The sequence below is a fragment of the Streptomyces sp. NPDC053673 genome (genome assembly GCF_055585225.1).
This window is the reverse complement of the sequence record NZ_JBVJKN010000005.1, coordinates 44894-102564: the sequence shown is the minus strand read 5'-3', so window position 1 is coordinate 102564 and position 57671 is coordinate 44894. Positions and strand designations below refer to the sequence as shown.

Genomic DNA, 57671 nt, shown 5'->3' with positions numbered 1-57671 from the left:
AGGCGTGCTGCGCAAGTCGGGCAAGGACGTGTCCGGGGACGCGGCCGAGGAGACGCTGGCGACGACGCTGGAAGACGGGCTCGTGGCCCGGCCCCTGTACACCGCGCGGGACTCCGTGCCCGAAGCCGGATACCCGGGCTTCGCGCCGTATGTGCGCGGTGGCAGGCCGGTCGGCGGCTGGGACGTACGCCAGCGGCATGCGCTGCCGGAGCCCGCACGCGCCAACGAGGCCGTGCTCACCGACCTGGAGAACGGCGTCACCTCGCTGTGGCTGACCGTGGGCGGCACCGGCGTGCCGGTCTCCGGTCTCGCCCGGGCCCTGGACGGGGTCTACCTCGACCTGGCGCCGGTGGTGCTCGACGCGGGGGACGAAACCGCCGCGGCCGCGGGTGAGTTGCTGCGGCTCTACGAGGAGCGGGGCGTCTCCCGTGACGCGGCACGCGGAAACCTCGGCGCGGACCCGCTCGGGCACGCCGCCCGTACCGGCGGCCCCGTACGCCACGTGGACGAGGCCGTGGAGCTGGCGCGGCGCTGCCACGAGGAGTACCCGGGGCTGCGGGCGCTGACCGTGGACGCGCTGCCGTACCACGAGGCCGGGGCCTCCGCCGCCCAGGAGCTGGGTGCTTCGCTCGCGACCGGTGTGGCGTATCTGCGTCACCTCACCGGAGCAGGTCTTACGGTCGACGCGGCCTGCCGGCAGCTGGAGTTCCGGTACGCGGCCACCGCCGACCAGTTCCTGACCGTCGCCAAACTGCGCGCGGCCCGCCGGCTGTGGGCCCGGGTCGCCGAGGTGTCCGGGGCCACCGGAGCCGACGCCGGGGACGCGGCGGCGCAGCGCCAGCACGCGGTGACCTCGCCGGTGATGATGACCCGCCGCGACCCGTACGTGAACATGCTGCGTACGACGATCGCCACCCTGGGCGCGGGCGTGGGCGGGGCCGATGCGGTGACCGTACTGCCCTTCGACCACGAGCTCGGCCTGCCGGACGCGTTCGCCCGCCGGATCGCCCGGAACACCTCCTCGATCCTGCTGGAGGAGTCGCATCTGGGCCGGGTCGCCGACCCGGCCGGTGGCTCCTGGTACGTGGAGCGTCTCACCGACGAACTCGCCGAAGCAGCCTGGGCGTTCTTCCAGGAGCTGGAGCGGGCGGGCGGCCAGGAGGCGGCCCTGCGCTCGGGTCTGGTCGGCGACCGGCTCGCGGCCACCTGGGCGGAGCGCAAGAAGCGTCTCGCCAAGCGCCGCGAACCCATCACCGGCGTCAGTGAGTTCCCGCATCTGGCGGAGAAGCCCGTCGAGCGCGAGCCCGCGCCCGAGGCGCCTGAGCATCCGCAGGGCCTGCCCCGGGTGCGCCGCGACGAGGCGTACGAGGAGCTGCGTGCCCGCTCCGACGCCCATCTGGCCGCGACCGGCACCCGGCCGCGTGTCTTCCTCGCCGCGCTCGGCCCGGCCTCGGCGCACACCGCCCGGGTCTCCTTCGCCTCGAACCTCTTCCAGGCCGGCGGCGTCGAGCCGGTCCACGACCCGGTGACGGTCGATGCCGCCACGGCCGCAGAGGCGTTCGCCCGCAGCGGGGCGACCGTCGCCTGCCTCTGCTCCAGCGACGCGCTGTACGAGGAGCAGGCCGCGGAGGTCGCCAAGGCGCTCAAGTCGGCGGGCGCCGAGCGGGTGTTCCTCGCGGGCAGGCCCGGCGAGCACACCGACGTCGACGACTACGTCTTCGCGGGCTGCGACGCCGTGAGCGTCCTGTCCTCCGTCCTGGACCGCATGGGAGTGGCGGCGTGATGCAGATTCCTGACTTCTCGGAGGTCCCCCTGGGCCCCGGAGCCCCTGCCGAGGCCACGGAGGAGCAGTGGCGAGCGGCCGTGAAGGAGTCGACCGGCAGCAGCGCCGACGACCTGCTCTGGGAGACCCCGGAGGGCATCGCCGTCAAGCCGCTCTACACCGGCCGTGACGTGGAGGGCCTGGACTTCCTCGGCACGTACCCGGGTGTGGCGCCGTATCTGCGCGGGCCCTATCCGACGATGTACGTCAACCAGCCGTGGACGATCCGCCAGTACGCCGGCTTCTCCACCGCCGAGGAGTCCAACGCCTTCTACCGGCGCAACCTCGCCGCCGGACAGAAGGGCCTGTCGGTCGCCTTCGACCTGCCCACGCACCGCGGCTACGACAGCGACCACCCGCGCGTCACCGGTGACGTCGGCATGGCGGGCGTCGCCATCGACTCCATCTACGACATGCGGCAGCTCTTCGACGGCATCCCGCTGGACAGGATGACCGTGTCGATGACCATGAACGGCGCCGTGCTGCCGGTGCTCGCGCTCTACATCGTGGCGGCGGAGGAGCAGGGCGTACCGCCCGAGAAGCTGGCCGGGACCATCCAGAACGACATCCTCAAGGAGTTCATGGTCCGCAACACCTACATCTATCCGCCCCGCCCCTCGATGCGGATCATCTCCGACATCTTCGCGTACACCTCGCAGAAGATGCCGCGCTACAACTCCATCTCCATCTCCGGCTACCACATCCAGGAGGCGGGCGCGACGGCCGACCTGGAGCTGGCGTACACCCTCGCCGACGGTGTGGAGTACCTGCGGGCCGGGCGGGACGCGGGGCTCGACGTCGACGCGTTCGCGCCCCGGCTCTCCTTCTTCTGGGCGATCGGCATGAACTTCTTCATGGAGATCGCCAAGATGCGGGCGGCCCGGCTGCTGTGGGCCAAGCTGGTCAAGCAGTTCGACCCGAAGAACGCCAAGTCGCTGTCTCTGCGCACCCATTCGCAGACCTCCGGCTGGTCGCTCACCGCCCAGGACGTCTTCAACAACGTCACGCGTACGTGCGTGGAGGCGATGGCCGCGACCCAGGGCCACACCCAGTCGCTGCACACCAACGCCCTCGACGAGGCGCTGGCGCTGCCGACCGACTTCTCCGCACGCATCGCCCGCAACACCCAGCTGCTGCTCCAGCAGGAGTCGGGCACCTGCCGGGTGATCGACCCGTGGGGCGGCAGCGCGTACGTCGAGAAGCTGACGTACGACCTGGCGCGGCGGGCCTGGCAGCACATCCAGGAGGTCGAGGCGGCCGGCGGCATGGCGCAGGCCATCGATGCGGGCATCCCGAAGCTGCGGGTGGAGGAGGCGGCCGCCCGTACGCAGGCCCGTATCGACTCCGGCCGCCAGCCGGTCATCGGCGTCAACAAGTACCGCGTCGAGAACGACGAGCAGATCGACGTCCTCAAGGTCGACAACTCGTCCGTGCGCGCCCAGCAGATCGCCAAGCTGCGGCGACTGCGCGAGGAGCGTGACGAGGCGGCCTGCCAGGACGCGCTGCGGGCGCTGACCGAGGCCGCCGGGCGGGGCCCGGGGCCCGGCCTGGAGGGCAATCTGCTGGCGCTCGCGGTGGACGCGGCCCGCGCCAAGGCGACGGTCGGCGAGATCTCGGACGCCCTGGAGAAGGTGTACGGACGGCATGCGGGCCAGATCCGTACGATCTCCGGCGTGTACCGCAACGAGGCAGGGGAGTCGCCCTCAGTGGACCGCACCAGGGGCCTGGTCGACCGGTTCGAGGAGGCCGAGGGGCGCCGTCCGCGCATCCTCGTCGCCAAGATGGGCCAGGACGGGCACGACCGCGGCCAGAAGGTGATCGCCACCGCCTTCGCCGACCTCGGCTTCGACGTGGACGTCGGCCCGCTGTTCCAGACCCCGGCCGAGGTGGCCCGGCAGGCGGTCGAGGCGGACGTGCACATCGTGGGCGTCTCGTCGCTGGCGGCGGGCCATCTGACCCTCGTCCCGGCGCTGCGCGAGCAGCTCGCGGAGGAGGGCCGCGACGACATCATGATCGTCGTCGGTGGCGTGATCCCCCCGCAGGACGTGCCCACGCTGCTGGAGATGGGTGCCGCGGCGGTCTTCCCGCCCGGCACGGTGATCCCCGACGCGGCCTACGACCTGGTGCAGCGGCTCGGCGCGGCCCTGGGCCACGACGAGCTGTAGCCGCGGATGGCCATCGACCTCGACAGCTATGTCAAGGGTGTGCTCGACGGGAAGCGGGCGTTCGTCGCCCGCGCGATCACACTCGTCGAGTCCACCCGCGCCGACCACCGCGCCCTGGCCCAGCGGCTGCTGACCGAGCTGCTGCCGCACACCGGCAGGGCACGGCGGATCGGCATCAGCGGGGTGCCGGGGGTGGGCAAGTCGACCTTCATCGACGCCTTCGGCACGCTGCTCACCGGTCTCGGGCACCGGGTCGCGGTGCTGGCGGTCGACCCCTCATCGACCCGGACCGGCGGCTCCATCCTGGGCGACAAGACGCGTATGGAGCGCCTCGCCGTGGACCCGGCGGCCTTCGTCCGGCCTTCGCCGAGCGCGGGCACGCTCGGCGGGGTGGCGAAGGCGACCCGCGAGTCCATGGTGGTGATGGAGGCGGCGGGCTACGACGTGGTGCTGGTGGAGACCGTCGGCGTCGGCCAGTCCGAGACGACGGTGGCCGACATGGTCGACTCCTTCCTGCTGCTCACCCTCGCCCGTACCGGCGACCAGCTCCAGGGCATCAAGAAGGGGGTCCTGGAACTGGCCGACGTCATCGCCGTCAACAAGGCCGACGGGCCGCACGAGCGGGACGCCCGTGCCGCCGCCCGTGAACTCGCGGGCGCGCTGCGCCTGATGCACCCGGCCGATGCCGCCTGGACCCCACCGGTGCTGAGCTGCAGCGCCCGCGAGTCCACCGGCCTCGACACCGTCTGGGACCGGCTGGAAGCGCACCGTACGCTCCTGGACGCCGGCGGCCGGCTCGCCGCGAAGCGCCGTGACCAGCAGGTCGACTGGGCCTGGGCCATGGTCCACGACGAACTCCTCGGCCGGCTGCGCTCCCATCCGGCCGTACGCGAACTCGCTCCCGGCCTCGAACAGCAGGTCCGCGAGGGCGAGTTGACGGCCACGCTGGCCGCCGAGCGGATCCTGGCGGCGTTCGGCGACCGGACGTGACTGTCAGGCCGGTCACGGACACCGCGGACGCCGTGGACGCTCCGTAGCGGGAGGGCCTTGGGGCGTGGGGAGTGGTCCCGGGAACGCCCGCGGGCCGGCCGGCCACGAGAACATCGTGGCCGGCCGGCTCGGTGAGGTGTCCCCCGCTGAAGGCTGCCGGACGGGCCTATCGGGCCGTTCCGAAGTCCTGAGTCCAGTAATGGTTGGGCTGCGCCAGGCCGACGCCGATCTCCTTGAACTCACAGTTCAGGATGTTCGCCTTGTGGCCGGGGCTGGACATCCAGCCCGCCATGACGCTCTCGGGGGTCTCGTAGCCGTAGGCGACGTTCTCGCCGTAGGTGCTCCAGTTGTAACCGGCACGCGTGATGCGGGTACCAGGATTCGAGCCGTCAGAGCCGGTGTGCGACATGTTCTTGTGGGCGGCCATGTCCGCGCTGTGGGCCTGGGCGGCCTTGGTCAGCTTGGCGTTCACGGTCACGGGGGAGCATCCGGCCTTGCTGCGCTCGCTGTTGACGAGTGCCACGACGCGGGCCACAGCCCCGGTCGCCGGCGCGGCGGTCTGCGGAGCGCTCGGAGCCGCGGTGGGGGCCTTCGGCGCCGGTGCGGCTGCTGTGGGGGCCTGCGGTGCGGGCGCGCCTGCGGTGGGGGCTTGCGGTGCGGGCGCAGTCGGCTCCGCACCCCACTGGGGCTTCCCGGTCTGCTTCCACCAGTTGTCGGAAGCCGCATTTCGCCAATCGCCACGCTTCCCGTGCCCGTGGGACCAGCTTCCCCTGTCTTCCGGCTGGTCCATGCAGGCCCAAGCGGCGGAGGGCACACCCACGGCGGCTGTCGCGACGACGGCGATCGTTATCTTCCGGTAGTGCGTCTTCCTGCGGTGCTTCCTCATGCGTGACCTCACTCGGTATTCGCGGAGCGCCTCCGGGTCGGGCCGGCTCGGACACAGAACCTGTGCCTGAGCTGCGGAGACGCCTTCCGGGCCGTCATTCTTAGGACCGCCGCGCACGCAGGGCAACGAGCCTCGGTACTACGACTGGTCGTAGCGTCGGACGGCTCTTGAAATGGGCGTAAAGCCGTGCTGGTCCTGCTTCGGGCATTCCGGAAGTTTCTGATGCTCCGTCAGAAGTCCTTGTTCGCACCAGGAACGGGCGAAATCGCCGAGCGGACAGAAGGTCATCAAAGCCTGCGCGAGGAATGTCTATGCCAAGACGGACAAATGTCAATATGTCGCCAAGGTGTCGTCTACTATTCCGCGGGCCTAGTGCCGGAATGTGGCGTGACGGATGTCACGGAACCATGGGCCCGATGCCGTGAAAGGCGCCTCAGTCACGTGATCGGCCACGTGTCCGTGCGTCCGTGTCCGTGCCGCGGGGTGGCGTCCGTGGTGTCTGTGGCGTGGCGTGGCGTCCGTGGTGTCTGTGCCGTGGCGTCGAGTCCGTGGCTTTCCGGGGTTCCGTTGCCGCTGCGGTGCGCCTGGGCGCAAGCTTGTGGCATGGCTGCTCAGGACGGCCCTACGCTCATCACTTCCGTACAGCGAGCCTTCCGTCTGCTGGAGGCCGTGGGGGCGCACGAATGCGGCGCCCCCGCGAAACAGCTGGCGCGCGAGGCGCAGCTGCCCCTGGCCACCACGTATCACCTGCTGCGCACGCTCGTTCACGACGGGTACCTGCGGAAGCTGGACGACGGCGGGTTCGTCCTCGGGGACAGGCTGCACGTGCTGCACGCCGCAGGCCGTGGGCAGGAGCTGCTCAGCCGTATCCGTCCTGCGCTCGCCGCTCTGCGGGACGAAGTGTCCGCCGCCGCCTATCTGACCTTCTACGAGGAGGGCGAGATCCGGGTCGCCGAGATCGTCGACGGTCCCCGGGCGCCACGGGCCGACGTGTGGGTGGGATTCGAGGACGCGGGGCACGCCACGGCGCTCGGCAAATGCGTGCTGCGCGAGCTGGATGGCGATTCCCGGAACGACTATCTCTCCCGGCACGCCCTCGCCGACCTCACGCCGCGCACGTTCACCCGCCGTTCCGCTCTGCTCCGGCATCTCGACGCGATGCCCACCGCGCCGGCCGTCACGGACCTGGAGGAGTACGCCCTCGGAACCGTCTGCGTCGCGGTGCCCGTGTACAGCGGGCACAAGCTCGGGTCGCTCGGCGTCTCCCTCCCGGTGGACCGGATCTCCCGCATGGAGGCGATCGCAGAGCGGCTCGGTCCGGCAGCGAGTCGCGTGACCAGGTGCCTTTCGCTCACTATCTGAAAAACCTGACCTTGCGGCTCTCGCGCATCTCCCTGTTTTCTGAATGAAACGGACATTTACGTTCCGGTGCGGGTCGCCGCGAGCGGGAGAGAGTTGCGAAAGAGGACATGAGCCACGCCCGACACCACCAGCGTGACGATCAGTGCGAGCATCAGCCGTCGTGGCAGCTCAGCAAGTGGCTCAGCGACTCACTCGGCATGCGGCTCATGTCTGCGAAGCGCCTCACGTCTCCGGGGCGGTTCACGTCTGCGGGGCGGTTCACGTCTGGGCGGCCGGTGCTGCCCGTGCGGCTGACCGCCACGCACCTCGCGATCTGCGTGCCCGGTGTGCCCGTCCTGCTCGTCTGCGCCGTCGCGCTGGCCGCGTTCGTCAGCGGAGCCGGCACGAGCTGGTTGCCGCTGCTCGCCGTCGGGCCCGCGCTGGCCGCCGCCACCAGCAGGCCGTGGGGAGTCCTCGGTGTCGGCTTCCTGGCGGTCGGGCTGGGTGCCGCGCTCGCCTCGCAGGGCGGTGAGCCGGGCCGCGAGGCGCTGATCGTGCTGTGCGCCCTGGCCGCCGTGACTCTGACGAGTGGTCTGGCCAGCACCTTGCGTGTGCGCCGCGAACGGGTACTGGCCGCCGTCCGCTCGGTCGCCGAAGCGGCCCAGCATGCCCTTCTCAAGCCCGTGCCCGCGACGGTCGGCCCGTTCCAGGTGGCCGTTCGCTACAGCGCCGCCGCGGCGGAGGCCCGGATCGGCGGGGACCTCTACGCGCTGGTGCCCACTCCGTACGGGGTCAGGCTGATCGTCGGCGACGTGCGAGGCAAGGGGCTGCCCGCGGTGAGCACCGCCGCTCTGGTGCTCGGTGTCTTCCGCGAGGCCGCCTGGGACGAGCCCGACCTCCTCGACGTCGTCGACAGGATCGAGCGGAGTCTGGCGCGCAATCTGGACGCCGACGACTTCGTCACCGCCGTGGTCGCGGGGTACCCCGAGACCGGGCGCATGGAGGTGGTCAACTGCGGACACGCTCCGCCGCTCGTGGTCCGCGATTCCGGCGTCATGACCGTCGAACCGGTCCGTCCGGCTCCGCCGCTCGGACTGCGCGACCTGACCGGTGAGACCCCGAGTCTCCAGGTGCTGCCCTTCGCCGACGGTGACCAGTTGCTTCTCTACACCGACGGTGTCATCGAGGCCCGCAACCACGACCGTGAGTTCTACCCGCTCGTCGATCGAGCGGCGCGGCACGTGTCGGACGAGCCGTCCCGCACCCTCGCCGCGCTCCACGAAGACCTGCTGACTCATGTCGGTGGCCGGCTCCACGACGACGCGGCGCTGCTCCTGCTGAGGAAGTCGGCCGCTGTCGGCTCGACGGCCCCTGCTGCCGGCCCGACGCCCGCGCTGACGCAGCCGTCCGCACCCTCCGCACCGGCCGCACCGTCCGCAGCAGGGCGCTGATGTACAGAAAGGTTGACGTCATGTCGGCGCCTCATTGTCGACACGGCCGGTAACCGTTCGCTGTCACACCTCCGGCGTGCCCCTCACCCCGCGAGGAACTCTGGTCATCGTCGGGGGCGAAGGCGGCGGGCGGTGGCTCGGAGGCACGGATCGCGTGCTCCGGGCGCTGCTTCTGTCGCCCTTCGTGCGGCAGAAGGTGCGCGGGCTGTTCTCCCAAAACGACTGCCCGTCCTCCGATCCGAGCACGACCGACCCCTGGGTGTACACGGCATCAATGCGCGGATCCTCCTCAGGATCGACGCTCTCGTCGTCCTCCTACGGCGGCGGCTCCCGAAGTGAACGGGGCCCCGCCGGGGCCCCGTCAACATCCTGAGCGCCAGTGGACCGGGATCGGAACAGTCGGTGCCCCACTGGCACTTCCATGTCGCTCCCCGGTGGGTGGACGACGGGATCTCGACCTGGCCGACCGGACAGTCCAACCACCGCCCCATCAGCGACCCGGGCACGCGACTGGCCGGCGCTCTCAGCTCTGGCCGGCATCACAACCACCGAACTGCCCGTCCTATTTGCCGCCCTCCGGGCCGTACCACTGGAGGTCCTGACCTGTCACTGCGGCGATGCACTCGAAGTCGTGGTCGCGGTGCAGGAGGGTGAGCCCTTGCAGCTCGGCCGTCGCGGCGACGACGAGATCCACCGCGCCCGCGCTGCGATGCTTGCCCTGTTTGGTGAGGGCCTCCTGAACCTGCCAGGCGCGGTTGTAGGCGCGGTCGTCGACGGTAACCCAGCCGAAGATCAACCGCATGTCTTCGATGCCGCGTGTCCGGTCGGCAGTCGACCGGGCGCTGTAGAAGAACTCCAGCTCAGTGATCGGGCAGGTGGCGATGAGACCGGCGGCTGCCGCCTGGTCCCAGCCGTACCGCTCCGCATCCCCACGCATGAAGCGCGCGAGCGCGCTGGTGTCGATCAGGAACTGCGCCGCGTTCACCGACGGTAGTTCCTCTTGTTCTCGAACAGCTCCAGGTCGAAAGCGCCCTCGTCCGCCGCGGCGCGAAGCCGGGTGAGCGCCAGGGCGCGGCGTCGGTTCTCCAGCACCTCGCGCAGTGCGGTGTTGACGGTCTCCTTCTTGGTGCTCGTTCCCAGGGCTTTCGCCACGTCGGCGACCAGCTCGTCGTCCAGATCGATGACGGTCCGACTCATCCTGCACCCCCTAGATATCAAGTATGGAGACAAGTATATCTCGCTTGGTCCAGGGGCGCGCTGCACGTGCCGTGCACGCGGTCTACGCGGGCATGACGCTGTGGATGCGGGAGAGAGTGAAGACACGCTCGGCGTCTCGCAGGTGGCACCAGGCTTCGAGATAGGGCGGGTCGAGGGCGAGGCGGCTGAGGGTGCGTACGGTGCGGCTTCCCGAGGTGGCGATGTACTCGACCGTGATGGCGGCCCCGGCGTCGAGGGCATGGGCGAGCTGGCGGACATCGCTGTACGACAGCCGCTTCGTGTACCCGGAGACGATTTCCTCGGTGTCGGTGCCGTAGGGGACTCCGCTGCCGAATGGGTCGGGGTCTGGGGTGTCCGGCGGGGTCGTCAGCAGTCGGACGGCCAAGGCGTTCAGGTCGACGGTGGCCGGAGCCTTCGCTGCGCGGGTGGCCGCGCTCCGGAGAGTCGCGTCGCCGCCGGTCCTGCGCGGGGCCGGGACGGGGGCGGTGGCGCGCTGAGGCCGGGCCTTGTCAACGCGTACGGCTCCCTCGGCCGTTTCGGCGACGGGGGCGTAGCCCTCGGCGCGGAGCGCGGTGAGGGCCTCCTTCAGCGGACTGCGGCCGACCAGCACCGTCGGGGCGAGCCGCCGCAGGCCGAGTCGGGAGAGTTTGCGGTTGGCTGCGATTTCGGCCAAGAGGGCGGGCTCCTCGCCGTGGATGACGCAGGTGGCGGGGGCGATGCGTACGTGGCCGTGGCTGCGCGCGGTGTCGGCGATGAGGTAGGACAGGGGCTGCGGCAGAGGCCCGGTGGCGGCCGCGGCCAGGTCGGCCGCGATGCCGTCAGGGGTGTGGCCGGCGTCCAGGGCCCGGCGGACGCTGCCGGCGCTGAACCGCCACACCGAGGCCGTGCCGCTGGTCTCCCGGTCGGCGACGGAATCCAGTAGCGCGGTGAGCCGCGCGGTCGGGGTGCCGGTGACGACGGCGGTGAGATCGGCGCCGATCCGGGCCGTCGCGGTGGCCTCGGGCAGCAGCCGCCGACATGTGACGGCCAGGCCCTCCGCGTCGTCGGCCAGCAGAGCGGCGCCGAGGTCGGACAGGGCGCCGCGGGCGAGTACGCCGAGCAGCTCGGCCTCGCGGATCGCGGCGCCGAACGGTGTTCCGCCCTGCGGCGACGGATCGGCGAGTGGGCGGTGCCAGGCCACGAGCGGCCCCAGATCCGTAGTGGCCCTCGCCCCCTGCCCCGCAGGGAGCTCTGCCGCCGCGGCGAGCAGCCCATGCCGGGCCTGCAGGCAGCCGCCGCAGGGCGGCGCCCCGGCGAGGACGGGGAGTGCCTTGTTGTCCTCGTCGCGCGCCTGGGAAGGGGTGAGCGCCAGGTCCCGCCACGCCCGAAGCAGACCGGCGAACTGCTCCGAGGGTTCCTCCGCCGCCCAGGCGTCGTACGCCTCGGTGGGTGCGACGTGGTCGCCGTCGCGTCCCAGCAGTCCGGCCGCGTACGCGGTTTCCAGGGTGATCCGTACCACGGCGTCATCGGCCTGCGTGACCTTGCCGATCCGGGTGAGCTCACGTGCGCCGATCCCGCCGGACTTCAGCCGGGCCGGCGGAGACGCCGAGCAGGCCGAAAGGACCGTGGCGGCATGGGCCGCGAACGACGTGGCCGCGACCGCCGCCTCTCGATCCACTTCCGCCTCGGTCACCGACGCCAGTCGCACGGAGGGCGGGGCTGCCTCGAATGGGGCGTTCCAGCCGGGCCCGCGCAGCGCGAGTGCCACCTCGACGGGCATGCGGGCCGGACCGTAACGGCGTCGGTCCTGAATGAGGAGTCCGCGGTCCAGTGCCCACCGCTCGCCCGGTTCGTGTTCGGGCCCCGGAGCCCCGAACACGATGAACCGTGGCTCGCGCGGAGCAGAGCGGGCGTGGCGCTCAAGGAGTTCGCGGGTCGCGGCAGGCGCCTTTGCGACCACCGAGGCGACCAGTTCCGGATCGCTGTGGTGTTCCGCCAGGGCGGTCAGCCGCTGCGGCTTGCTGCCCGGCGGCTTGATGCCCAGTGCCGCCAGCATGCTGCGCAGCTCGTCGGAGGTCGCGCCCGCGAGCAGCTGTTCCAGCGGAGCGTCCAGCGCCAGGGGCGCGTCCCATGCCTGGCGCAGCGGTCCGGCCATGCGGAGCTCGCCCGCGCCGTCCGGCCAGACCAGAGCATGATCGGCGAGCACTTCCAGCGCGGCGTCCGGTGCGCGAGTGGGTTTCCTCGTCCGACGCCCCCAGTAACTCCCTCAGGGCGTCGCGCGACGCCGGCGTGCCCAGCGCCGCCATCGCCTCGGCCACCTGGAGGTGCGGCAGCGCGAGCCGCGGCAGGGTCAGTGCCACCGGTCCCGGGCGCTGAAGACGGTCCGCCAGTTCCCCCACCGAGCGCGGCTCCGGAGAGGACATGACGTCCACTCGCGCTCCGAGCATGCGTCCGCGGTGAAACCGCCGCGACGTCCACCGCCAGGTTTCGTAGGGGCTCGCCATGTAGCCGGTGCTGGCCACCCACCATGAGATGCGGAAGCGTGCGTCTGGCTGCCCACCGAGATGTCCTCGATGTCGGCTGTGAACGCAACCAGAATGCAACCGGTTCACGCCGAAGAGCCGAGCCACAGTCGTGGCTCGGCTCTTCGTCTGCCTGTTCAGGCGGCTGCGGAGGATACGAGATTCGAACTCGTGAGGGGTTGCCCCCAACACGCTTTCCAACTGTCCGCGTGACTGTACGGGGGCGTTCGTGAGAGTTCACGGGCAGGTCAGACGGGGTGCGCGTACGGCAGTGAACGGGGGCGTCCGTCAGCGCACTGGACAAAGACCAGGACAACGAGCGGCTCAAAGCCCCTAGGGTCCGGAGAGTCCAATATCCCCCGGATGGTGCAGGGATTCGTGGATGATGGCCCCTGGCTCAACCGGGAATGCGGACGCTGTCGCCGGCCTTCTGATGCGTCTGGCTCGCTGTCTGCTCGCCTGCCGCGGGAGCCTCGGTTATGACCTTAACGGTATGGGTGTCAGTGCCGATGATGCGAATGAAACCAACCCAGTTGGCGTCGGCGGGGTCTGTCATACGGGCGTCGAGGGCGGGGCGGCCATCAACCGTGGTCTTCTGAATGTCGGTGGCCTTGAGGTCATCGCTGGGGTCCGCGTTGCCAAGGCTAAGGGTGAACTGAAGCTGCCCGTCGAGATCCTCCGACGGGCCAGGCCCGTCATTAACGGTGACTCTCGTGGACTCGTCAGCGGTAGTCACCGAATAGGTGCGACCGGCGTAGGTATTGGCGTCTTCGGCGAACTTCTCAACGGTGGCCTGTCCGGGAAGTTTGAAGGTGATGCCACTGGGGGAATCGGTGGTCGTCACCCATTCCGTGGCATCGGCCTGACGGTGATCGCCCTGCTCGGCCACCATCATTGTCCCGATGCTGGCGGACGGCGGCGCCGGGGCGGCGAAGGCGCTGGTGGGAAGCAGCACACCTCCTGCAGCCAGGGAAGTCGAACCGGCAAGTATCAGAAAGCGCTGCGTCAGCGAGTGGTGAGCCATAAGAATCACTCCTTGTGAAAAGTAGGGAACAGTGCGTGTCGGACGGCCCTGTCAATTCACGGACCTTTTGCGGTGGGCACATGTCCCGTCATGTCGCACCGCCAGGCTCATTTCCGGACGATGCGGGCGTCCACCTGCTCTGCGTGAACCCAGGTGCCAGTCAAGCCTCAGTGCTGGATCGCGTCATGTCCCGACATCGCGTGGTAGGAGAACTCGGGACTTGCCAGAAGGTGGTGTTCCTGATAAGGGAGCAAGCGGTAAAGGTCAACGTCATTTCGCCACCCTGGACGCCTTCGGGCAGGAGCCCGCAAAAGGTCCGACGCAGCGGACACGATGGCCAGTGCCACTGTTCACCCAGACAAGACCAGGTCCGGCTGAGAGGCCGCCGCGCTGGCCGAATTCGACGAACAGGGGATGTAAGCGCAGCTTCGGCGTTCCTCCGCGGCGGCCGACGAGGGGTCGGGTCCGGGACACGAAGGCCCTGACCGCTGAGCGGTCAGGGCCTTCGTCGTGTTCGCTTCGATCGGCCGACGCCGTCGGCCGCAGAACCTCAGAAGAGGCCCTTGTAGACCTGCCAGCCGGTACCGATCTTCACGGTCGACCCGAACGATCCGGCCCCGTTCCCGCTGTTGCGCAGCAGATCGCCGGCCGCGTTACGGGAAACCAGATCGGCCTTGCCGTCCTTGTTCAGGTCGCCGACGCCGACGAAGGCGTTGCGGCCCGTGGCCCAGTTGGTGCCGAACACCAGGGTCCGCGCCTTCAACGTGCCCGCGGCCGTGCCGTCGTACCGCCACAGCGCGTTGGCGCCGTCCACCGCCAGCAGATCGCCGAAGCCGTCACCGTTGAGGTCGCCGGCGCCGAACACCGCCCGGTACGCCTTCCAGTTCGTACCGATCCGGCCGCGCGAGGCGAGCTTGCCGGCGCCGTTGTCGGCATACAGGTACATGTCACCGGTCGACGCCTGCCGCGCGACCAGATCCGCACGGCCGTCGCCCGTCAGGTCACCGGGCGACGTGAGGACGTTGAACTGAGCCCAGGCCGTCCCCAGCGACGTGTACGCCGTCGTCGGCGTCACCGCCCTGCCGCAGCCCGGCTTGTACGCCCGCAGTTCACCGGTCGACAGCCGGAGGAGCACGTCATTGCACCGGTCGCCGTTCAGGTCCCCGAAGGGGACTACGAGCGACGAGGTCGACCAGCCCGACGCGCTGGTCGTCCCGGAGAACGTCCCCGCCCCGGAGCCGTGCTGGAACGTCAGCGCACCGCTCGCGTTCAGTGTCAGCAGATCGCCCACGCCGTCCGGCTGGGCGTTCGCTCCTGCGTGGTCCCTCCGTGCCGCGGAGACGGTTCGCGCCGGGGATTCGGCGCTCGCGCTCCCCCAGCCGCTCTTGCCGGCGGTGACGGCGACCGTGAGCTTCTTGTTCCGGAGCGAGGCGGGAACCAGGTACGTGGAGGCCGTGGCCCCCGAGATCGCCTGGCCGTCCGCCTTCCACTGGTAGGCGTACGACTCAGCGGCAGGCGCCCAAGCACCGGCGGTGGCCGTGACCTTGGCTCCCACCTGCGCGGTGCCGGTGACCGTCGGGGCGGCGGTGTTCTTCAGCGGGGCCGGCGTGACGGTGAAGCTGCCGCGCGGGTACTGGACTGCGTTGTGGGTGACGACGCTGAGGTTCCAGCTGCCCGCAGCTGCCCCCGTCAGGTCCAGGACGGCGGTCAGCGTCTTCCGGTCGGCGGAGACCGATGCGGTGGTGGACTCCACGGTCTGGCCGCCGTAGCTGATCCGTACCTTGTCGTCCTCGTGCAGGGCCGATCCCGACACGGTGACGGTCGCCTTGGTGCCGGTGACGCCGGTGGTCGGGGTGACGCCGGTGACGCCGGGTTTCTCGGTACCGCAGAGCTGCACCGCGCAGACCAGTTCGGCCTTGTAGGACGTCTGGGACGCCTTCTCGGGCAGGCCGAGGACGAAGAGGCTCGGGACGACCTCGGTGGTGTACGAGCCGGTCAGACCGCAGGAGCTGTCGCCGTTGGACACGGCGGAGCAGGTGTTGTCCAGGTCCTTCTCGTACAGGGCGGGCACGGCGGTGTCGGTCGCGCCGTTCGTGTCACTCGCCTTGACGGTGAAGATGTCCTGGTACGACGTGGGCAGTTGGGCGCAGAACGCTGTGTGCTGCTCGTCCAGCGTGCCGGTGACCGGCCCGTATCCGTACGTGACGTTCGGGACCTTCACGCACTCGGGCGCCGGTCCGGTGGCCGTGGCGATGCGCAGGGCGTCGAACCGGTACGTTCCGGCGGCCTTCAGCGTCGACGGGACGCTCAGCAGCACCTGGTACCGGGACGAGCCGGTGACCGCGCAGCTCCTGTTCCGGTAGGTGCACGTGCTGACCGGGCCCTTGGCGCCGTACGCCAGGATGTTGGCGGTGCCGAGCGGGTCGCGCACGTTGAGGTGCAGGGTGTCGGCCGGATCGGCCGTGGTGACCTGGTGGCACACCAGGGTGCCCGGCGGGCCGGTGAAGCCTGGCGTGGAGGGGCCGTTGACGGTGGTCGCCGGGGTGGGCGTGCAGCCCTTGGCGGTGGCTGTGACGTCACGGCGGATCAGGGCGTATTCGCCGGGGGCGTCACGGCCCTTGAAGAGCGCGGTGTACGCGGCCCCGGGGGTGAGGTGGCAGGTGTTCCACGTCGAGGGTGCCGCGGTCCTCAGGGAGCAGACCTGCGTGCCCGCGGCGTCGAGGATCCAGAACTCGGCGCCGTCCCTTCCGGAGACGGTCCGCATCTGGACGTTCTCGACGGCGCTGTGCTCGCCCGCCGGGATGGTCAGGCAGTACGAGAACCCGTCGGCGTCGGCGCCGGTGCGGAGCCGCGCGGACGCGGCGTCGGCGGTGAAGTCACCCGCGGGAAATGCCTGGCAGCCGCTCCCGGCCGCGTCCGTACGGTGGAACGCGACGCGGTACGCCGTGCTCCCGGAGCCGCCATCGCTGTGGGACACGAGAGCGCGGTACGGGGCCGGTCCGCCGAGAGTGCAAGAACCGCTGGCGAGGCTGGACCCGTAGCACACGGCGTCGCCTTCGGCGTCGACGACGGTGACGTCCGGCGTCGGCGCGAAGCCGCTGAACGCCGTGAGGGCGGCCATACGGGCGCCTTCCGGCAGGGGCAGGGTCAGGCAGTCCACCTCGGCGGGCGAGTTCCATGTGCCGGTGTTGACACCGAGGCCGGCGGGCTCGCAGCCGGCGGTGGACGTCCGGTCGAGGATGAGCGTCGCCCCGTCGGTCAGGATCGTGTAGTCACCGTCGGCCGGAAATGTGCACGGTGCTCCCGTGCAGACCGTGCGTCCGGCGTTGTCGTACACGAGGGTGTCGTCGCGGTACCCCGTGGACACGGCGTATACGTCATAGCGGCCGGTCGTCGAGGCCTTGAAGTTCTTGCAGCCGACGGCGGGCTCCACGACGGTCGGAGCAGAACCGTAAGCATTGACCGGCACGGTGGCGCAGCCGACCGGGTCGGACAGCCTGCGAGCCTCAAGGGTGTAAGCGGCGGGAAAGCCCTGCGTCGGCTTCGCGATGCGCACGAGTACCCGGTACGGGCCGTCGCCGGGAAGGACGCAGCCACGGCTGCCGTCCACGTTGGGGTTCGGGCAGATCAGGGCGCCGCTCTCGTCGGTGATCCACGCTTCCACGGTCAGGCTGCTCCCGTGCGGATCGAGGCTGATCCGCTCACCGGGCTTGGCCACGAGCTTGTGACACAGGATCGTGAACGGGTCGGGAGCGCTACCGGTGACGCCGGGTGAGCTGAAGGACGTGTGGATCTCTGCCCCGGCGCAGTCGGCGGTGGCGGTGCCGAGAGGGACGACGACGAGCGTGCTCGTCATGTCCTCGTCCCAGTGGTTGGGAAGCTGGATCGTGTACGTGCCCGTCCGGGGCAGATCGCACCAGCCGCTGGTGTACGAGGCCGTCTGGTTGGTGCACTCGAGCCGCTGGTCGCCGTCGTAGACCTGGGCGTAAAGGACGTCGTTGCCCGTGAGGACGCGGTGCATACCGGGTCGCTCGACATCGATCGTGAAGCAGACGGAGCTATTGGCCGGAACCGTTGTCCGGCCCATGGCCTCTGCCTTGGTGCCGCCGAGGGAGGCGAGCGGGAGAGGGGTGCAGTCTTCGGCTTCGGCGGCCCACGCGGTGCCGGCGCTCACCGGCACCAGCAGCGAGAGCAGGACGACCAACGTGGCCAGCAGTGCGGTGGCGTGCGGAGATCCGGATCTGGATCTGCCTTCCGCAGGCGGGCGGTACGACATGCAACCCCCAGGAGACATGACAAGTTCGGGAGGATGACCACCGTGGGGCCCGCATGGTTGTACGGCTTTCGGCGTCAAGTTCCAGCGCTGGCTGTACAGGGTGATGCTCGGTAGCCCTCGCTCTCGGCGACTGGACACGCGGAGGGCAGGCGACCCCTGGCACGCCTGGACAACGAACAAGCCCCGGGCCGCCGGCCTGGGGCTTCTCTTTGGAGCGGGTGACGTGAATCGAACCCGCGCTCTGAGCTTCCGAAACACCGACTTCCACGTCTGGAAGCGACTCCTTCGAAATGCGGGCGTACGAGACAGCCGTCTCCATGACGCTCGCCACACCGCCGAGACCGTCCGCCTATGGGAGCCCCCGAAGACCGACTGAGGCGGAAACTGAGACGGTCGAACGCCAGAGGGCCGGACCGCTTTCGCGGTCCGGCCCTCTGGGCTGGCGGAGGATACGAGATTCGAACTCGTGAGGGGTTGCCCCCAACACGCTTTCCAAGCGTGCGCCCTAGGCCTCTAGGCGAATCCTCCGCCGGAAACATTACATGACGGCGGGGAGTGCTCGCGAACTCGTTCCCCACCCCCACCATCAGGTACTCTGTGCGGAGCCCCTCACGTGGCGCTATCTGACTGAACTCCCCCAGGGCCGGAAGGCAGCAAGGGTAGGTCGGCTCTGGCGGGTGCGTGGGGGGCGCTTTGCGTTCCGGGGTTCGTCGGTCGCCGTGGCGGAGGCTCGGGGGTCACGGGGTCACGGGGGCGCGGGGCTTCAGGGAGCGGTGCTCTCGGCGGGCGGGCCCGGTTGTCGGTGGGCCCCGATAACCTCGTATGCGTGTCGTCCCTTGCGCTGTACCGCCGCTACCGTCCCGAGTCCTTCGCCGAGGTCATCGGGCAGGAGCATGTCACCGACCCGCTGCAGCAGGCGCTGCGGAACAACCGGGTCAATCACGCGTACCTGTTCAGCGGGCCGCGTGGATGTGGGAAGACGACCAGCGCGCGCATCCTCGCCCGGTGTCTGAACTGTGAGCAGGGGCCGACGCCGACCCCCTGCGGGGAGTGCCAGTCCTGCCGGGACCTCGCGCGCAACGGGCCGGGTTCGATCGACGTCATCGAGATCGACGCCGCGTCGCACGGTGGTGTGGACGATGCCCGTGAGCTGCGGGAGAAGGCGTTCTTCGGGCCCGCGTCGAGCCGGTACAAGATCTACATCATCGACGAGGCGCACATGGTCACCTCGGCGGGCTTCAATGCCCTGCTGAAGGTGGTCGAGGAGCCGCCGGAGCATCTCAAGTTCATCTTCGCGACGACCGAGCCCGAGAAGGTCATCGGGACGATCCGTTCGCGTACGCACCACTACCCCTTCCGGCTGGTGCCGCCCGGGACGCTCAGGGAGTACCTGGCGGAGGTGTGCGGCCGGGAGGGCATTCCCGTCGAGGACGGGGTGCTGCCGCTGGTCGTGCGCGCCGGGGCCGGGTCGGTGCGTGACTCGATGTCCGTGATGGACCAGCTGCTCGCGGGCGCGGCCGACGACGGTGTGACATACGCCATGGCGACGTCCCTCCTTGGTTATACGGACGGTTCGCTGCTCGACTCGGTCGTGGAGGCGTTCGCATCGGGCGACGGAGCCGCCGCGTTCGAGGTCGTGGACCGGGTGATCGAGGGTGGCAACGATCCGCGGCGCTTCGTCGCCGATCTGCTTGAGCGGCTGCGGGACCTGGTGATTCTCGCGGCGGTGCCGGACGCGGCGGAGAAGGGGCTCATCGACGCCCCCGTCGACGTGGTCGAGCGGATGCAGGCGCAGGCCCAGGTGTTCGGGGGTGCCGAGCTGAGCCGCGCGGCCGATCTGGTCAATGCCGGACTGACGGAGATGCGGGGCGCGACCTCGCCGCGGCTGCAGCTGGAGCTGATCTGCGCCCGGGTGCTGCTGCCTGCGGCCTTTGACGACGAGCGTTCTCTGCAGGCCCGCCTCGACCGTCTGGAGCGGGGCGCGGGAGCCGCGTTCATGGCGCAGGGGACCGGGCCCGCGATGGGGTACGTGCCGGGGCCGGAGGCACATCCGCCGATGGTGCCGGGCGGTGGCCCGGCGGCCGCGCGTGCGGCGGTACGGGGCGGGGGAGCCGCCCCCGAGCCGGTGCAGCCCCAGACCCAGCCCGTCCATACGGCGCCCGCGCAGCCCGATGTCCCGGCTGCGCCCACCCCGAGCGCCGCCCCGGAGGTGCAGGCCCCGGCCGCGACCCCGGCCGGGACCCCGGCACCGGCCCAGGAGCAGCCCGCCGCCCAGCGGCCCGGTGCCTGGCCCGGTGCCGCGAGCCCCGGTTCCGGTGCGCCCGGCGCCCAGCGGCCCGGCGCCTGGCCCTCCGCTGCCGCGCCAGGCCAGGGCCGCCCGGCGCCGGCGGCTGCCCAGGAGTCCGCTGCCCCTGCCGCGCCCGCCGCGCAGCAGCCCGTGGCGCCTGCGGTGCCGGCGGCCCCGCAGGCCGTCGCCCCGGCCGCGTCCCAGGGCGCGGCCCAGGTGCGGAACATGTGGCCGGACATCCTGGAGGCGGTCAAGAACCGCCGTCGCTTCACCTGGATCCTGCTCAGTCAGAACGCCCAGGTGGCGGGCTTCGACGGCACGACGCTCCAGGTCGGTTTCATCAATGCCGGAGCCCGCGACAACTTCGCGAGCAGCGGCAGCGAGGACGTGCTCAAGCAGGCGCTCGCCGAGCAGTTCAACGTCCAGTGGAAGATCGAGGCGATCATCGATCCGTCGGGCGGCGCGGGTCAGCCCCCGGCCACCTCCGGAGGTGGCAGCGGATTCGGCGGTGGCGGCGGATTCGGCGGCAGGCCCGGACAGGCCCAGGCGCCCTCCGCGGCGCCCGCCGCGCAGGGGACGCCTCGCCCGGCTCAGCAGGCTTCGGCCGCCCCGGCCCCCACGCAGGCCCCGCAGCCGGGACCGGCCGCCCCCGAGCCTCCGCGTACGGCGGCCCCGGCCCCGCAGTCCCAGGCATCCCAGGCCGCTCCGCAGCCCGTCGCACCCGAGGACGACATCCCGGAGGAGGACGATCCGGACCTCGTGGACTCCGCGCTCTCCGGCCACGACCTGATCGTCCGGGAGCTCGGCGCCACCGTTGTGGAGGAATACACAAACGAGTAGGTACGGGCGCTTCGGCGGCCCGCACAAGGTCACAGTCGCCGCGCGGGCTACCCTGGCTGCCGTGAAGGTCCTCGTCATCGGCGGCGGCGCCCGCGAACATGCCCTGTGCCGCGCTCTCTCCCTCGATCCCGACGTCACCGCTCTGTACTGCGCGCCCGGCAACGCCGGAATCGCGGAGGTCGCCGAGCTGTGCCCGGTCGACGCCCTCGACGGCGCCGCCGTGGCCGCGCTCGCCACCGAGCTCGAAGCGGGCCTGGTGGTCGTCGGCCCCGAGGCCCCGCTCGTCGCCGGTGTCGCCGACGCCGTACGGGCCGCGGGCATCCCCTGCTTCGGCCCGTCCCGGGAGGCGGCCCAGCTGGAGGGCTCCAAGGCCTTCGCCAAGGACGTGATGGCCGCGGCGAACGTCCCGACCGCCCGCTCCTACGTCTGCACGACGCCGGAGGAGATCGACGAGGCGCTGGACGCGTTCGGTGCTCCGTACGTCGTGAAGGACGACGGTCTTGCCGCAGGCAAGGGCGTCGTCGTGACCAGCGACCTGGAGCACGCCCGCCGGCACGCGATCTCCTGCGACCGCGTCGTCATCGAGGAATACCTGGACGGCCCCGAGGTCTCCCTCTTCGCGATCACCGACGGCGAGACGGTGCTTCCGCTGCAGCCCGCCCAGGACTTCAAGCGGGCGCTGGACGGAGACGAGGGGCCCAACACGGGTGGCATGGGTGCGTACTCGCCGCTGCCGTGGGCCGATCCCAAGCTCGTCGACGAGGTCATGGCGACCGTGCTCCAGCCCACCGTGGACGAGCTGCACCGTCGCGGTACGCCGTTCTCCGGCCTCCTGTACGCCGGTCTCGCGATCACCAGCCGTGGCGTGCGGGTCATCGAGTTCAACGCCCGTTTCGGTGACCCCGAGACCCAGGTGGTCCTTGCCCGTCTCAAGACCCCGCTCGCGAGCGTCCTCCTCAACGCGGCGCGCGGCACCCTGGACGACGAGCCCCCGCTGAACTGGCGCGACGAAGCGGCCGTCACCGTCGTCGTCGCCTCGCACAACTACCCGGACACGCCGCGGACCGGTGACCCGATCGGAGGACTGGACGCGGTCGCGGAGCAGGACGCTCCGTACGCGTACGTGCTGCACGCCGGGACCAGGAAAGACGGCGACACGATCGTCAGCGCCGGTGGCCGTGTCCTCTCGGTGACCGCGACCGGCGACGACCTCGCGCAGGCCCGCGAGCGTGCGTACGCCGCGGTGAGCCGTATTCACCTGGACGGCTCCCACCACCGCACGGACATCGCTGCGAAGGCCGCGCAGCACTGACCCGCCCAGCCGCGCGGCACCCGCCTCCGGGTGCTGCGCGGGGGTCCGGGTCCCCTCCGGCCGGAGGGACAAGCGCCCCCGGCCCCCCGGCCCCGGGGCGCAGGGACCGAGTGCCCGCCCGGGGCACAGGGCCCGGGGCACCGAAGCCCAACGGCCGCCCTCGGGGCGCCGGCCCTGAACGGCCGCCTCGATCCCCCGTCTGCCCCGCCACCCCCGTTTGCCCCGATACCCCCATCTGCCCTGCGACGTCGTCCAGCGTCCGGCCGACGTCCACTCGGCCCCCGGTCGACCGTTCGCCCGCCATGCGACCGGCGCGGCGGCCGCGCGCCCCGGCCTGTCCGACTCGCAGCCCGGGGCCTGCAAGGCCCCGCGCGCACATGTCAGCACCTTTGACCAAAGGCATTCCATCGAGTGACCGCTGCCCCATCCGGATGACGGCCGCTCACGCCCCAACTAGGGTGCGGCGCAAGCATTCCGGCACTTGGCCCACCGGCATTGCGATGTCGGCGGCGGGTGCCATGGTGGGGGAGTGAGCAACGTCGCCGCAGGGCAGAGGGGGTGAGTCCGGCCGTGTCCGGAACCGTTGTCGGTGAGGAGGCGGGCGCGCTGGCTGCGCGCTCCCGGGCCCTCGCCGTGCTGCGTGTTCGCAGCAGGGCGCTGGCTGCCGCGCTGCTGCCCGCTGCCGCAGCCGTCGTGCTGCTCGTCGGCGGAGCCACGGGCCGGATCGGCGGCGGGAGTTGGGACACCGCCCGCTGGGTGGTGACGTCCACCGCGGTGGTCGTGCTCCTGGCCGCCGCGGCCGTCGCCGCCGTGATCACCCGGGCCAGGCCGGCCGTCAGCCCGACGGTGCAGCTGGCCGAGAAGTCGGCCCCGGATCTGTACCAGCTGGTGGAGGACCTGGCCGACCGCCTGGATGTGCCGGCGCCCTCCGCGATAGCCCTCACTCCGGACTGCGACAGCTGGCTCGAGGACCGTACGCATCCGGCACACGCCCCGCGCCGTGCGGTCCGTGACGACGCGCCGGTCCTGGTCATCGGCTCCCCGTTCCTGTGGTGGATGCGGGTCGCCGAGCTGCGGGCCGTGCTCGCCCCGGTCGTCGCCGGTACGGGGCCGTCCGCGCATCCGGACATAGCCGCGGCCCGCCGCTTCGTCCGCGGTCTCGACGCCGCGGTGGGGCTCGCCGCCCATCCCGGTCCGGGCCTGATACGCCGGTTCGCCCTCGGCCTTGTCGGCCGGGTGGCCCGGCTGCTGCTGCGGGGCTGTCGCGGCCATGCCGCCGAGATGGAACGGGGGGTCGCCGCCGCCGCGTCCGAGCGTGCACAGGCTGTGGATTACGGTCTGCGGATCGTCGCCCAGGAGCAGGTCGGCCTCGCCTACGCGGGCTGGGACCGATTGCTGACCCGCGTCGCGCTGCCCGCCTGGCGGATGGGGCGATGGCCGAGCCGTCTCGACGCGGGAGTCGTCTCGGCGCTGACCGAGCTGTCCCGCCGCGACCGGCTGGCGGAGGGCTTCACGTCCCGGCTCGGTGAGCGCCCCGCCTGCGATCTGCTGGAGGAGCCGGGCGCGGTCGACGAAGCCGCGTCGCTGCTGGCCGCGCGCCTTTTCCACGGCGGCCCGGCCGAAGCCGGACCCGACTGGTCCCCGGTGGACTGGCAGCAGTACCCGGAAGAGGTCGTGGACCGGAAATGGCGTACGGAAGCGGCCCGGCTGCACCGGGTCCTCGACGCGATGGGGGTGCGTCCCGCCGCCGGTGCGGCGGCAGGCCCGACCCTTGCCCGGGTGATGGAGCACCTCTCCGGTACCGGCCCAGGCTCAGGCGCACGCACCGGCACACGTACAGGCACCGGCACCGGCACCGGAACCACCGGCACCGGAACTGGCGCCGACACGGGAACTGGCACCGGCACCCGGGGTGACGCGTCCGACGACGTGCCCCCCGGCGCGTCCGCCGATCCCTCGGGCGAAGCCCCTGGCGATGCCCTCGCCGCCGGGATCAGCGCGGACGTGGCCCGCGAAGAGGCCGCCCGCGAGTGGTCGGCCGCGCCGCCCGTCGCGGACCCAGCGGGAGGCGCCGTGGCCATCTGGGGCACGGACCCGCTGCCGCTCGTCCCGCTCCAGCCGCCCCGTACGGCCCGTGAGCTGCTCGCCGATCATGTCACCGCGATGGTCTGCTGCGCGGCCGTCGACACCGCCGGCGCCTGCCCGGGCATGGACTGGCTCGACGGCCCGGCCCTGCTGATCGGCGGTGAGCGCCGTACGGACCTGGGCGCCAGCGTGCTGAGCCTGGTCGAGGACGGCGACCCGGAGCCGCTGCGCGCATGGCTCGCGACGGCCGGGATCCGCCCCGAGAAACCCGTACGTCTGGTCTGACCACCGGTCCCGGCGACGCGCCGAGCCGTGCCTGTGCGGGCGAGCCTCCCCGCCGCTCCCGCCCCGCCCCCCTGGACCCGCCCTCCCCCTACACGTCACACGGCCCGATGCACGTCACGCGGCCCGCACACACGTCACACGGCTCCTGGACGCACACGACACGCGGAATGGAACGCTCCCTTTCACGTCAATTCGCGACGAACGGTGACGGAGTGCGTGCGTTATGTGATGTGCTTGGACCGGCGCTGACAGTCGTCGCACCAACTGGTCTCACACGCATTGGTCTCACAAGCACTGGTCTCACCAGAACTGGTCTCGGGAAGCGAGGGAGGGGCGCAGCATGGGGGCGGAAGAGATCCGGCAGGCGGAACAGATCCGACGGTGGGAATCGGGCGCCCTCGCCCACGCCGTCACCGACCCCTTCGGCCAGGGCCCCCTGCCCTGGCTGCGCGGCAGCGAGCAGTACTTCGACGACACCGGCCACGTGGTCCCCTGGTACGCGGACCCGGACCCGGCACCCGACGGCGACAAGGGCACGCGCGGCAGCAGCACGCGCGGCGAACGCGCCCGCGGCCCCCGTACCGCCGACGACGTGAACCGCCAGATCAAGGGCTTCGCGTCCACCGGCGCCGTCGCCCCGGGCGAGGCCATCGACTTCCATGTGACGGTGGACCCGCCCCAGCAGTTCTCCGTCGACGTCTACCGGATCGGGCACTACGGCGGCGACGGCGCCGCCAAGATCACCACCAGCCCGCGGCTCTCCGGCATCGTCCAGCCCGCCCCGCTCACCGCCGACCGCACGGTCTCCTGCCACCACTGGTGGCTTTCCTGGCGGCTGCAGATCCCGTCCTACTGGTCGGTCGGGGCGTACGTCGCCGTGCTCACCACCGCCGACGGCTACCGCTCGCACATCCCCTTCACCGTCCGCGACAGCCATCCGGCCGACCTGCTCCTGCTCCTCCCCGACATCACCTGGCAGGCGTACAACCTCTACCCGGAAGACGGGCGGACCGGCGCCAGCCTCTACCACGCCTGGGACGACCACGGCCGGCTCCTCGGCGAGCAGGACGCCGCGACCACGGTCTCCTTCGACCGTCCGTACGCGGGCGCGGGCCTCCCCCTCCATGTGGGGCACGCGTACGACTTCATCCGCTGGGCCGAGCGCTACGGCTACGACCTCGCGTACGCCGACGCCCGCGATCTGCACGCCGGCCTGGTCGACCCCACCCGCTACCGGGGCCTGGTCTTCCCCGGCCACGACGAGTACTGGTCGGTGCCGATGCGGCGTACCGTCGAGCTCGCCCGCGAGCATGGCACGTCCCTGGTCTTCCTCTCCGCCAACACCATGTACTGGCAGGTCGAGCTCGGTCCCTCCCCGTCCGGTATCGCCGACCGGCTGCTCACCTGCCGCAAGCGGCGCGGCCCCGGCCGCTCCGCCCTCTGGCGGGACGTCGACCGCGCCGAGCAGCAGCTGCTCGGCATCCAGTACGCGGGCCGGGTCCCCGAGCCCCACCCCATGGTGGTGCGCAACGCCGAGCACTGGCTCTGGGATGCGACGGGCGCGGATGACGGCGACGAGATCCCGGGCCTGGTCGCGGGCGAGGCCGACCGCTACTTCCCACGGACCCCGCTCCCCGAGCACCAGGGCCGCATCCTGCTCGCCCACTCGCCCTACCAGGACGGTGAGGGCACGACCCGCCACCAGGAGACGTCCCTCTACCGGGCCCCCTCCGGAGCGCTGGTCTTCGCCTCCGGCACCTTCGCCTGGTCCCCGGCCCTCGACCGCCCCGGCCATGTGGACACCCGCGTCCAGCGCGCGACCGCCAATCTGCTCGACCGGATCTGCAAGCGCGACTGACGACCCCGTCCGCGCCGGTCCGCGTCCCGTACGGGAGAATCGAAGCGCTCCTGGATCAACCTACGCGGAGGAACCGTGTCCGGATTCGTAGAAAAGCCCGAGCCGCTTCAGGTTCCGGGTCTGACCCACCTCCACACGGGCAAGGTGCGCGACCTGTACGAGACCGAGGCCGGTGACCTCGTGATGGTCGCGAGCGACCGCATGTCCGCGTACGACTGGGTGCTGCCCACCGAGATCCCCGACAAGGGGCGGGTGCTCACCCAGCTGTCCCTCTGGTGGTTCGACCTGCTCGCGGACCTCGTCCCCAACCATGTGATCTCCACCGATCTCCCGGCCGGCGCCCCGGCCGACTGGGCCGGCCGCACCCTGGTCTGCAAGGCCCTGGACATGGTGCAGGTCGAGTGCGTCGCCCGCGGATATCTCACCGGCTCGGGTCTCGTCGAGTACAACGACACCCGTACGGTCTGCGGCCTCGCGCTCCCCGAGGGGCTCGTCGACGGATCCGAGCTCCCCGCCCCGATCTTCACCCCCGCGACGAAGGCCGCCGTCGGCGACCACGACGAGAACGTGTCGTACGAGGTGGTCGCGCACCAGGTCGGCGCCGAGACCGCGGCCCTGCTGCGCCGGACGACCCTCGCGGTCTACGGCCGGGCGCGGGACATCGCCCGCGAGCGCGGGATCATCCTCGCGGACACCAAGTTCGAGTTCGGCTTCGAAGGCGACCGGCTGATCATCGCGGACGAGGTGCTGACCCCGGACTCCTCGCGCTTCTGGCCCGCCGACCAGTGGCAGCCGGGCCGTGCCCAGCCCTCGTACGACAAGCAGTACGTACGCGACTGGCTGACCTCGCCGGCCTCCGGCTGGGACCGCAAGAGCGAGCAGCCGCCGCCGGCCCTGCCGCAGGAGGTCGTGGACGCGACCCGCGCCAAGTACGTGGAGGCGTACGAGCTGCTGACCGGCACGAGCTGGTCGTAGACACGAAGAAGCCCCCGGCCGACCGGCCGGGGGCTTCTTACTCGGAGCGGACGACGAGATTCGAACTCGCGACCCTCACCTTGGCAAGGTGATGCTCTACCAACTGAGCCACGTCCGCATGCGCCGTAGCGCGGGAACCACTATACCCAACCTCGCTCACGTGCGAGACGAACTGCGGTGTGCCGGTTCTCGGCGCCCAGCTTCGAGGCCGCCGACGACAGATAGTTACGGACGGTCCCCGGGGACAGCGCGGCCCGTTCGGCGATCTCCGCGATGGGCGCGCCGTCCCCGGCCAGCTCCAGGACCTCCGCCTCGCGGGCCGTCAGGGGCGAGTCCCCGGCCGAGATCGCATCGGCCGCCAACTCCGGGTCCACATAGCGGTTTCCCCCGTGAACGGTACGGATGATCTCGGCGAGCCGCCGGGCGCTGACGGTCTTGGGCACAAAGCCGCGCACCCCGGCCGCCAGGGCCCGCTTCAGATGCCCGGGGCGGCCATGACTGGTGACGATCATGGTCCGGCACTCCGGCAGCTCGGCCCGCAGGGCTGTGGCGACACTCACACCGTCGGCGCCCGGCATCTGCAGATCGAGCACCGCGACATCGGGCCGGTGCGCCCGGGCCATGGCGAGGGCCTCGGGTCCGGAGGCGGCCTCGGCGACGACGACCAGGTCGTCCTCGAGCGCGAGCAGCGCGGCGAGCGCACCCCGGATGAGGTGCTCGTCGTCGGCGAGCAGCACCCGCACGGGAGCGGGGTTCATCGCGGCACCTCCGCGGTCAGTCGAAACATTCCGTTGCCGGTCGGGCCGGCCTCCAGGGTGCCGCCGAGCGCCGCGAGCCGCTCGCGCAGCCCGGTCAGCCCCGAGCCGCCGCCCGCCGGGGCGCGGACCGCTCCGTCGTTCTCGACGACCAGGACCGCCGCGCCCTCCGAGACGGAGAGCCGCACCGCGCAGGTGCGCGGGTCGCCGTGGCGCAGCACATTGGTTGCTGCCTCGCGCACCACCCAGCCGAGCGCCGACTGCACCTTCGGCGGCAGCCCCTCCGCGCTCCCGGCGAAGGCGCAGTCGATGCCGGCGGCCTCCAGCACGCTGCGGGCGCCGTCGAGTTCGACCTCCAGGTCCACCTCGCGATAGCCGCGCACCACTTCCCGTACCTCACGCTGCGACTCCTGGGCGATCCGCTGCACCTCCACCATCTGCGCCACGGCCTCGGGCCGGCCGCGCTGGGCCAGTTGCACGGCGAGTTCGCTCTTGAGCGCGATGACGGCGAGGTTGTGGCCGAGTACGTCGTGCATGTCGCGGCCGAACCGGAGCCGCTCCTCGGCGACCGCGAGCCGGGCCTGGATCTCCTTGGCCTCCTCCTGCTGCCACATGTTGCGCAGCGACCACGCGCTGGGCCGCACCGTGAGCAGGACCAGCCCGCCCGCGGCGAGGAGTACGGGGAACAGCGAGGCCAGCGCGGCCCCCCGCAGCCCGGCGGCGGCACAGGCCCCGACCGTCAGGGCCGCATAGACCACGCTGTGCAGGAGGAAGGTGCGCACCGGCACGAGCAGCGCGTACGGGACCATCACGGCCATCGGTACGTCGACGGCGAGCAGCAGGAGCAGCGAGTGGTCCGAGACCGCGGACAGCGCGACCAGGAGGCCGGTGGTCAGCGCGAGCAGGGCCAGCGGGGCCGACAGCCGCCGGCGCGGGAAGTCGGCCTTGCCGAGGAAGTCGTCGTACGCGGTTCCGAGGATGCGGTTGGCGACGACGCACTGGGCGGCGTTCGCCAGGAGCAGGGCGGCGGCCAGGGCCAGCGGCAGCGGGCGGTGCGGGACGTCCGCCGCGAGCGGCAGCACGCCCCAACTCAGCAGGAACAGCCAGAGCATGGCGTTGAGGGTGCCGCGCGAGTAGAGGTCGGTCTTCTCCAGCCGGCTGTGCGCCTGCCAGCGCTGCCGCCATCCCCGTATCCGGCCCAGCATCCGCCCGTTCCCCCTGATCAGCGCCGTGGCTCCCAGCGGAACCACCTCCGTACAGCAAACACTCCCAGGGCCGTCCAGACCAGCGCGACCGCCACCTGCCGGAGCGCGTCCGTGCCGCTCGCGGCTCCGGTCCAGCCGTCCCTGACCAGTGACACCACCGGGGACATCGGAAGCAGTTCGAGCACCGAGGCCAGCCGGTCCGGCATCACCTCGAGCGGCACGATCAGACCGGACCCGGCCAGCGAGCCGAGCAGCAGGGGCATCGTGGTGAGCCCCGCGGCCTCGGCGGTGCGGGTCACGGCCGCGGAGATCGCCGCGAGTACCACCGAAAGCAGGATCCCGAGGACCACGCCGAGCAGCACACGCAGCGGCGAGCGCGGCAGTTCGGCGTCGAGCAGCAGCCCGCCGCACGCCGCGAGCAGCACGCACTGCGCCAGCGCGACCAGCACGATCGGCAGTGCGGCCCCGGTGAGGATCTCCGGGTCGGTCGGCTCCCCGGCGCGCAGCCGCTTCAGGACGAGCTCCTCGCGGCGTACGACGTACAGCTGGGTCAGGGTCGTGTAGACGCCGAAGAGCAGGACCAGGCCGACCGCGGCCGGCAGCAGCACCGTCCCGGCGGACAGACCGTGCTCCGACAGTGGCATGCCCTTGACCGACTGCCGCATCGCGAAGGTCATCCCGATGGGCATCACCAGCGCCATGAACAGGGCCGTCATGTTGCGCCCCATCAGCGTCAACTCGGCCCGTCCCAGGGCGGTCAGCCGCGTCACAGCGGTGGTGGCCGCCCTCGCCTCCGCGCCACGCACGCTCTCCCCCGTCGCGCTCATCGCGCGTCCCCCTTCACACTCTGGGCGATCTCCAGGAACGCCTCTTCCAGCGAGGCCGACCTGGCCTCCAGGGCGGTCAGTTCGACGCCCTTGTCGCGGGCCCACACCAGGAGTGCGGTGGCGACCCCCTGCAGGTCGCCGGTTTCAAGGCGGACCGTCCTGCCTTGCTCCTCGTGCCCGGTCACGCCCAGCTCGGCCAGTGACGGCAGATCGCCGACGAACCAGCCCTCCGGCAGCTGGAAGGAGAGCCGCGACGGCCGCGAGGCGACCACCTCGGCCACCCGCCCCTCGGTGGCGATCCGCCCCTCGTGGAGGATGGCGAGCCGGTCGGCCAGCTCCTCGGCCTCCTCCAGGTAGTGCGTCGTGAGCAGCACAGTCGTGCCGTTGTCCCGGAGCCGGCGCACCAACTCCCAGGTGGCGTGTCGCCCTTCGGCGTCCAGGCCGGTGGTCGGCTCGTCCAGGAAGAGCACCTCGGGGGACCCGACGAGCGCCAACGCCAGGTCGAGCCGCCGCCGTTCACCCCCCGAGAGCTGCTTCACCCGTACGTCGCGGCGCACACCGAGCCCGACCATCTCCAGCGCGTCGTCGACGGGGCCGGCGCCACCGGTGCACCCGGCCCACATCCTGGCCGTCTCCCGCGCTGTCAGTTCCTTCGGGAAGCCGCCCTCCTGGAGCATCACCCCGATCCGCGGCCGGACCTTCCCCCGCTCCCGGTACGGATCGTGGCCGAGCACCCGCACGGTGCCGCCGCTCGGCTCGGCCAGGCCCTCCAGGAGTTCCACCGTCGAGGTCTTACCCGCGCCGTTCGTCCCGAGCAGCGCGAAGATCTCTCCGTGCGCCACCGAGAAGTCGATTCCGTGGACGGCCTCGAAGCCCCCCGCGTACACCCGCCGCAGCCCCTTGGCCTGGATCGCTTCAGTCATGACTTCAGCGTCCAGCCGGTCCGGCCCCGGCAGCAGTGCGCGCTGTCACCACTCCGTATGACAAATGTCAGGGGGCGTGTCCGGGCATACGACCAGGGCCCCGGTCGTGATGACCGGGGCCCTGATCCTTCTTGAGCGGACGACGAGATTCGAACTCGCGACCCTCACCTTGGCAAGGTGATGCTCTACCAACTGAGCCACGTCCGCATTGCTCCCGACCGGCTTTCACCGGGCGGTGCGTTCACCACTGTACCTGATCCACATCTGTGGTCGGTAAGCGGTGCGGAGCGGGTGACAGGAATTGCACACTGCGCCTTCCCTCTGGAAGAGGGCTGTTCTGCTACTGAACTACACCCGCACGCTCCGTGAGGTCCGGCCTTCCGGCCTCGCCCCTCGGCGTGCTCCAGACTCTAGCCCACCTGCGGGGGTGCAGTGCAACTCGGTTCACCTGGGGTGGCGTTCGCCGGCCCGTCCTGCGGGGTCTTCGGCCGCGTCCTGCGGCCGGAGCTCAGCTCGCCTGCTGGAACGCCTCGTAGACCCGCTTCGGGATCCGGCCACGCGCCGGCACGTCCATCTTGTTGGACTGCGCCCAGGCACGGACGGCCGCCGGGTCGGGGGCGACGGCGGTGTGCCGGTACTCCTTGCGTGGCCTGCCCGTGTGCTTCGACTGCTTACGGCCCGCCGCCACGTACGGGGCGAGGGCGTTGCGCAGTTTCTTTGCATTGGCGGGATTGAGGTCGATCTCGTACGACTTCCCGTCCAGGCTGAACGAAACCGTTTCCGCCGCTTCGCCGCCGTCGATGTCGTCGAAGAGTGTGACCACTACGCGCTGCGCCACGGATATCGGTCCTTTCCTGCGGTTCGCCGTGCCAAGTCAGTACAGGTCAGTGCTGACATGCGGCGATACCGGTATTCCGGCTGCTGCGGGGCAATGCTGCTTTCCGCTGTATTCCTTTGTACAGCGGTCGGCGTCGCATTGTGAAGCCCAGCCAATTGCATCCGCGTGTCCTCCGCAATGGGGCGGAGGAGTTTTTCTCTGGATTTTCACATGGGGTTCTCCGGATATCTATGCGCGTAGAATTTTCGGGCGGGTACGCTGAGGGAACCGCCTTCAGCACCACACCACCGGGAGTGCCAGTGGCACGCGTCGTAGTCGACGTCATGCTCAAGCCGGAGATCCTCGACCCGCAGGGGCAGGCGGTGCAGCGCGCACTGCCCCGCCTGGGCTTCGAGGGGATCGCGGACGTACGTCAGGGAAAGCGCTTCGAACTCGAGGTGGAGGGGCCGGTCGACGACGCCGCCCTCGCCCGCATCCACGAGATGGCCGAAACGTTCCTCGCCAACACCGTCATCGAGGACTTCGTCGTAAAGGTGGAGTCGTGACCTCTCGTATCGGAGTCGTCACTTTCCCCGGGACGCTCGACGACCGGGACACACTGCGCGCCGTCCGTATCGCGGGCGCCGAGCCGGTCTCGCTGTGGCACCGGGACAAGGACCTCAAGCAGGTCGACGCGGTGGTCCTGCCGGGCGGCTTCTCCTACGGCGACTATCTGCGGGCCGGAGCGATCTCCCGCTTCTCGCCGGTGATGGAGACGATCATCGACCAGGCGAAGGCCGGAATGCCGGTTCTCGGCATCTGCAACGGCTTCCAGGTGCTCACCGAGACGCACCTGCTGCCCGGTGCGATGCTCAGGAACAACCATCTGCACTTCATCTGCCGCGACCAGACGCTCCGCGTGGAGAACGCGGACACCGCCTGGACGGCCGACTACGAAGCGGGCCAGGAGATCTCCGTCCCGCTCAAGAACATCGACGGACGTTACGTCGCCGACGAGCGCGTCCTCGACGAGCTGGAGGCCGAGGGCCGGGTCGCGTTCCGCTACGTCGGCATGAACCCGAACGGCTCACTGCGCGACATCGCGGGCATCACCAACGCCGCCGGCAATGTCGTCGGCCTGATGCCGCACCCCGAGCACGCCGTGGAGCCGCTCATCGGGACCGGCCGCACCGACGGCCTCGGATTCTTCACCTCGATCCTGAAGAAGCTGGTCAGCCCATGAGCGACGCACGCGCGGCCGCCGGGCCGCACACGAAGACGAAAGCCGCGCCTCTGCGCCGCGCGGGCGGAGAAGCGATTGAAGGGTGCGCAGCCTCATGACTCTCGACACCGTCAAGCACGCGAGCGACACCCCTGACGTCGAGCAGCCCTGGAAGGAGCTCGGACTCAAGCAGGACGAGTACGAGCGCATCCGCGAGATCCTCGACCGCCGCCCGACCGGCGCCGAGCTCGCCATGTACTCCGTCATGTGGTCCGAGCACTGCTCGTACAAGAGCAGCAAGGTCCATCTGAGGCAGTTCGGCGAGAAGGCTCCCGAGAACGACGCCCTGCTCGTCGGCATCGGCGAGAACGCGGGCGTCGTGGACGTCGGTCAGGGGTACGCGGTCACCTTCAAGGTCGAGTCGCACAATCACCCCAGCTACATCGAGCCCTACCAGGGCGCGGCCACCGGTGTCGGCGGCATCGTCCGCGACATCCTGGCGATGGGCGCCCGTCCGGTCGCCGTCATGGACCCGCTGCGCTTCGGCGCCGCCGACCACCCCGACACCAAGCGTGTCCTGCCGGGTGTCGTCGCGGGCATCGGTGGCTACGGCAACTGCCTGGGCCTGCCGAACATCGGCGGCGAGGTCGTCTTCGACTCCTGCTACCAGGGCAACCCGCTGGTCAACGCTCTGTGCGTGGGCGTCATGAAGCACGAGGACATCCACCTTGCGAAGGCGTCCGGCGCCGGTAACAAGGTGATCCTGTACGGCGCCCGCACCGGCGGCGACGGCATCGGCGGTGTCTCGGTGCTCGCCTCGGAGACCTTCGAGTCGACCGGCCCGGCCAAGCGCCCCGCCGTCCAGGTCGGCGACCCCTTCCAGGAGAAGCTCCTCATCGAGTGCACCCTGGAGATCTTCAAGGAGAAGCTGGTCGCCGGCATCCAGGACCTCGGCGGCGCCGGACTCTCCTGCGCCACGAGTGAGCTGGCGAGCGCCGGCTCCGGCGGTATGCGGGTCGAGCTCGACACCGTGCCGCTGCGCGACGCGACCCTCTCGCCCGAGGAGATCCTCATGAGCGAGTCGCAGGAGCGCATGTGCGCGATCGTCGAGCCGCAGTACGTCGACCGCTTCATGGAGATCTGCGAGAAGTGGGACGTCATCGCCACCGTCATCGGTGAGGTGACGGACGGCGAGCGCCTGGAGATCTTCTGGCACGGCGAGCAGATCGTGGACGTACCGCCGCGGACCGTCGCGCACGAGGGCCCGGTGTACCAGCGTCCGTACGCGCGCCCCGAGTGGCAGGACGCGCTGCAGGCCGACGACGCGGGTGCGCTGCCCCGCCCGGCGACCTCCGGGGAACTGCGTGAGCAGGTCCTGAAGCTGGTCGCTTCGCCGAACCAGGCCTCGAAGGCGTGGATCACGGACCAGTACGACCGTTTCGTGCAGGGCAACACCGTCCTCGCCCAGCCCGAGGACTCGGGCATGGTCCGGATCGACCCCGAGACCAACCTCGGTGTCGCGGTCGCGACGGACGGCAACGGCCGGTACGCGAAGCTCGACCCGTACACGGGTGCGCAGCTCGCGCTGGCGGAGGCGTACCGCAATGTCGCCGCCTCGGGAGCGAAGCCGCTCGCGATCTCGGACTGCCTGAACTTCGGCTCGCCCGAGGACCCGGCCGTCATGTGGCAGTTCGCCGAGGCCACCCGCGGTCTCGCGGACGGCTGCCTGCAGCTCGGCACGCCGGTGACCGGCGGCAATGTCTCGCTCTACAACCAGACGGGTGAGACGGCGATCCATCCGACCCCGGTCGTGGCGGTGCTCGGTGTGATCGACGACGTCACGCGCCGTACGCCGATCGCCTTCAAGGAAGAGGGCCAGCTCCTCTATCTGCTGGGCGAGACGCGCGAGGAGTTCGGCGGCTCAGCGTGGTCCCAGGTGGTTCACGACCACCTCGGCGGTCTGCCGCCGAAGGTCGACCTGGACCGGGAGAAGCTGCTCGCCGAGATCCTGATCTCGGCTTCCCGCGACGGCATGATCGACGCGGCGCACGACCTGTCGGACGGCGGTCTGATCCAGGCGGTCACCGAGTCGTGCCTGCGCGGCGGCAGGGGCGCGCGGCTGGTCGTCCCGGACGGTCTCGACGCGTTCACCTTCCTGTTCAGCGAGTCGGCGGGCCGTGCGGTCGTCGCCGTCCCGCGCAGCGAGGAGCTCCGTTTCACCGACATGTGCGGTGCGCGGGGTCTGCCCGCCACGAGGATCGGTGTGGTCGACGGGGACGCGGTGGAGGTGCAGGGCGAGTTCGGCATCGAGCTGAGCGAGCTGCGTACCGCGCATGAGGAGACCATTCCGGCTCTGCTCGTCTGAGCCGCCCAGGGAGCGTCTTCGACGTCCCGTCCGCCCGCACGTGCAGACGGGACCTTGAAGACACGACGCAGGACAGCAGCCCCCGTCCGGACGGTCCGCCGCCCGGACGGGGGCTTTGTCGTCCCGCTCGCCTACTCCGGCATGCCCCAGAAGGCGTCCAGCTCGTCGATGTCCTGAACGCACTCGTCGATGTCGGACATCTTGCCTCCGACGATGGTGAACCACAGGCCGCCCCGGAGCTCGATCCCGCGGTCCCCACGCTCTGCGAAGATCTTGTGGACGGACATGGCATGCCCGCGCCCGTCCGGGAAGACACCGTCGAGCTCGACGCGCAGGCTGCCGCCGGAGAGCTCGCTGAGCCGGCCGTACAGGGCCAGGACGTTGTCCCGACCCTTGTGGTGCCCGGAGATCTGGCTGCTCCCGGGCATGTGATGGATGCAGTCCGACGTCATCAGGGAGCCCAGGGTGTCCATGTCGCCCTTGTTGAACGCCTCGTACCCCCGGCGGACCAGGGCGCTGTCGGGGTGTTCTGTCATGGCTGATTCACACCTCTCGTGCCTGTGTTTCCGCTGTTCGCGCTGCTTCTCATCTTCCGCCGGGTCCCGGACCCCTGCCACGTGGAAGCGATTAACCTCGGCTCATGCCCCCGGCCAAGAAGCGCACCCGCAGCTATGACTCCGCCAAGATCCGGGCCGCCGTGCTCGCGCAGTTCGGGCATGTACGGGAGGCAGTGGGGACGTTGACTCCCGAGCAGCTCGCCCTGCCGACCCGGCTGGGTCCGTGGACCGTCCGCGAGCTGGCCGCACACTTCACCTTGGCCGTGCACGCCGTCGTCCGGGGCCTGGAACAGCCGGAACCGGCCACGCTGGAAGTCGCGCTGATGGACTGGCCGTTCACGACGGCCGAACGAGCCGGCTCGATCGACGACGACACCCGCGCGATCGCCGACGGGGCCGAGGACCTCGACGCACTGTACGAGCGGACGGCCGCGGCCGTCACCGACGCGCTGTCGCGGGCATCCGACGACCGGCTGATCCAGACCCGTACGGGCGCGATGCGCCTCGGCGACTACCTGGTCACGCGCACCGTCGAACTCGTCGTCCACACCGACGACCTGAACGCCGCGGCCGGCCTCGACGTCCCGTACGAGCGGCAGGCACTCGCCGCCTGTGTGCGCCTGCTCGCGGACACACTCGCCGTGAAGGCGCCGGGCAGATCGGTGGAGGTGCGGATTCCGCCGTACGCCGTGGTCCAGTGCGTCGAAGGGCCGCGGCACACACGCGGCACGCCGCCCAATGTCGTCGAGACCGACCCGCTGACGTGGATCCGTCTCGCGACGGGGCGTACGGAGTGGAGCGAGGCACTGGACGCAGTCAAGATCAGTGCGAGTGGTGAGCGGTCCGACATCTCGGCGCTGTTGCCGTTGATGGGCTGACGGCTCGGCGGCTCGGCGGCCCGGCGGACCGACGCCCGGGGGCAGGCGTCCCGGGGCAAGGCGGCGGTCCGGGGGAACCGGAGTCCCGCCCGCCCCGTCACACCGACATGCGTACTCAGCTGATCGTTCCCGCCGCGGCCGCCCTGACCGCTGTCCTCACGCTCACCGCCTGTGGCACGGAGACGGTCTCCGGAAAGGGCGCCGGTGACAGCGCGGGGGGCTCCGTACAGCCGGCGTCGCGCGTGACCGGCGTGCACTGGACCGTCGACAGCGTGACCGTCGGCGGGAAGCGGACGGCGGCCCCGGCCGGTGCCCATGTCGAGTTCGACACCAAGGGCGGGCAGAAGGGGCGGGCCACGGGCAACTACGGCTGCAACCACTTCGGCGCCGACGTCACCATCGAGGGCGACACGATCACGGTCGTGCCGGGCGAGACGACCGAGATGGGCTGCCCGAAGGAGACCGAGGGCTTCGAGTCCGCCCTGAGCGCCGCCTTCTCCGGCAAGCTCAAGGCGAAGCTGTCGGACAAGAACCTCACGCTGACCACCGCGAAGGGTGACTCCATCGCCATGACCGCGCAGGCCGAGGCGCCGCTCGTCGGCACCAAGTGGAACGTCACGTCCCTGCTCACGGGCGAGACCGCGTCCTCGCTGCCGGCCGGCACGGAGGACAAGGCGTACCTGGTCTTCGGCAAGGACGGTTCCGTACACGGCAGCCTCGGCTGCAACACCTTCCACGCCGACGCGAAGGTGTCCGGGCAGACGATCACCTTCGGCCGCCTGGCCGGCACCCGCAGGATGTGCCCGGGTCCCGAGATGACGGTGGAGCAGGCGGTGTCCGAGGTCCTGCGCGGCAAGGTGACGTACGAGCTGAGGCACCGCGGCCTGTCCCTCACCGCGGAGAGCGGCAAGGGACTGGCGGCGACGGCGGCCTGATCAGGTACGCGTCAATTGCGTGCGGCGTTGCGCGCGAGGGCGCGTGAACCTGTCAACGAGCGTCCCGGGGGGTGGGGGCGGCCGCATCGGCGGTGCGGAGAGTGATGTGCGGCACGCGTCCACGGGCCGCTACTCACCCGTACGACCCGCCAAAGGCTCTATTCCGCGGCTTTTGTGCGAACATCCGACCCCGTCAACCCCGGCTCCGGCTCCGTCCCCAATTCGGACCAGTGGTCGATCTCGCCTACACTCGGAGCCGTGCCACGTGGTGACGGACGACTCAACCACGACCTGCTCCCCGGCGAAAAGGGCCCCCAGGACGCTTGCGGCGTCTTCGGTGTCTGGGCTCCGGGCGAAGAGGTCGCAAAGCTCACGTACTTCGGGCTCTATGCCCTCCAACACCGGGGCCAGGAATCCGCGGGTATCGCGGTCAGCAACGGCTCCCAGATCCTCGTCTTCAAGGACATGGGCCTTGTGTCCCAGGTCTTCGACGAGACCTCCCTCGGTTCCCTCCAGGGTCATATCGCGGTCGGTCACGCCCGCTACTCGACCACCGGAGCCTCCGTGTGGGAGAACGCGCAGCCGACCTTCCGGGCCACCGCCCACGGTTCGATCGCGCTCGGCCACAACGGCAACCTGGTCAACACGGCCCAGCTCGCCGAAATGGTCGCCGACCTGCCCCGCAAGGACGGCCGCGCCACTCAGGTCGCCGCCACCAACGACACCGACCTCGTCACCGCCCTGCTCGCCGGGCAGACGGACGACGACGGCAAGCCGCTGACCATCGAGGAAGCGGCCGCCAAGGTCCTGCCCAAGGTCAAGGGCGCCTTCTCGCTCGTCTTCATGGACGAGCACACGCTGTACGCCGCCCGCGACCCGCAGGGCATCCGCCCCCTGGTCCTCGGCCGGCTGGAGCGTGGCTGGGTGGTCGCCTCCGAGACCGCCGCCCTCGACATCTGTGGCGCGAGCTTCGTCCGCGAGATCGAGCCGGGCGAGCTCATCGCGATCGACGAGAACGGACTCCGGACCTCCCGCTTCGCAGACGCGAAGCCCAAGGGCTGTGTCTTCGAGTACGTCTACCTCGCCCGCCCCGACACCGACATCGCCGGCCGCAACGTCTACCTGTCCCGGGTGGAGATGGGCCGCAGGCTCGCGAAGGAAGCGCCCGCCGAGGCCGACCTCGTCATAGCGACACCGGAGTCCGGCACCCCGGCCGCCATCGGCTACGCGGAGGCCTCCGGGATCCCGTACGGCGCGGGACTGGTCAAGAACGCCTATGTGGGCCGGACCTTCATCCAGCCCTCGCAGACCATCCGCCAGCTCGGCATCCGCCTCAAGCTGAACCCGCTCAAGGAAGTCATCAAGGGCAAGCGGCTGGTGGTCGTGGACGACTCGATCGTCCGCGGCAACACCCAGCGCGCGCTGGTCCGGATGCTCCGCGAGGCCGGCGCCGCCGAGGTCCACATCCGGATCTCGTCCCCGCCGGTCAAGTGGCCGTGCTTCTTCGGCATCGACTTCGCGACCCGCGCCGAGCTCATCGCCAACGGCATGACCATCGATGAGATCGGCACCTCGCTGGGCGCCGACTCGCTCTCGTACATCTCCATCGACGGCATGATCGAGGCGACCACCATCGCCAAGCCGAACCTGTGCCGCGCCTGCTTCGACGGCGAGTACCCGATGGAGCTGCCCGACCCCGAGCTGCTGGGCAAGCAGCTTCTGGAGACCGAGCTGGCGGGCGGCGCCGACGCCGCCGACGCCCTCCGTCGTCCGTAATCAAGCCCCGTCATTCCAACCGAAAGATCCCAGGCAATGTCTGAGACAGGTGCTTCCTACGCGGCCGCGGGCGTCGACATCGAGGCGGGCGACCGCGCCGTCGAGCTGATGAAGGAGTGGGTGAAGAAGACGCAGCGCGCCGAAGTCGCGGGCCTCGGCGGCCTCGGCGGCTTCGCCGGCCTCTTCGACGCCTCCGCCCTCAAGCGCTACGAGCGCCCGCTGCTCGCCTCCGCCACGGACGGCGTCGGCACGAAGGTCGATCTCGCCCGCCAGATGGGCGTCTACGACACGATCGGCCACGACCTCGTCGCGATGGTCATGGACGACATCGTCGTCTGTGGCGCCGAGCCGCTCTTCATGACCGACTACATCTGCGTCGGCAAGGTCCACCCGGAGCGCGTCGCCGCGATCGTCAAGGGCATCGCCGAGGGCTGTGTGCTCGCCGGCACGGCCCTCGTCGGCGGCGAGACCGCCGAGCACCCCGGCCTGCTGGGTCCGGACGACTTCGATGTCGCGGGCGCCGGTACGGGCGTCGTGGAGGCCGACCGGCTGCTGGGCGCGGACCGTATCCGTACGGGGGACGCGGTCATCGCCATGGCGTCCTCCGGCCTTCACTCGAACGGGTACTCGCTCGTTCGCCACGTGGTCTTCGACCGGGCCGGCTGGGCGCTGGACCGGGACGTCCCGGAGTTCGGCCGCACCCTCGGCGAGGAGCTGCTGGAGCCCACCAAGATCTACTCGCTTGACTGCCTCGCGCTGACCCGGACCACCGAGGTGCACGCTTTCAGCCACGTCACCGGCGGCGGGCTCGCGGCGAACCTGGCCCGCGTCGTCCCCGACAGCCTGCACGCGGTGGTCGACCGGTCCACGTGGGCCCCGGGCGCGGTCTTCGATCTCGTCGGGAAGGCCGGCCAGGTCGAGCAGCTGGAGCTGGAGAAGACCCTCAACATGGGCGTCGGCATGATCGCCGTCGTGCCGTCCGAGTCGGTCGACGTGGCGCTGACGACTCTCGCGGACCGCGGCGTCGACGCCTGGGTCGCGGGCGAGATCACCGAGCGCGGCGAGCACACCACGGGCGCGGCCCTGGTGAACACGTACGCGAGCTAGTGCCGTGGCCGGAAAGGTCCACCGGCTCGCGACGCCCTGCACGGCACCTCGCTGCGTTGTCGCGCCACCCAAGTACATCCAGTACGAGGGCGATGCTCCGCCTTGCGATGCGTCCCCTCGGCCCTCCGGGGCTGGGGAGACCCCATGCGCCGGACGCCGCGAGCTTCCCGGCAAATCTTTCCGGCCACGGCACTGGGACAGGTCGCGAGCTGAACAGCACAGAACCCGGTCCGAGGCCTGAGCCCCGGACCGGGTCTGAAGTGAGCAGGTGCAGGCGTCAAGCGCCGCGACGCTGCGACGACGGATCGGACTCGTCGTCCTCTTCCTCGTCGTCGTTGTACATCTCCGCGTAGCGGGCGTACGGGTCGTCTTCCTCGTCGTCGTCCTCGAACGGCTCGCCGTTCGGCGGCTGACTCGAAATCGGACTCGAAGTCGATGCGCCCAGCTCGTTGGCCAGACGCGACAGGTCAGTCCCGCCGCTGTTGTACTTCAGCTGGCGGGCGACCTTCGTCTGCTTGGCCTTGGCCCGGCCGCGCCCCATGGCTCGACCCCCTCGGTGACGGGGCTCGACGGCCCCAGAGTCTTGACACGCGTTCATGGTTCGGAGCGGGCTCTCCTTGGAGAGACCGTGTCCGTAGGGCTTCAACGGTACCTGCTTCCGCGGCCATACGGTACGCCGCCCGCATCACGTGCCACCTCGCAGGACCGGCAAGGCGCCCCGTCCTCGCTGGTCAACCGCGATTTTAACCTCTTCTTGGCGGGCGGCTCGCCGACCGGCGTGAGTCTTGTCTCCCCGGTCGGCGAGGACCACCCGAGAGGTGCTATCGGTGACGCGCCTCCGCCATGCGCTGCTCGGCGATACGGTCCGCCGCCGCGGCCGGCGGAATGCCGTCCGCGTTCGCACGTGCGAATATCGCCAGCGTGGTGTCGAAGATCTTCGACGCCTTCGCCTTGCACCGGTCGAAGTCGAAGCCGTGCAGCTCGTCGGCGACCTGGATCACCCCGCCCGCGTTCACGACGTAGTCGGGCGCGTAGAGGATGTGGCGGTCGGCGAGGTCCTTCTCGACGCCCGGGTGTGCGAGCTGGTTGTTGGCCGCGCCGCACACCACCTTCGCGGTCAGTACGGGCACGCTCTCGTCGTTCAGCGCACCGCCGAGCGCGCACGGCGCGTAGATGTCCAGGCCTTCCGTGCGGATCAGCGCATCCGTGTCCGCGACCACTGTGACCTGCGGGAACTTATCGGTGATCCGGCGTACCGACTCCTCGCGGACGTCCGTGATGACGACCTCGGCGCCGTCCTGGAGCAGGTGCTCGACCAGGTAGTGCCCGACCTTGCCGACGCCCGCGACACCGACCTTGCGGCCGCGCAGCGTCGGGTCGCCCCACGCATGCTGGGCGGAGGCCCGCATGCCCTGGAAGACGCCGTACGCGGTGAGCACCGACGAGTCGCCGGCGCCGCCGTTCTCGGGAGAGCGTCCGGTGGTCCACCGGCACTCGCGCGCCACCACGTCCATGTCGGCGACATACGTGCCGACGTCGCAGGCCGTGACGTAGCGGCCGCCGAGCGAGGCCACGAAGCGGCCGTACGCCAGCAGCAGGTCCTCCGTCTTGATCCGCTCCGGGTCTCCGATGATCACGGCTTTGCCACCGCCGTGGTCGAGGCCGGCCATGGCGTTCTTGTACGACATCCCCCGGGAGAGGTTCAGCGCGTCGGCGACGGCGGCTTCCTCGGAGGCGTACGGGTAGAAGCGGGTGCCGCCGAGGGCCGGGCCCAGGGCGGTCGAGTGGATGGCGATGACGGCCTTCAGGCCTGTGGCACGGTCCTGGCACAGCACGACTTGCTCATGTCCGCCCTGGTCCGAGTGGAACAGGGTGTGCAGGACGCCGTCAGTCACATCGGTCACGGTGGTGACTCCCAAGTACGAAGCGGCGATTTGGGGCCCTCCTGCGGGTGGGGAGGGACCTGATGGGCAAGAGAGTAAGTCCTACGCAGGGGTAGATCGGTGCCAGTGCTCAGGATCACCCCCTCCCGGAGTACGCGCATGGAAGGATTCGGGGCATGCCGGCCGTCACTTCTGTGCTCGTCCCGTACGCGTCCTACCTGCGCGTGTACGAGCCACTGGCGGCTTTCCCCGAGCCGGAGCGCAGCCACTGGACCCGCTACGCCCGGCGCGACCGCACCCCCACCGCCCAGGACGAACTCCGACGTTCGCTGGTGGACTTGCTGCCCACGCCGCCCGTGCCCGTGCCGGTCCACGAGAGCGCCGACGCCTTCGTCACGGAGGTCGACGGGGTGGTCTGCGTCTGCCCCTGGCGCACGCGGCTGCGGGGCTGGCTGGCCCTGGAGGAGCTCGCGGAGCTGCTCCCGTCACCGGTGCTGGACGCGGTGCTGCCACCGGTGGTGCGCGGGCAGGCGGCCGCGGACTACGAGGCCTGGCGTGACCGGAACCCGGACGCGCGGCCGTGGATCAGGACGGCGGTGTGGCAGGTGCCGGTGCGCTGGTTCACCCTCTTCGCGGACGACGAGCGCGAGTACGACCCGGGGGAGGTGCCCGGCGAGCCGCCCGTGCTGCGCTACCGGACGCCGATGGTGCAGGCCAGGCGCAGGCTGGCGCGCGCACTGAAGACGCTGAAGGAGTCGGTCGACGAGGGCCCGCTGGTGGAGGGCCTGGTAGATGTGGGGCGGTGGCTGGAGGAATTCCACCCGCGCTCACTGGTCGAACTCGACTACGGCGGTCTCGTCCACGCCCTGTCTCCGGCGCAGCTCGCCGAGGACCACTCGGCGGCGGATGTGGCCGAGGGGATCGCGGCGCTGCGGGCCGGCGACGGCGAGGGTGTCGGCGAGGCGTACGGGCGGCTGATGGAGCGTTGGCGCGCGGTCCGGGACCGGCAGTTCGCGAACTGACGCCGCCGTGGCCGGAGGCCGAACAGGGCGCGTCCGGGACGTAGGTACCTATCCGGGCCTTTGGCTCAAGCGTGACGGACAGCACTAAGCAGTGTCTTGCGCCCATCGCCCGCCCTCGTGCCAAAATAGGACAAGGAGTCCGGGGAGGGTTCCTTCCGCCTACCTAAGGGCGGAAATCTCGGCATTGCACTCTATGGGGGGTCTGATGACTCCTGATCGCTCTGTGACTGATCGTCACTGTGACGTGACTGTCCGTTATGGCATGGTCCATCGGCTTCCGCCGCGGATGAACACCTGAGAGGGCAATTCCATCGGTTTGGCCGACGTGGCTGGACAGATGGTGTAGTTGTAGTGCCGAGGACAAGCCGTTCGTCCTATAACCGACTCGGCCCGCGTCCGCCATTTCGGGCAACGTGGGTCAAGGTGCAGAATTTAGAGGAAAGAACCGAGAAGGTTCGGTTCTCCCGAGGAGGCCGCTCATGACCGCTCGCACCCCTGATGCCGAGCCGCTGCTGACCCCGGCTGAGGTTGCCACGATGTTCCGCGTGGACCCGAAGACGGTCACCCGTTGGGCCAAGGCAGGCAAGCTCACGTCCATCCGCACGCTCGGTGGACACCGCCGGTACCGCGAGGCAGAGGTCCGCGCACTGCTTGCGGGTATTCCGCAGCAGCGCAGCGAGGCCTGACACCCCCGATTAAGGGCATCGCCGGACCCCCAATCCGGCAGCCCAACAGAGAGCTCGACACGGCGGGCGCCTGCCCCAACAGGATTCGTCGTCGATCGCGCTGGACTCCGCCGGGTCCAGCGCGATCTTTTTATGCCCTGGGAACTGGGGCCGGCGGACCCTTCGGGGCTGCTCAGAGGGGGGTGCGGGAAGGGTGTGAGGGGAGTGCAATTGCACGCATTAAATTGTTTGGTTGTAGGGAGGGTGTAAGTTCACCCGTTTCCGAAACTCGTCCGGTGACTCCCGTCACACGACTGCGGTCTTGCCAATTCGAGCCTGCCACTGAGAAAGGGCCGACGGTGCGGCAAAGGTCAGGGATGGTCGGGACCTTCGTCCTTGGTGACCGTCCGCTGCTCAGGCTCCGCGGGGGCGGTCTCCGGCCGGACGGTCTCGGTGAGGGCGGTCTCCGGCAGGGCGGTCGCCGGCCGGGCGGCCTCGGGCAGGAGCATCTCGCAGGGGGCGGCCTCGGAGGGGTCCATCGCGAGGCGCAGCAGTCGATGGCACACCGGACACTGCCGGGTGAGGTGCCGATAGCCGGAGACGGCCGCCAGATGGGCGCGCAGCAGCGCCCGGGTCTCATGCCTCGCTGTGGATGCCGCCATGCGCCACCTCCGCGGTCGGGGGCCCCGTAACCCCTGTCATGACTGGGTACCGGCGGCACATGACTCCAGTCAATACGTCAGAAGGCCCGCACCATCCGGTGCGGGCCTTCCATTCACTGCGGTCCTGACGGGATTTGAACCCGCGGCCTCCACCTTGACAGGGTGGCGAGCACTCCAAACTGCTCCACAGGACCAGGTTTCGCAGCTCAGTACTTCCTTGGCTGCGAGAGAGACTGTACAGCAGGTCAGCGGGTCCGGTCGAACTCACTCAAGGCAACGGCCGCGTCACGGCGCCGCCGCGTCGATCGCCTTGATGATGCGCTTGTCGGAGACGGGCTGCGACGTACCCAGGGCGTGGGCGAAGTAGCTGACGCGCAGCTCCTCGATCATCCAGCGGATGTCCAGCACCTCCTGCGGCACCGGCCGCCCCTTGGGCATCTGCTCCAGCAGCCAGGCGTACTCGTCCTGCATCTCGTGGACCTTCTCCATGCGCGTCGTGTCGCGCTGGACGCCCGTCGGCATCTGCTGGAGCCGGCGGTCCACCGCGACCAGATAGCGCATCAGGTCGGGCAGCCGCCGCAGGCCCGTCTTCGTCACGAAGCCGGCCGGCACGAGGGCCGCGAGCTGCTCCCTCACGTCCTGGACGTTGTTGACCAGGGCCAGGCTGTTCGTGGCCTTCAGACGGCGCTCACAGGCCTGCCAGGCGGCCAGGATCTGCTGGACCTGGTCCACCGTCCGCACGGTCGCGTCCACAAGGTCCGCGCGGACCTTGTCGTACAGCTTCCGGAACGATTCCTCATCCCAGGCGGGACCGCCGTGGTCGGCGATCAGCTTGTCCGCCGCGGCCGTCGCGCAGTCGTCGAAGAGTGCCTGGACCGAGCCGTGGGGATTGCGGGAGAGAGCGAGCTTCTGCTGGTTCGTCAGCCGCTCGGAGGCGAACTTCGCCGGGTTCACCGGGATGTTCAGCATGATCAGCCGACGGGTGCCCTGCCACATCGCCAGGGCCTGCTCGGCCTCGGTGTCGAAGAGACGCACGGAGATGGTCTCGCCGGCGTCCACGAGGGCCGGGAAGGCCTTGACCGGCTGTCCGGCCCTGCGGGTCTCGAAGACGCGGGAGAGCGTGCCGATCGTCCAGTCCTTCAGGCCCGTCCGCTCGATCGCGTCGCCGCCCGCGCGCTCGGCGGTGGCCGCGGCGGCCTTGGAGAGGGCCTGGCGGGCCTTGGGCTTCAGGGCGAGCCTGAGGGTCTCCAGATCCTTGTCCTCGGCGAGCTTGCGGCGCCGCTCGTCAACGATCCGGAACGTGATCTTCAGATGGTCCGGGACCCTCGCGAGATCGAAGTCGTCGCCCGTGACCGGCACACCGACCATGCGCTGCAGCTCACGCGCCAGCGTGACCGGGAGCGGCTCCTGCAGCGGCACGGCACGCTCCAGGAAGGCCTTCGCGTAGTTCGGCGCGGGCACGTAATGGCGGCGGATCGGCTTGGGCAGGGAACGGATCAGCTCCGTGACGACCTCTTCGCGCAGACCGGGGATCTGCCAGTCGAAGCCCTCGTCCGTGACCTGGTTGAGCACCTGGAGCGGGATGTGGACGGTGACGCCGTCGGCGTCCGCGCCCGGCTCGAACTGGTACGTGACGCGGAAGGTGAGCCGCCCCTGCCGCCACGAGTCCGGGTAGTCGTCCTTCGTGACCGCCCCGGCCTTCTCGTTGATGAGCATCTCGCGCTCGAAGTCGAGGAGCTCGGGCTGCTCGCGGCGCTTGTGCTTCCACCAGGAGTCGAAGTGCGCGCCGGACACGACGTGCTCCGGCACCCGCTGGTCGTAGAAGTCGAACAGCGTCTCGTCGTCCACGAGGATGTCGCGGCGCCGGGCGCGGTGCTCCAACTCCTCGACCTCGGTGAGGAGTCTGCGGTTGTCGGCGAAGAACTTGTGGTGCGTACGCCAGTCGCCCTCGACCAGCGCGTTGCGGATGAACAGCTCGCGGCTCGCCTCCGGGTCGATCCGTCCGTAGTTCACCTTGCGCTGGGCGATGATCGGGACGCCGTACAGCGTGACCTTCTCGTACGCCATCACCGCCGCCTGGTCCTTCTCCCAGTGCGGCTCGCTGTAGGTCCGCTTGACCAGATGCTGGGCGAGCGGCTCGATCCACTCGGGCTCGATCTTCGCGTTGACCCGGGCCCAGAGGCGGGACGTCTCCACCAGCTCGGCGGACATGATGAAGCGCGGGGGCTTCTTGAAGAGGGCGGATCCGGGGAAGACGGCGAACTTGGCGCTGCGGGCGCCCAGGTACTCGTTCTTCGCCGTGTTTCTTCCGCCCTCCCCCCCGGCGTCCTTGATGTCCTTCATCCCGATGTGGGAGAGGAGGCCGGCGAGAAGCGAGACGTGGACGGACTGCTCGGGCGCGGCAGCACCCGCCGAAGGCTCCTCCAGATGGAGCCCCATCTGCTTGGCGACCGTACGCAGCTGCGAGTAGATGTCCTGCCACTCGCGGATCCGCAGGAAGTTCAGATACTCCTGCTTGCACATCCGGCGGAAGCTGGAGGAGCCGCGCTCCTTCTGCTGCTCGCGGACGTACCGCCAGAGGTTGAGGAAGGCGAGGAAGTCGCTCGTCTCGTCCTTGAACCGGGCGTGCTGCTGGTCGGCCTGCGCCTGCTTGTCGGCGGGCCGCTCGCGCGGGTCCTGGATGGAGAGCGCGGCCGCGATGACCATGACCTCGCGGACACAGCCGTTCTTGTCGGCCTCGATGACCATCCGGGCCAGACGCGGGTCGACGGGCAGCTGCGCGAGCTTGCGGCCCATCTGCGTGAGCCGCTTCTTCGGATCCTTCTGTGCGGGGTCCAGCGCGTGCAGCTCCTGCAGGAGCTGCACACCGTCGCGGATGTTGCGGTGGTCCGGCGGGTCGATGAAGGGGAACTTCTCGATGTCGCCGAGGCCGGCGGCGGTCATCTGGAGGATGACGGACGCCAGGTTCGTACGGAGGATCTCCGCGTCCGTGAACTCCGGGCGGGACAGGAAGTCGTCCTCGGAGTAGAGCCGGATGCAGATGCCGTCGGACGTACGGCCGCAGCGGCCCTTGCGCTGGTTGGCGCTGGCCTGGCTGATGGCCTCGATGGGCAGCCGCTGCACCTTGGTGCGGTGGCTGTAGCGGGAGATACGGGCGGTGCCGGGGTCGATGACGTACTTGATGCCGGGGACGGTCAGGGACGTCTCGGCGACGTTCGTCGCGAGGACGATACGGCGGCCGGTGTGCGGCTGGAACACGCGGTGCTGCTCGGCGTGCGAGAGCCGGGCGTAGAGGGGGAGGACCTCGGTGCTGCGGAGGTTCTTCTTGTTGAGCGCGTCCGCGGTGTCGCGGATCTCGCGCTCGCCGGAGAGGAAGACCAAGACGTCGCCGGGGCCCTCGGACCGGAGCTCGTCGACGGCGTCGCAGATCGCGGTGATCTGGTCGCGGTCGGACTCGTCGCCGTCCTCCTCCAGGAGGGGCCGGTAGCGGACCTCGACGGGATACGTACGCCCGCTGACCTCGACGATCGGCGCGTCGTCGAAGTGGCGGGAGAATCGCTCCGGATCGATCGTCGCGGAGGTGATGACGATCTTGAGGTCGGGCCGCTTCGGGAGCAGCTGGGCCAGATAGCCGAGCAGGAAGTCGATGTTGAGGGACCGCTCGTGGGCCTCGTCGATGATGATCGTGTCGTACGCGCGCAGCTCGCGGTCCGTCTGGATCTCCGCGAGCAGGATGCCGTCCGTCATGAGCTTGACGAAGGTCTCGTCCTGGTTCACCTGGTCGGTGAAGCGGACCTTCCAGCCGACCGCCTCGCCGAGCGGGGTGCGCAGCTCCTCGGCGACCCGCTCGGCGACCGTGCGCGCGGCGATCCTGCGCGGCTGGGTGTGCCCGATCATGCCGCGCACGCCCCGGCCGAGCTCCAGGCAGATCTTGGGGATCTGCGTCGTCTTGCCGGAGCCGGTCTCGCCCGCGACGATCACGACCTGGTGGTCCCGTATCGCCTCCAGGATGTCGTTCTTCTTCTGACTGACCGGGAGCTGCTCGGGGTAGGTGACCTCGGGCACCAGTGCCGCGCGCTCGGCGATTCGGGCTGCGGCCTTCGTGGCCTCGGCAGCGATCTCGTCCAGCACGGCCTGCCGGGCCTCGGGCTTACGGATACGGCGGGTGCCTTCGAGGCGCCGCCCGAGCCGGTGCGCGTCGCGCAGCGAGATCTCGGCCAGCTGCTTCTGGAGATCGGCGAAGGAAGTAGACATACGGAACCCAGGATCGCACCCGCGCGAGCGGAGTGGCGAACCCATTTACGGAGCGGGTCGCTCCGTGGCGGTGGCCTCGGGGACGACGAGCGGGTGGCCCGTACGATGGCGAGCGCGTCGACGACCAGGAGGATCACCGCTCATGCCCAGTGCAGGCAGCCCGTGGCGCCGCGCTTTCGCGGTCGTCGCAGCGCTGTCGGTGGTGCTGTGCGGGGTGCTTCTGGGGGCGGGGGCGACGAGTGGTCATGTCCAGGCGACGCGTGGTCATGTCCCGGCCCGTACGTCCGTGGCCGATGCCCGTACGTCCGTGGCCGACGCCCCCACATCCGCGTCCGCTGCCCGCACGTCCGTGGTGGTGGTGGCGGTCCCGGCCGGTGACGACGGGCAGGCGCCCGGCTGCGGCGAAGGCTCCCGGGACGACGGCGGGCTGAGCCCCGCCACGCCACCGCGGGGGTCTTCCTCGTACGAGCTGCTGCCTGCTCTGCAGACCGCCGCCCACGGCGCGACCGGCTGCTGGGCCGTCGACGAGGCCGTGCTCGCCGTCGCACCGGAGCGCGGGCCACCGCCCGTCGCCGCGCCGAGCCCGATAGATCTCTCCGTCCTGCGCGTGTAGGCGGCGCACAACCATGCCCCGCCCACCCGTTCGCGTCCCGGAGAGAAACCACACAGCCATGCCCACTTCCCGTAGCCGTACCCACACCCGAACCCACACCCGAACCCGTACCGGCATCGCTACCGGGTCCCGTAAGCCGTTGAAGCCGGTCGCGATCGGCGCCGGAGTCGTCGCCGCCGCGGTCGTGCTCGGCTTCGTCTCGTACACCGCCACCAGGCCGGACGAGTCCAGGAGCGGCGGCACGGTCGCGGAGGCGTCCGCCGGCCCGGAGGGGGTCTACCCCGAGCTGGAGAAGCTCGCCCGGCGCGACGCCAGGGACCCCCTCGCGATGGGCCGCGCCGACGCGCCCGTCGTGCTGGTCGAGTACGCCGACTTCAAGTGCGGCTACTGCGGGAAGTTCGCCCGCGACACCGAGCCGGCGCTGGTGAAGCAGTACGTCGACAAGGGCACCCTGCGCATCGAATGGCGCAACTTCCCGATCTTCGGCGAGGAGTCGGAGGCCGCGGCGCGCGCCGCGTGGGCCGCCGGGCAGCAGGGCCGCTTCTGGCAGTTCCACGAGTCCGCGTACGCCGAGGGCGCGAAGGAGAAGGGCTTCGGCGAGCAGCGGTTGAAGGAGCTCGCCCAGCAGGCCGGCGTGCGGGACCTGGCCCGCTTCACGCGCGACGCGGACAGCGAGGCGGCGCGGCAGGCGGTGGCGAAGGACCAGGAGGAGGGGTACGGACTGGGCGCGACGTCCACGCCCTCGTTCCTGATCAACGGCCGCCCGATCGCGGGCGCCCAGCCGCCGGAGACCTTCACCGACGCGATCGAGGCGGCGCTGAAGGCTGCCGGGACGGCCACGGGCCCGCAGGCGAGTGCGCCCGCGGGCGCGGAGGCGGAGAGGGACACGGGGAAGGATGTCGGCAACGACGCCGGGAAGGGCGCCGGCAACGACGCCGGGCAGACCCGCCGGCCGGACGCCGGGAAGACCGTTGGCCCGGACGCCGGGAAGGCCGGAGCCGAGTGACCGACATCGGATACCTCGCCGCCTTCCTGGGCGGTCTGCTCGCCCTGCTCAGTCCGTGCAGCGCCCTCCTCCTCCCGGCGTTCTTCGCGTACTCCATCGACACCGCGACCAGGCTCGTGGCCCGTACCGGCATCTTCTACGCGGGCCTGGCGACGACCCTGGTCCCGCTGGGGGCGGCCGGTTCCTTCGCCGGGCGGCTCTTCTACGGCCACCGCGATCTGCTGGTCACCGCCGGCGGCTGGCTGATCATCGCGCTCGGCGTCGCCCAGATCGTGGGCCTGGGCTTCGCCTCCCGCCGCCTCGCCCGGCTCAGCGGCCGCATCCGCCCCTCGACCGCGGTCTCCGTGTACGCGCTCGGCATGGTCTACGGACTGGCCGGCTTCTGCGCCGGCCCGATCCTCGGCAGCGTCCTCACGGTGGCGGCCCTCAGCGCAAGCCCCGCCTACGGGGGTCTCCTCCTCGCCGTCTACGCCCTCGGCATGGCCGTGCCGCTCTTCGTCCTCGCCCTGCTCTGGGAGCGCTACGAACTGGGCACGCGCAAGTGGCTGCGCGGCCGCACCCTCCGCATCGCGGGGCGCTTCGAACTGCACACGACGTCCGTCCTGTCCGGCCTGTTCTTCATCGCTCTGGGAGCGCTCTTCCTCGCCTTCGACGGGACGACGGCCCTGCCCGGCATCCTGTCGGTCGACGACTCCTTCGCCGTGGAGCAGTGGGCGTCCGCCGCGGGCCGCGCGATCCCGGACTGGGCCGTGCTGACCCTGGTGGTGGCGATCACGGCGACCGTCCTTGCGGTGCGGGGCCGGCGGCGGCGAGAACGGGTGTGACGACGCGCTGTACGAAGCAGGGCCCCGTCCGGGTGGACGGGGCCCTGGCCAGGGCAGGCTGAGCGAATACCGCGTCGCCCCCTGCCCCGGAAGCACTCACCGGAACACGACGAAGGCCCCGATCCAGAGGATCGGGGCCTTCGGGGCGGTGGCTGGGGCCGGGGTCGAACCGGCGACCTTCCGCTTTTCAGGCGGACGCTCGTACCAACTGAGCTACCCAGCCACGCGATCTGCGAGAGATCGCAGCGGTCCTGACGGGATTTGAACCCGCGGCCTCCACCTTGACAGGGTGGCGAGCACTCCAAACTGCTCCACAGGACCAAGCTTTGTGCGAGCACCAGTCTCGCACAGGGTGATGCGTGCCCCCAACGGGATTCGAACCCGTGCTACCGCCTTGAAAGGGCGGCGTCCTGGGCCACTAGACGATGAGGGCTAAGGGCCCACCTGGGCGCTTCGCAGCGCGTCGGGGACGTGAGAAGCATATGGGATGCAGGGAGCTATCGCCAAAACGGTTTCTAAGAGCCTTGCGGAGACGCGGTCGAAGGGGGTGGGGACGGCGGGGCCCCCGGGGCCGGTTCCGTGGCCAGATGGCGGCTGACCTCGGCTGTCGTGAGGCCCAGGCCGCCCAGGGTGATCTCGTCCCAGGCCTGCAGGGTGCGGGAGGTCCGGTCGAGGTAGAGGACGGAGGCGCGGACCTTCTCCGGCTCCTCGTTCTGGACCGCGCGCAGGCCGCCGCCGCCCGTGGAGCCCTCGATCTTGAGGCGGGTGCCGAGCGGGAGCAGCTCGGTCTCGCGGTGGTGGACGTGGCCCGCGAGGGCGAGCGGGACCTCGCCGTCGGTCTCGCGGGCGGCGACGGGGTTGTGGGCGACCGCGATGTCGACGGGGCTGCCGGCGCGGCGCTGGTCGCGAAGGGCTGAGGCGAGGCGGATGCCGGCCATGCGTTCGGCGGGGTCGCCCGCGGCCACCGTGGAGCGGTCCGGGGTGAACTGGGGATCACCGGTCCCGGCCACGCGCAGGCCTGCGACCGTGACCGCCCGGCCCTCGTCGAGGACGTGGACGTGCTTGAGACGCTGGAGATAGCGCTGGGTGACGATCGAGTCGTGGTTGCCGCGGACCCAGATGTAGGGCGCGCCGAGGTCCGGGATCGGGTCGAGGAAGGCGTTCTCGGCAGCGGTGCCGTGGTCCATCGTGTCGCCCGAGTCGATGATGAGGTCGATCTCGTACTGCTCCACCAGCGAGCCGATGATGTGCCATGCGGCCGGGTTGAGATGGATGTCGGAGACGTGCAGGACGCGCATGGTGCCGGGGTCCGGCTGGTAGACGGGGAGCGTGGAGGTCGCTTCGTACAGCTTGGTGACGTTGGTGACCAGGCGCGCCAATTCCTTCTGGTAGACGTCGAATTCGGTGACGATCGAGCGGGCGTTGCCGACGACCGACGGGGCGCTGCTGAGGAGGCCGGAGAATTTCGGTTCGAGGACGGACTTCGGATTCCAGGTGGCGTACGCGCTGATGCCGGAGGCCGCCAGGAGCGCGAGCGCGAGGCCGCCGGCGGCGAGGGCGCGGCGCGGGCGGCGGTAGACCGCGAGGCCGAGGGCGGTGGCCCCGGAGACGACGGCGACACAGGAGCGAACGGCCAGGTCGCGGGTGCCGTCCGTGACGTCCTGGGCGACCTCCTCCTGCAGGCCGGCGAGGCGCTCGGGGTGCTCGACGAGGGCCTGCGAGCGGACCGGGTCGAGCCGGTCGACGTCCACGTCGAGGCGGATGGGGGCGACGTGGGAGTCCAGCTCGAGGGCGCCGAGCGGGGAGACATTGATCTTCGTGCCGCCGGACAGCGACGGGCGCAGCGTCATGCTCGTGTCCATCGGCCCCACCGGCGTACGGACACTGCCGACGATCAGCAGACCCAGCCAGGCCCCCAGCAGCACGACCGCGACCAGCCCGAGCGCACGGGTGAAGGGGTGCGGCGTGTGGACGAGGGTGCTGGTGGGGTTTGTGCGGTGCGAGCGGTAGCGGCGCGGGAGACCGGTCAGGGTGGCACGGAGCCGTTCACGAGCGCGGACCATTGATCCCGTATGCCCATGTACGGGCTCGGCCATGCCCGCTGCCCTCGTACGGGCTCGGCCATGCCCGCGCCCGGGGGCGCATGTGCGTGACAATGGCCAGGTGCTGGAGATGACGCGCGAGGAGTTCGAGGAACTGGTCGCCGAGGCGCTGGACAGGATCCCGCCGGAGCTGACGCGGCTGATGGACAACGTCGCGGTGTTCGTCGAGGACGAACCGCCCGCCGACGATCCCGAGCTGCTCGGGCTCTACGAGGGGACTCCGCTGACCGACCGCGGTGAGTGGTACGCGGGCGTGCTGCCCGACAGGATCACGATCTACCGGGGTCCGACGCTCAGGATCTGCGAGACCCGCGAGGACGTGGTCGAGGAGACCGAGATCACCGTGGTGCACGAGATCGCCCATCACTTCGGGATCGACGACGAGCGGCTGCACGCCCTGGGTTACGGATGAGCGGGCACCCCCGTCCTCCCTCCTCTCGCGGCCTGCGCTCGGAGCCGATCGATCCGGATGCCGACCTTCATGTGCCCGCCCAGCGCGCGGAGACCGCGGGGGCCGGGAAGTGGAAGGTTCTCGCCGCGATTTCGGTGGGCGGGGCGATCGGGGCGTCCGCTCGGTACGGGGTGTCGCTGGCCTGGCCGTCGCACTGGGCGACGTTCGTCGTCAACGTCGTGGGGTCCGGGCTCATCGGCGTACTGATGGTGCTGGTGAGCGAGCGTGGTGTGGTCACGCGTCCGCTCGCACGGCCGTTCCTCGGGGTCGGGGTGCTGGGCGGCTTCACCACCTTCTCGACCTACGCCCTCGACTTCGCCGAGCTGCTGGAGCGTCAGCAGGCGGGCACCGCCCTGGCGTACGCCGCCGCGACGCTCGTGGGGGCGCTGGGCGCGGTGTGGCTGGGGGCCTCGGTGACGCGCCGCGTGGTGACGCGCCGGATGGTGGGTCCGTGAACTGGGTCCTGGTGATCGCGGGTGCGGCGGTGGGTGCCCCGCTGCGGTATCTGATGGACCGTGAGGTCCAGTCGCGGCACGACTCGGTGTTCCCGTGGGGGACGCTCGTGGTGAACGCGTCGGGGAGCTTGGTGCTGGGGGTGCTGGCCGGCGCTTCGGTCGCGTCGGGAACGTACGCACTGCTCGGCACCGGTCTGTGCGGGGCCCTGACCACGTACTCGACCTTCTCGTACGAGACGCTCCGGCTGGCCGAGGGCGGCCGGACGTTCCTGGCGGCGGCGAATGTGGCCGCGTCTCTTCTGGTGGGACTGGGCGCGGTGGTGCTGGGGGCGGATATGGCGGGAGGTTTGGGACAGTAACGGCCCTGTGGTGGGCGTGTCCTGTGGCGGGCGTGTCCCTCGTGGGGCTAAGGGAGTTGGGCAGGGAAACCCGCGTCCCGTGCCCCGGAGGTCCCACCCGTGCGCCAGTTGACCGCCCCCGGCCGTTGTGCCGTATGGATCGCCACCGCCCTGGTGGCCGCGGCCTCCGCAGGCTGCATGAGTGTGAGCGACGACGGCGGCAGGTCGGCGCCCTCGAAGTCCCCGCACCCCCGGGGCGCCGCGGCGGAGCCGGACGGCGGGGGCGCGGCACCCGGCGGTGCCGGTGGGCACGGCCGTGCGGGCATGGGTGGGGCCTCGCCCTCCGGCTCGGCCGGGGCCGAGGGCGAAATCAAGGGCGCGGAGGTGAGCCCGGGCACGCCCGAGGCACCGTCCGGCCGCCCTCCGAAGGGCGGCGCGGGCCGGCCGCCGGCCGAGCCGCAGCAGCCCACCCCACCTCCGGGCGAGCCGACGCCGCCCGTGGACCCCACGCCGCCGGGCGAGTCGACGCCGCCTGCGGATCCGACGCCGCCGAGTCCCGACCCGGACCCCTCCGAGGAGCCGACCGACCCGCCGTCCGCGTCGCCGGCGGCCGACACGCAGATGGGTGCGATGCGGGAGGCCGAGGACGACGGGGAGGAGATGTGGGCGGAGCCGGAGGCGTCGCCGCAGATGAGCCCGGCGTGATCAGCACGTGATCAGCGCGCGATCAGCAGCAGGGGTGCGCACGGGTGAGTGTCAGGGATGGGTGTCACGGGTGAGTGTGACGAGCGCCGCAGTGAGGCGGTTTGCCTTCGGTGGGTTGGGGTGCGTATGGTGGTAGATCGTTTGATCCCATTGCCCGGCGCCGACACAGAAGCGCGCCGCGTGGCGCGTACTCTCCCTAGCCGTGGCTGACCGCATTGAGGCGGTCGAATTGCGAATTCACGGAGTTTGGGCGCGTGCCGAGACTCCGGAAGGTTTCGCATTTCGCATGTCCATTTCCAGTTCTGATCGTGCCGTCCTGCCCGAGAACGACGAGATCGTCGAGATCGTCGAGAACGCAGAGCTCGTCGAGGCCGTCCTCGAGGCGGTCGAGACCGACGCCATCGACGACACGACCGCCGGGGCCGAGGCCTCCGCGGCTCCCGCCGCCCCCGAGGTGACCTTCGCCGACCTCGGCCTCCCCGAGGGCGTCGTCCGCAAGCTCGCCCAGAACGGTGTCACCGTCCCGTTCCCGATCCAGGCCGCGACCATCCCGGACGCCCTGGCCGGCAAGGACATCCTCGGCCGTGGCCGTACCGGCTCCGGCAAGACCCTCTCCTTCGGTCTGCCGACCCTGGCCACGCTGGCCGGCGGCCACACCGAGAAGAAGAAGCCCCGCGCCGTCATCCTCACCCCGACCCGTGAGCTCGCGATGCAGGTCGCGGACGCGCTCCAGCCGTACGGCGACGTCCTCGGTCTGAAGATCAAGGTCGTCTGCGGCGGTACGTCCATGGGCAACCAGATCTACGCGCTCGAGCGCGGCGTCGACATCCTCGTCGCCACCCCGGGCCGACTGCGCGACATCATCAACCGTGGCGCCTGCTCCCTGGAGAACGTCCAGGTCGCGGTCCTCGACGAGGCCGACCAGATGTCCGACCTGGGCTTCCTGCCCGAGGTCACGGAGCTGCTCGACCAGGTGCCCGAGGGCGGCCAGCGCATGCTCTTCTCCGCCACCATGGAGAACGAGATCGGCACGCTGGTCAAGCGCTACCTGAACAACCCGGTCAGCCACGAGGTCGACAGCGCCCAGGGCAACGTCACGACCATGTCGCACCACGTCCTCGTCGTGAAGCCGAAGGACAAGGCGCCGGTCACGGCCGCGATCGCCGCGCGCAAGGGCCGCACGATCATCTTCGTTCGTACGCAGCTAGGCGCCGACCGTATCGCCGAGCAGCTCGTCGAGGCGGGCGTGAAGGCCGACGCGCTGCACGGCGGCATGACGCAGGGTGCCCGTACCCGCGTCCTCGCCGACTTCAAGGACGGCTACGTCAACGCGCTCGTCGCGACCGACGTCGCCGCCCGCGGTATCCACGTCGACGGCATCGACCTGGTCCTGAACGTGGACCCGGCCGGTGACCACAAGGACTACCTGCACCGTTCCGGCCGTACCGCCCGCGCGGGCCAGTCCGGCACGGTCGTCTCGCTGGCGCTTCCGCACCAGCGCCGCCAGATCTTCCGTCTGATGGAGGACGCGGGCGTCGACGCCTCGCGCCACATCGTCGGTGGTGCCGGCGCGTTCGACCCGGAGGTCGCCGAGATCACCGGCGCCCGTTCGCTGACCGAGGTCCAGGCCGACTCCGCGAACAACGCCGCCAAGCAGGCCGAGCGGGAGGTCGCCCAGCTCACCAAGGAGCTGGAGCGCGTCCAGCGCCGCGCCGCCGAGCTCCGCGAGGAGGCCGACCGCCTGGTCGCCCGCGCGGCGCGCGAGCGGGGCGAGGACCCGGAGGCCGCGGTCGCCGAGGTGACGGAGGCGGCCGAGGCCGAGGTCGTGGCTGCGGCCGCCGCCGAGGCTGAGCCGGTACGCGAGACCCGCGAGGAGCGCCCGGCGTACCGCGACGAGCGGGGCAACTACGAGCGTCGCGACCGCGGTGGTGACCGTGGCGGCTTCCAGCGTCGTGACGACCGTCGTGACAACGACCGTGGCGGCTTCCGCCGTGACGACCGTCCGTCG

General features: G+C 70.6%; 44 protein-coding genes, 8 tRNA genes and 1 other RNA gene (1 of these 53 cut by a window edge). 28 read left to right on the top strand and 25 right to left on the bottom strand.

Annotated elements, in window-relative coordinates; translation table 11 throughout:
- The 3 genes in view from mutA to meaB are tightly spaced (at most 6 nt apart) and all read left to right on the top strand, a layout consistent with a single transcriptional unit that may run on beyond the window.
- Positions 1-1783: the 3' portion of a methylmalonyl-CoA mutase small subunit gene (gene mutA / locus ACZ6ZQ_RS09870; protein WP_469768037.1), read on the top strand. 83 nt of this gene lie to the left of the window's left edge; 1783 of the gene's 1866 nt are visible here — the last part of the coding sequence; the start codon falls outside the window, past its left edge; it ends in the stop codon at positions 1781-1783.
- Positions 1783-3987 carry a methylmalonyl-CoA mutase gene (gene scpA, locus ACZ6ZQ_RS09865; RefSeq protein WP_469768262.1) on the top strand — a complete coding sequence of 735 codons (2205 nt, stop codon included), beginning with the start codon at positions 1783-1785 and terminating at the stop codon, positions 3985-3987. Before mutA ends, scpA begins: the two co-directional genes overlap by 1 nt.
- Before the next feature lie 6 nt (positions 3988-3993).
- The gene (meaB, locus tag ACZ6ZQ_RS09860; protein WP_469768036.1) at positions 3994-4977 is read left to right on the top strand and encodes a methylmalonyl Co-A mutase-associated GTPase MeaB; all 984 of its coding nucleotides are present in this window, start codon (positions 3994-3996) and stop codon (positions 4975-4977) included.
- Between the two features lie 166 nt (positions 4978-5143).
- Here meaB and ACZ6ZQ_RS09855 read toward each other — a convergent pair whose 3' ends face one another.
- Positions 5144-5863, bottom strand: coding sequence for a CAP domain-containing protein (locus ACZ6ZQ_RS09855; protein WP_469768035.1), 720 nt, complete (start codon positions 5861-5863; stop codon positions 5144-5146).
- 603 nt (positions 5864-6466) lie between these two features.
- On the opposite strand from ACZ6ZQ_RS09855, the gene ACZ6ZQ_RS09850 reads away from it, so the two are divergent.
- Positions 6467-7225, top strand: coding sequence for an IclR family transcriptional regulator (locus ACZ6ZQ_RS09850; RefSeq protein ID WP_469768034.1), 759 nt, complete (start codon positions 6467-6469; stop codon positions 7223-7225).
- Between the two features lie 107 nt (positions 7226-7332).
- Positions 7333-8655, top strand: a complete 1323-nt coding sequence (locus ACZ6ZQ_RS09845) for a PP2C family protein-serine/threonine phosphatase (RefSeq protein WP_469768033.1) — start codon at positions 7333-7335, stop codon at positions 8653-8655.
- A gap of 562 nt (positions 8656-9217) precedes the next feature.
- Here ACZ6ZQ_RS09845 and ACZ6ZQ_RS09840 read toward each other — a convergent pair.
- The 6 genes from ACZ6ZQ_RS09840 to ACZ6ZQ_RS09815 all read right to left on the bottom strand — a co-directional run bounded on the left by ACZ6ZQ_RS09840 (position 9218) and on the right by ACZ6ZQ_RS09815 (position 18202).
- Positions 9218-9640: a PIN domain-containing protein gene (locus tag ACZ6ZQ_RS09840; protein WP_469768032.1), complete on the bottom strand. Its 423-nt coding sequence runs from the start codon at positions 9638-9640 to the stop codon at positions 9218-9220.
- Positions 9637-9852 carry a type II toxin-antitoxin system VapB family antitoxin gene (locus ACZ6ZQ_RS09835; protein WP_183066302.1) on the bottom strand — a complete coding sequence of 72 codons (216 nt, stop codon included), beginning with the start codon at positions 9850-9852 and terminating at the stop codon, positions 9637-9639. The genes ACZ6ZQ_RS09840 and ACZ6ZQ_RS09835 overlap by 4 nt, the downstream gene beginning before the upstream one ends.
- 82 nt (positions 9853-9934) lie before the next feature.
- On the bottom strand, positions 9935-12058 hold the full coding sequence (locus ACZ6ZQ_RS09830; protein WP_469768031.1) for a helicase-associated domain-containing protein: 2124 nt from the start codon (positions 12056-12058) through the stop codon (positions 9935-9937).
- A 713-nt stretch (positions 12059-12771) separates the two neighbouring features.
- On the bottom strand, positions 12772-13398 hold the full coding sequence (locus ACZ6ZQ_RS09825) for a hypothetical protein (RefSeq protein ID WP_469768030.1): 627 nt from the start codon (positions 13396-13398) through the stop codon (positions 12772-12774).
- Positions 13399-13948: 550 nt separating this feature from the next.
- Complete coding sequence (locus tag ACZ6ZQ_RS09820; RefSeq protein WP_469768029.1) at positions 13949-17674, bottom strand: FG-GAP repeat domain-containing protein; 3726 nt, start codon at positions 17672-17674, stop codon at positions 13949-13951.
- A gap of 440 nt (positions 17675-18114) precedes the next feature.
- Positions 18115-18202: transfer RNA gene (locus ACZ6ZQ_RS09815), tRNA-Ser, on the bottom strand.
- Between the two features lie 73 nt (positions 18203-18275).
- Here ACZ6ZQ_RS09815 and ffs point away from each other — a divergent pair.
- From ffs to ACZ6ZQ_RS09785, 6 genes are all read left to right on the top strand, one after another.
- Positions 18276-18370, top strand: an RNA gene (gene ffs, locus ACZ6ZQ_RS09810) — signal recognition particle sRNA small type.
- A 130-nt stretch (positions 18371-18500) separates the two neighbouring features.
- On the top strand, positions 18501-20801 hold the full coding sequence (locus ACZ6ZQ_RS09805; protein ID WP_469768028.1) for a DNA polymerase III subunit gamma and tau: 2301 nt from the start codon (positions 18501-18503) through the stop codon (positions 20799-20801).
- 61 nt (positions 20802-20862) lie between these two features.
- Positions 20863-22113 (top strand): phosphoribosylamine--glycine ligase, encoded by a 1251-nt coding sequence (purD, locus tag ACZ6ZQ_RS09800; RefSeq protein ID WP_469768027.1) that lies wholly within the window; start codon positions 20863-20865, stop codon positions 22111-22113.
- Positions 22114-22683: 570 nt separating this feature from the next.
- A complete protein-coding gene (locus tag ACZ6ZQ_RS09795; protein ID WP_469768026.1) occupies positions 22684-24483 on the top strand; it encodes a M48 family metalloprotease in 1800 nt (599 codons plus the stop codon).
- 340 nt (positions 24484-24823) lie between these two features.
- A complete protein-coding gene (locus tag ACZ6ZQ_RS09790; protein ID WP_469768025.1) occupies positions 24824-26341 on the top strand; it encodes a N,N-dimethylformamidase beta subunit family domain-containing protein in 1518 nt (505 codons plus the stop codon).
- A 75-nt stretch (positions 26342-26416) separates the two neighbouring features.
- Positions 26417-27316, top strand: a complete 900-nt coding sequence (locus tag ACZ6ZQ_RS09785) for a phosphoribosylaminoimidazolesuccinocarboxamide synthase (RefSeq protein WP_469768024.1) — start codon at positions 26417-26419, stop codon at positions 27314-27316.
- A gap of 45 nt (positions 27317-27361) precedes the next feature.
- On the opposite strand, the gene ACZ6ZQ_RS09780 is transcribed toward ACZ6ZQ_RS09785, so the two are convergent.
- From ACZ6ZQ_RS09780 to ACZ6ZQ_RS09745, 8 genes are all read right to left on the bottom strand, one after another.
- Positions 27362-27434, bottom strand: a tRNA-Gly gene (locus ACZ6ZQ_RS09780).
- Positions 27435-27456: 22 nt separating this feature from the next.
- Entirely contained in the window at positions 27457-28074 is a 618-nt protein-coding gene (locus ACZ6ZQ_RS09775) for a response regulator (RefSeq protein ID WP_469768023.1), read from the bottom strand.
- Positions 28071-29321 carry a sensor histidine kinase gene (locus ACZ6ZQ_RS09770; protein ID WP_469768022.1) on the bottom strand — a complete coding sequence of 417 codons (1251 nt, stop codon included), beginning with the start codon at positions 29319-29321 and terminating at the stop codon, positions 28071-28073. The genes ACZ6ZQ_RS09775 and ACZ6ZQ_RS09770 overlap by 4 nt, the downstream gene beginning before the upstream one ends.
- Positions 29294-30103, bottom strand: coding sequence for an ABC transporter permease (locus ACZ6ZQ_RS09765; protein WP_469768021.1), 810 nt, complete (start codon positions 30101-30103; stop codon positions 29294-29296). The genes ACZ6ZQ_RS09770 and ACZ6ZQ_RS09765 overlap by 28 nt, the downstream gene beginning before the upstream one ends.
- Positions 30100-31026 (bottom strand): ABC transporter ATP-binding protein, encoded by a 927-nt coding sequence (locus ACZ6ZQ_RS09760; RefSeq protein WP_469768020.1) that lies wholly within the window; start codon positions 31024-31026, stop codon positions 30100-30102. Before ACZ6ZQ_RS09760 ends, ACZ6ZQ_RS09765 begins: the two co-directional genes overlap by 4 nt.
- 134 nt (positions 31027-31160) lie before the next feature.
- A tRNA-Gly gene (locus tag ACZ6ZQ_RS09755) sits at positions 31161-31233 on the bottom strand.
- Positions 31234-31312: 79 nt separating this feature from the next.
- Positions 31313-31384, bottom strand: a tRNA-Gly gene (locus tag ACZ6ZQ_RS09750).
- 150 nt (positions 31385-31534) lie between these two features.
- A complete protein-coding gene (locus ACZ6ZQ_RS09745; protein ID WP_469768019.1) occupies positions 31535-31864 on the bottom strand; it encodes a histone-like nucleoid-structuring protein Lsr2 in 330 nt (109 codons plus the stop codon).
- A gap of 299 nt (positions 31865-32163) precedes the next feature.
- Between ACZ6ZQ_RS09745 and purS the strand changes: the two genes are divergently transcribed.
- The 3 genes from purS (at position 32164) to purL (ending at position 35430) form a co-directional block, all read left to right on the top strand.
- On the top strand, positions 32164-32409 hold the full coding sequence (gene purS / locus ACZ6ZQ_RS09740; protein WP_266379892.1) for a phosphoribosylformylglycinamidine synthase subunit PurS: 246 nt from the start codon (positions 32164-32166) through the stop codon (positions 32407-32409).
- Entirely contained in the window at positions 32406-33086 is a 681-nt protein-coding gene (purQ, locus tag ACZ6ZQ_RS09735; RefSeq protein ID WP_453661278.1) for a phosphoribosylformylglycinamidine synthase subunit PurQ, read from the top strand. The genes purS and purQ overlap by 4 nt, the downstream gene beginning before the upstream one ends.
- A gap of 94 nt (positions 33087-33180) precedes the next feature.
- Positions 33181-35430, top strand: coding sequence for a phosphoribosylformylglycinamidine synthase subunit PurL (gene purL, locus ACZ6ZQ_RS09730; RefSeq protein WP_469768018.1), 2250 nt, complete (start codon positions 33181-33183; stop codon positions 35428-35430).
- 131 nt (positions 35431-35561) lie between these two features.
- On the opposite strand, the gene ACZ6ZQ_RS09725 is transcribed toward purL, so the two are convergent.
- Positions 35562-35966, bottom strand: a complete 405-nt coding sequence (locus ACZ6ZQ_RS09725; protein ID WP_469768017.1) for a nuclear transport factor 2 family protein — start codon at positions 35964-35966, stop codon at positions 35562-35564.
- Positions 35967-36070: 104 nt separating this feature from the next.
- Here ACZ6ZQ_RS09725 and ACZ6ZQ_RS09720 point away from each other — a divergent pair, with 104 nt between their 5' ends.
- From ACZ6ZQ_RS09720 to purM, 4 genes are all read left to right on the top strand, one after another.
- The gene (locus tag ACZ6ZQ_RS09720) at positions 36071-36865 is read left to right on the top strand and encodes a maleylpyruvate isomerase family mycothiol-dependent enzyme (RefSeq protein WP_469768016.1); all 795 of its coding nucleotides are present in this window, start codon (positions 36071-36073) and stop codon (positions 36863-36865) included.
- Positions 36866-36972: 107 nt separating this feature from the next.
- Positions 36973-37800, top strand: coding sequence for an META domain-containing protein (locus tag ACZ6ZQ_RS09715; protein ID WP_469768015.1), 828 nt, complete (start codon positions 36973-36975; stop codon positions 37798-37800).
- A gap of 258 nt (positions 37801-38058) precedes the next feature.
- A complete protein-coding gene (gene purF / locus ACZ6ZQ_RS09710; protein ID WP_469768014.1) occupies positions 38059-39576 on the top strand; it encodes an amidophosphoribosyltransferase in 1518 nt (505 codons plus the stop codon).
- Positions 39577-39612: 36 nt separating this feature from the next.
- Entirely contained in the window at positions 39613-40683 is a 1071-nt protein-coding gene (gene purM, locus ACZ6ZQ_RS09705; RefSeq protein WP_469768013.1) for a phosphoribosylformylglycinamidine cyclo-ligase, read from the top strand.
- Between the two features lie 277 nt (positions 40684-40960).
- Here the strand turns inward: purM and ACZ6ZQ_RS09700 are convergent, their stop codons facing one another.
- Positions 40961-41224: a DUF3073 domain-containing protein gene (locus tag ACZ6ZQ_RS09700; RefSeq protein WP_469768012.1), complete on the bottom strand. Its 264-nt coding sequence runs from the start codon at positions 41222-41224 to the stop codon at positions 40961-40963.
- 280 nt (positions 41225-41504) lie between these two features.
- On the bottom strand, positions 41505-42587 hold the full coding sequence (locus ACZ6ZQ_RS09695) for a Leu/Phe/Val dehydrogenase (RefSeq protein WP_453661292.1): 1083 nt from the start codon (positions 42585-42587) through the stop codon (positions 41505-41507).
- A gap of 155 nt (positions 42588-42742) precedes the next feature.
- On the opposite strand from ACZ6ZQ_RS09695, the gene ACZ6ZQ_RS09690 reads away from it, so the two are divergent.
- Positions 42743-43588, top strand: a complete 846-nt coding sequence (locus tag ACZ6ZQ_RS09690) for a DUF8083 family protein (RefSeq protein ID WP_469768011.1) — start codon at positions 42743-42745, stop codon at positions 43586-43588.
- 479 nt (positions 43589-44067) lie between these two features.
- The gene (bldC, locus tag ACZ6ZQ_RS09685) at positions 44068-44274 is read left to right on the top strand and encodes a developmental transcriptional regulator BldC (RefSeq protein ID WP_003949541.1); all 207 of its coding nucleotides are present in this window, start codon (positions 44068-44070) and stop codon (positions 44272-44274) included.
- Between the two features lie 350 nt (positions 44275-44624).
- Here the strand turns inward: bldC and ACZ6ZQ_RS09680 are convergent, their stop codons facing one another.
- The 3 genes from ACZ6ZQ_RS09680 to hrpA form a co-directional block, all read right to left on the bottom strand.
- The gene (locus ACZ6ZQ_RS09680) at positions 44625-44915 is read right to left on the bottom strand and encodes a DUF6274 family protein (RefSeq protein ID WP_469768010.1); all 291 of its coding nucleotides are present in this window, start codon (positions 44913-44915) and stop codon (positions 44625-44627) included.
- 119 nt (positions 44916-45034) lie between these two features.
- Positions 45035-45109: transfer RNA gene (locus ACZ6ZQ_RS09675), tRNA-Asp, on the bottom strand.
- Between the two features lie 91 nt (positions 45110-45200).
- Positions 45201-49169, bottom strand: a complete 3969-nt coding sequence (hrpA, locus tag ACZ6ZQ_RS09670) for an ATP-dependent RNA helicase HrpA (RefSeq protein ID WP_469768009.1) — start codon at positions 49167-49169, stop codon at positions 45201-45203.
- A gap of 142 nt (positions 49170-49311) precedes the next feature.
- Here hrpA and ACZ6ZQ_RS09665 point away from each other — a divergent pair, with 142 nt between their 5' ends.
- The 3 genes from ACZ6ZQ_RS09665 to ACZ6ZQ_RS09655 are packed head-to-tail and all read left to right on the top strand — an operon-like array spanning position 49312 to position 51612.
- A complete protein-coding gene (locus tag ACZ6ZQ_RS09665) occupies positions 49312-49782 on the top strand; it encodes a hypothetical protein (RefSeq protein WP_469768008.1) in 471 nt (156 codons plus the stop codon).
- Positions 49783-49840: 58 nt separating this feature from the next.
- On the top strand, positions 49841-50788 hold the full coding sequence (locus ACZ6ZQ_RS09660; protein ID WP_469768007.1) for a DsbA family protein: 948 nt from the start codon (positions 49841-49843) through the stop codon (positions 50786-50788).
- Positions 50785-51612 carry a cytochrome c biogenesis CcdA family protein gene (locus ACZ6ZQ_RS09655; protein WP_469768006.1) on the top strand — a complete coding sequence of 276 codons (828 nt, stop codon included), beginning with the start codon at positions 50785-50787 and terminating at the stop codon, positions 51610-51612. The genes ACZ6ZQ_RS09660 and ACZ6ZQ_RS09655 overlap by 4 nt, the downstream gene beginning before the upstream one ends.
- A 149-nt stretch (positions 51613-51761) precedes the next feature.
- On the opposite strand, the gene ACZ6ZQ_RS09650 is transcribed toward ACZ6ZQ_RS09655, so the two are convergent.
- The 4 genes from ACZ6ZQ_RS09650 to ACZ6ZQ_RS09635 all read right to left on the bottom strand — a co-directional run bounded on the left by ACZ6ZQ_RS09650 (position 51762) and on the right by ACZ6ZQ_RS09635 (position 53675).
- Positions 51762-51835 (bottom strand) — tRNA-Phe (locus ACZ6ZQ_RS09650).
- 23 nt (positions 51836-51858) lie between these two features.
- Positions 51859-51933: transfer RNA gene (locus ACZ6ZQ_RS09645), tRNA-Asp, on the bottom strand.
- 39 nt (positions 51934-51972) lie between these two features.
- Positions 51973-52045 (bottom strand) — tRNA-Glu (locus ACZ6ZQ_RS09640).
- Between the two features lie 82 nt (positions 52046-52127).
- Positions 52128-53675 (bottom strand): metallophosphoesterase family protein, encoded by a 1548-nt coding sequence (locus tag ACZ6ZQ_RS09635; protein WP_469768005.1) that lies wholly within the window; start codon positions 53673-53675, stop codon positions 52128-52130.
- Between the two features lie 100 nt (positions 53676-53775).
- Here ACZ6ZQ_RS09635 and ACZ6ZQ_RS09630 point away from each other — a divergent pair, with 100 nt between their 5' ends.
- The 5 genes from ACZ6ZQ_RS09630 to ACZ6ZQ_RS09610 form a co-directional block, all read left to right on the top strand.
- Positions 53776-54126 carry a metallopeptidase family protein gene (locus tag ACZ6ZQ_RS09630; RefSeq protein WP_469768004.1) on the top strand — a complete coding sequence of 117 codons (351 nt, stop codon included), beginning with the start codon at positions 53776-53778 and terminating at the stop codon, positions 54124-54126.
- Complete coding sequence (locus ACZ6ZQ_RS09625) at positions 54123-54620, top strand: fluoride efflux transporter FluC (protein WP_469768003.1); 498 nt, start codon at positions 54123-54125, stop codon at positions 54618-54620. Before ACZ6ZQ_RS09630 ends, ACZ6ZQ_RS09625 begins: the two co-directional genes overlap by 4 nt.
- Positions 54617-54979, top strand: a complete 363-nt coding sequence (locus ACZ6ZQ_RS09620; RefSeq protein WP_469768002.1) for a fluoride efflux transporter FluC — start codon at positions 54617-54619, stop codon at positions 54977-54979. Before ACZ6ZQ_RS09625 ends, ACZ6ZQ_RS09620 begins: the two co-directional genes overlap by 4 nt.
- Positions 54980-55078: 99 nt before the next feature.
- Complete coding sequence (locus ACZ6ZQ_RS09615; RefSeq protein ID WP_469768001.1) at positions 55079-55663, top strand: hypothetical protein; 585 nt, start codon at positions 55079-55081, stop codon at positions 55661-55663.
- Positions 55664-55949: 286 nt separating this feature from the next.
- Positions 55950-57671: DEAD/DEAH box helicase (locus ACZ6ZQ_RS09610; RefSeq protein WP_469768000.1), on the top strand; the 1722-nt coding region annotated here is incomplete at its 3' end.

Coding starts and splice junctions, on each gene's coding strand:
- scpA (WP_469768262.1), top strand. CDS start 1,783: ATGCAGATTCCTGACTTCTCGGAGGTCCCCCTGGGCCCCGGAGCCCCT.
- meaB (WP_469768036.1), top strand. CDS start 3,994: ATGGCCATCGACCTCGACAGCTATGTCAAGGGTGTGCTCGACGGGAAG.
- ACZ6ZQ_RS09855 (WP_469768035.1), bottom strand. CDS start 5,863: ATGAGGAAGCACCGCAGGAAGACGCACTACCGGAAGATAACGATCGCC.
- ACZ6ZQ_RS09850 (WP_469768034.1), top strand. CDS start 6,467: ATGGCTGCTCAGGACGGCCCTACGCTCATCACTTCCGTACAGCGAGCC.
- ACZ6ZQ_RS09845 (WP_469768033.1), top strand. CDS start 7,333: ATGAGCCACGCCCGACACCACCAGCGTGACGATCAGTGCGAGCATCAG.
- ACZ6ZQ_RS09835 (WP_183066302.1), bottom strand. CDS start 9,852: ATGAGTCGGACCGTCATCGATCTGGACGACGAGCTGGTCGCCGACGTG.
- ACZ6ZQ_RS09825 (WP_469768030.1), bottom strand. CDS start 13,398: ATGGCTCACCACTCGCTGACGCAGCGCTTTCTGATACTTGCCGGTTCG.
- ACZ6ZQ_RS09820 (WP_469768029.1), bottom strand. CDS start 17,674: ATGTCGTACCGCCCGCCTGCGGAAGGCAGATCCAGATCCGGATCTCCG.
- ACZ6ZQ_RS09790 (WP_469768025.1), top strand. CDS start 24,824: ATGGGGGCGGAAGAGATCCGGCAGGCGGAACAGATCCGACGGTGGGAA.
- ACZ6ZQ_RS09775 (WP_469768023.1), bottom strand. CDS start 28,074: ATGAACCCCGCTCCCGTGCGGGTGCTGCTCGCCGACGACGAGCACCTC.
- ACZ6ZQ_RS09765 (WP_469768021.1), bottom strand. CDS start 30,103: ATGAGCGCGACGGGGGAGAGCGTGCGTGGCGCGGAGGCGAGGGCGGCC.
- ACZ6ZQ_RS09760 (WP_469768020.1), bottom strand. CDS start 31,026: ATGACTGAAGCGATCCAGGCCAAGGGGCTGCGGCGGGTGTACGCGGGG.
- purL (WP_469768018.1), top strand. CDS start 33,181: ATGACTCTCGACACCGTCAAGCACGCGAGCGACACCCCTGACGTCGAG.
- ACZ6ZQ_RS09725 (WP_469768017.1), bottom strand. CDS start 35,966: ATGACAGAACACCCCGACAGCGCCCTGGTCCGCCGGGGGTACGAGGCG.
- ACZ6ZQ_RS09720 (WP_469768016.1), top strand. CDS start 36,071: ATGCCCCCGGCCAAGAAGCGCACCCGCAGCTATGACTCCGCCAAGATC.
- ACZ6ZQ_RS09715 (WP_469768015.1), top strand. CDS start 36,973: ATGCGTACTCAGCTGATCGTTCCCGCCGCGGCCGCCCTGACCGCTGTC.
- purM (WP_469768013.1), top strand. CDS start 39,613: ATGTCTGAGACAGGTGCTTCCTACGCGGCCGCGGGCGTCGACATCGAG.
- ACZ6ZQ_RS09700 (WP_469768012.1), bottom strand. CDS start 41,224: ATGGGGCGCGGCCGGGCCAAGGCCAAGCAGACGAAGGTCGCCCGCCAG.
- ACZ6ZQ_RS09690 (WP_469768011.1), top strand. CDS start 42,743: ATGCCGGCCGTCACTTCTGTGCTCGTCCCGTACGCGTCCTACCTGCGC.
- bldC (WP_003949541.1), top strand. CDS start 44,068: ATGACCGCTCGCACCCCTGATGCCGAGCCGCTGCTGACCCCGGCTGAG.
- ACZ6ZQ_RS09680 (WP_469768010.1), bottom strand. CDS start 44,915: ATGGCGGCATCCACAGCGAGGCATGAGACCCGGGCGCTGCTGCGCGCC.
- hrpA (WP_469768009.1), bottom strand. CDS start 49,169: ATGTCTACTTCCTTCGCCGATCTCCAGAAGCAGCTGGCCGAGATCTCG.
- ACZ6ZQ_RS09665 (WP_469768008.1), top strand. CDS start 49,312: ATGCCCAGTGCAGGCAGCCCGTGGCGCCGCGCTTTCGCGGTCGTCGCA.
- ACZ6ZQ_RS09660 (WP_469768007.1), top strand. CDS start 49,841: ATGCCCACTTCCCGTAGCCGTACCCACACCCGAACCCACACCCGAACC.
- ACZ6ZQ_RS09635 (WP_469768005.1), bottom strand. CDS start 53,675: ATGGTCCGCGCTCGTGAACGGCTCCGTGCCACCCTGACCGGTCTCCCG.
- ACZ6ZQ_RS09625 (WP_469768003.1), top strand. CDS start 54,123: ATGAGCGGGCACCCCCGTCCTCCCTCCTCTCGCGGCCTGCGCTCGGAG.